Source organism: Brevibacillus sp. HB1.1, assembly GCF_013332445.1.
GTDB lineage: Bacteria > Bacillota > Bacilli > Brevibacillales > Brevibacillaceae > Brevibacillus > Brevibacillus porteri.
Genome location: NZ_JABMIV010000004.1, coordinates 173,014 through 230,684 on the forward strand (window position 1 = coordinate 173,014; position 57,671 = coordinate 230,684).

General features: G+C 48.0%; 53 protein-coding genes (2 of these 53 only partly in view). 3 read left to right on the forward strand and 50 right to left on the reverse strand.

The genetic code is table 11. The features are described 5' to 3' along the window. The 9 genes from HPY27_RS13365 to HPY27_RS13405 all read right to left on the reverse strand — a co-directional run. Positions 1-1,225, reverse strand: the 5' portion of a protein-coding gene (locus HPY27_RS13365) for a phosphodiester glycosidase family protein (RefSeq protein ID WP_174225217.1). It extends 1,940 nt beyond the left edge of the window; the window shows 1,225 of its 3,165 coding nt (coding positions 1-1,225); its start codon is at positions 1,223-1,225; its stop codon lies off the left edge, out of view. A gap of 225 nt (positions 1,226-1,450) precedes the next feature. Beyond that, positions 1,451-2,599, reverse strand: coding sequence for a non-hydrolyzing UDP-N-acetylglucosamine 2-epimerase (wecB, locus tag HPY27_RS13370; RefSeq protein ID WP_173623329.1), 1,149 nt, complete (start codon positions 2,597-2,599; stop codon positions 1,451-1,453). An 18-nt stretch (positions 2,600-2,617) separates the two neighbouring features. Continuing rightward, positions 2,618-3,247 carry a uracil phosphoribosyltransferase gene (gene upp, locus HPY27_RS13375; RefSeq protein ID WP_007725492.1) on the reverse strand — a complete coding sequence of 210 codons (630 nt, stop codon included), beginning with the start codon at positions 3,245-3,247 and terminating at the stop codon, positions 2,618-2,620. 181 nt (positions 3,248-3,428) lie between these two features. Next, positions 3,429-4,679, reverse strand: a complete 1,251-nt coding sequence (locus HPY27_RS13380) for a serine hydroxymethyltransferase (RefSeq protein WP_007725498.1) — start codon at positions 4,677-4,679, stop codon at positions 3,429-3,431. 58 nt (positions 4,680-4,737) lie between these two features. After that, complete coding sequence (locus tag HPY27_RS13385) at positions 4,738-5,307, reverse strand: TIGR01440 family protein (RefSeq protein WP_173623328.1); 570 nt, start codon at positions 5,305-5,307, stop codon at positions 4,738-4,740. Then, a complete protein-coding gene (rpiB, locus tag HPY27_RS13390; RefSeq protein WP_007725502.1) occupies positions 5,308-5,763 on the reverse strand; it encodes a ribose 5-phosphate isomerase B in 456 nt (151 codons plus the stop codon). Positions 5,764-5,902: 139 nt separating this feature from the next. Then, entirely contained in the window at positions 5,903-6,373 is a 471-nt protein-coding gene (locus HPY27_RS13395; protein ID WP_174225218.1) for a low molecular weight protein arginine phosphatase, read from the reverse strand. A 33-nt stretch (positions 6,374-6,406) separates the two neighbouring features. Beyond that, positions 6,407-6,967 carry a manganese efflux pump MntP gene (locus HPY27_RS13400; protein WP_017252372.1) on the reverse strand — a complete coding sequence of 187 codons (561 nt, stop codon included), beginning with the start codon at positions 6,965-6,967 and terminating at the stop codon, positions 6,407-6,409. 56 nt (positions 6,968-7,023) lie between these two features. Beyond that, complete coding sequence (locus HPY27_RS13405; protein WP_174225219.1) at positions 7,024-8,103, reverse strand: L-threonylcarbamoyladenylate synthase; 1,080 nt, start codon at positions 8,101-8,103, stop codon at positions 7,024-7,026. 230 nt (positions 8,104-8,333) lie between these two features. Between HPY27_RS13405 and HPY27_RS13410 the strand changes: the two genes are divergently transcribed. After that, entirely contained in the window at positions 8,334-9,131 is a 798-nt protein-coding gene (locus HPY27_RS13410) for a DUF3298 and DUF4163 domain-containing protein (protein WP_174225220.1), read from the forward strand. Positions 9,132-9,188: 57 nt separating this feature from the next. On the opposite strand, the gene spoIIR is transcribed toward HPY27_RS13410, so the two are convergent. From spoIIR to HPY27_RS13485, 15 genes are all read right to left on the reverse strand, one after another. Then, on the reverse strand, positions 9,189-9,971 hold the full coding sequence (gene spoIIR, locus HPY27_RS13415; RefSeq protein WP_174225221.1) for a stage II sporulation protein R: 783 nt from the start codon (positions 9,969-9,971) through the stop codon (positions 9,189-9,191). A gap of 111 nt (positions 9,972-10,082) precedes the next feature. After that, a complete protein-coding gene (prmC, locus tag HPY27_RS13420; RefSeq protein WP_174225222.1) occupies positions 10,083-10,973 on the reverse strand; it encodes a peptide chain release factor N(5)-glutamine methyltransferase in 891 nt (296 codons plus the stop codon). Further along, on the reverse strand, positions 10,957-12,033 hold the full coding sequence (gene prfA / locus HPY27_RS13425; protein ID WP_017252377.1) for a peptide chain release factor 1: 1,077 nt from the start codon (positions 12,031-12,033) through the stop codon (positions 10,957-10,959). Before prfA ends, prmC begins: the two co-directional genes overlap by 17 nt. A 235-nt stretch (positions 12,034-12,268) precedes the next feature. After that, positions 12,269-12,766 carry a Sporulation lipoprotein YhcN/YlaJ (Spore-YhcN-YlaJ) gene (locus tag HPY27_RS13430; protein WP_017252378.1) on the reverse strand — a complete coding sequence of 166 codons (498 nt, stop codon included), beginning with the start codon at positions 12,764-12,766 and terminating at the stop codon, positions 12,269-12,271. 86 nt (positions 12,767-12,852) lie between these two features. Beyond that, a complete protein-coding gene (locus HPY27_RS13435) occupies positions 12,853-13,428 on the reverse strand; it encodes a thymidine kinase (RefSeq protein ID WP_017252379.1) in 576 nt (191 codons plus the stop codon). 28 nt (positions 13,429-13,456) lie between these two features. Beyond that, on the reverse strand, positions 13,457-14,911 hold the full coding sequence (locus HPY27_RS13440) for a cryptochrome/photolyase family protein (RefSeq protein ID WP_017252380.1): 1,455 nt from the start codon (positions 14,909-14,911) through the stop codon (positions 13,457-13,459). Positions 14,912-14,997: 86 nt separating this feature from the next. Continuing rightward, a complete protein-coding gene (rpmE, locus tag HPY27_RS13445) occupies positions 14,998-15,195 on the reverse strand; it encodes a 50S ribosomal protein L31 (RefSeq protein WP_017252381.1) in 198 nt (65 codons plus the stop codon). A gap of 106 nt (positions 15,196-15,301) precedes the next feature. After that, positions 15,302-16,567: a radical SAM family protein gene (locus HPY27_RS13450; protein ID WP_026043394.1), complete on the reverse strand. Its 1,266-nt coding sequence runs from the start codon at positions 16,565-16,567 to the stop codon at positions 15,302-15,304. 70 nt (positions 16,568-16,637) lie between these two features. Continuing rightward, the gene (locus tag HPY27_RS13455) at positions 16,638-17,540 is read right to left on the reverse strand and encodes a M23 family metallopeptidase (RefSeq protein WP_069851039.1); all 903 of its coding nucleotides are present in this window, start codon (positions 17,538-17,540) and stop codon (positions 16,638-16,640) included. 75 nt (positions 17,541-17,615) lie between these two features. Continuing rightward, the gene (gene rho / locus HPY27_RS13460) at positions 17,616-18,896 is read right to left on the reverse strand and encodes a transcription termination factor Rho (RefSeq protein ID WP_017252384.1); all 1,281 of its coding nucleotides are present in this window, start codon (positions 18,894-18,896) and stop codon (positions 17,616-17,618) included. A gap of 66 nt (positions 18,897-18,962) precedes the next feature. Further along, positions 18,963-19,925: a class II fructose-bisphosphatase gene (glpX, locus tag HPY27_RS13465; RefSeq protein ID WP_069851041.1), complete on the reverse strand. Its 963-nt coding sequence runs from the start codon at positions 19,923-19,925 to the stop codon at positions 18,963-18,965. A gap of 28 nt (positions 19,926-19,953) precedes the next feature. Continuing rightward, positions 19,954-21,237 carry a UDP-N-acetylglucosamine 1-carboxyvinyltransferase gene (locus HPY27_RS13470; RefSeq protein WP_174225223.1) on the reverse strand — a complete coding sequence of 428 codons (1,284 nt, stop codon included), beginning with the start codon at positions 21,235-21,237 and terminating at the stop codon, positions 19,954-19,956. Positions 21,238-21,316: 79 nt separating this feature from the next. Further along, positions 21,317-21,961 (reverse strand): fructose-6-phosphate aldolase, encoded by a 645-nt coding sequence (gene fsa, locus HPY27_RS13475; RefSeq protein WP_017252387.1) that lies wholly within the window; start codon positions 21,959-21,961, stop codon positions 21,317-21,319. A gap of 14 nt (positions 21,962-21,975) precedes the next feature. Beyond that, positions 21,976-22,830, reverse strand: coding sequence for a class II fructose-1,6-bisphosphate aldolase (fba, locus tag HPY27_RS13480; RefSeq protein WP_048035114.1), 855 nt, complete (start codon positions 22,828-22,830; stop codon positions 21,976-21,978). Between the two features lie 103 nt (positions 22,831-22,933). Continuing rightward, the gene (locus HPY27_RS13485) at positions 22,934-23,308 is read right to left on the reverse strand and encodes a response regulator (protein ID WP_007725537.1); all 375 of its coding nucleotides are present in this window, start codon (positions 23,306-23,308) and stop codon (positions 22,934-22,936) included. 171 nt (positions 23,309-23,479) lie between these two features. Between HPY27_RS13485 and HPY27_RS13490 the strand changes: the two genes are divergently transcribed. Further along, the gene (locus HPY27_RS13490) at positions 23,480-24,274 is read left to right on the forward strand and encodes a lipid II flippase Amj family protein (protein WP_017252389.1); all 795 of its coding nucleotides are present in this window, start codon (positions 23,480-23,482) and stop codon (positions 24,272-24,274) included. A 71-nt stretch (positions 24,275-24,345) separates the two neighbouring features. On the opposite strand, the gene HPY27_RS13495 is transcribed toward HPY27_RS13490, so the two are convergent. The 22 genes from HPY27_RS13495 to speE form a co-directional block, all read right to left on the reverse strand. After that, positions 24,346-25,941: a CTP synthase gene (locus tag HPY27_RS13495; RefSeq protein WP_017252390.1), complete on the reverse strand. Its 1,596-nt coding sequence runs from the start codon at positions 25,939-25,941 to the stop codon at positions 24,346-24,348. 206 nt (positions 25,942-26,147) lie between these two features. Continuing rightward, the gene (gene rpoE / locus HPY27_RS13500; RefSeq protein WP_017252391.1) at positions 26,148-26,708 is read right to left on the reverse strand and encodes a DNA-directed RNA polymerase subunit delta; all 561 of its coding nucleotides are present in this window, start codon (positions 26,706-26,708) and stop codon (positions 26,148-26,150) included. Between the two features lie 468 nt (positions 26,709-27,176). Further along, positions 27,177-27,800, reverse strand: a complete 624-nt coding sequence (locus tag HPY27_RS13505) for a thioredoxin domain-containing protein (protein WP_174225224.1) — start codon at positions 27,798-27,800, stop codon at positions 27,177-27,179. Between the two features lie 34 nt (positions 27,801-27,834). Then, a complete protein-coding gene (locus HPY27_RS13510) occupies positions 27,835-28,407 on the reverse strand; it encodes a MauE/DoxX family redox-associated membrane protein (protein WP_174225225.1) in 573 nt (190 codons plus the stop codon). A gap of 4 nt (positions 28,408-28,411) precedes the next feature. Continuing rightward, on the reverse strand, positions 28,412-30,214 hold the full coding sequence (locus HPY27_RS13515) for an ABC transporter ATP-binding protein (RefSeq protein ID WP_217437971.1): 1,803 nt from the start codon (positions 30,212-30,214) through the stop codon (positions 28,412-28,414). A gap of 20 nt (positions 30,215-30,234) precedes the next feature. Then, the gene (locus tag HPY27_RS13520; protein WP_173623321.1) at positions 30,235-30,762 is read right to left on the reverse strand and encodes a TlpA family protein disulfide reductase; all 528 of its coding nucleotides are present in this window, start codon (positions 30,760-30,762) and stop codon (positions 30,235-30,237) included. Between the two features lie 604 nt (positions 30,763-31,366). Next, entirely contained in the window at positions 31,367-34,618 is a 3,252-nt protein-coding gene (gene icmF, locus HPY27_RS13525; RefSeq protein ID WP_174225227.1) for a fused isobutyryl-CoA mutase/GTPase IcmF, read from the reverse strand. Between the two features lie 120 nt (positions 34,619-34,738). Then, complete coding sequence (locus tag HPY27_RS13530; protein WP_017252398.1) at positions 34,739-35,371, reverse strand: TetR/AcrR family transcriptional regulator; 633 nt, start codon at positions 35,369-35,371, stop codon at positions 34,739-34,741. 171 nt (positions 35,372-35,542) lie between these two features. Further along, complete coding sequence (locus HPY27_RS13535) at positions 35,543-36,685, reverse strand: acyl-CoA dehydrogenase (protein ID WP_017252399.1); 1,143 nt, start codon at positions 36,683-36,685, stop codon at positions 35,543-35,545. Positions 36,686-36,721: 36 nt separating this feature from the next. Then, positions 36,722-37,864 (reverse strand): acyl-CoA dehydrogenase, encoded by a 1,143-nt coding sequence (locus tag HPY27_RS13540; RefSeq protein WP_174225228.1) that lies wholly within the window; start codon positions 37,862-37,864, stop codon positions 36,722-36,724. 212 nt (positions 37,865-38,076) lie between these two features. Then, positions 38,077-38,928, reverse strand: a complete 852-nt coding sequence (locus HPY27_RS13545; RefSeq protein WP_017252401.1) for a 3-hydroxybutyryl-CoA dehydrogenase — start codon at positions 38,926-38,928, stop codon at positions 38,077-38,079. Positions 38,929-38,943: 15 nt separating this feature from the next. Continuing rightward, positions 38,944-40,122, reverse strand: a complete 1,179-nt coding sequence (locus HPY27_RS13550) for an acetyl-CoA C-acetyltransferase (RefSeq protein ID WP_174225229.1) — start codon at positions 40,120-40,122, stop codon at positions 38,944-38,946. A gap of 160 nt (positions 40,123-40,282) precedes the next feature. Beyond that, positions 40,283-41,398, reverse strand: a complete 1,116-nt coding sequence (locus HPY27_RS13555) for a hypothetical protein (protein WP_174225230.1) — start codon at positions 41,396-41,398, stop codon at positions 40,283-40,285. Then, positions 41,395-41,934, reverse strand: coding sequence for a sigma-70 family RNA polymerase sigma factor (locus HPY27_RS13560; protein ID WP_173623315.1), 540 nt, complete (start codon positions 41,932-41,934; stop codon positions 41,395-41,397). Before HPY27_RS13560 ends, HPY27_RS13555 begins: the two co-directional genes overlap by 4 nt. Positions 41,935-42,047: 113 nt before the next feature. Further along, a complete protein-coding gene (locus tag HPY27_RS13565) occupies positions 42,048-44,123 on the reverse strand; it encodes a heterodisulfide reductase-related iron-sulfur binding cluster (protein ID WP_017252405.1) in 2,076 nt (691 codons plus the stop codon). 268 nt (positions 44,124-44,391) lie between these two features. Further along, positions 44,392-45,756, reverse strand: a complete 1,365-nt coding sequence (kamA, locus tag HPY27_RS13570) for a lysine 2,3-aminomutase (protein WP_173623313.1) — start codon at positions 45,754-45,756, stop codon at positions 44,392-44,394. A 164-nt stretch (positions 45,757-45,920) separates the two neighbouring features. Next, a complete protein-coding gene (locus HPY27_RS13575; protein WP_174225231.1) occupies positions 45,921-47,339 on the reverse strand; it encodes a sigma-54 interaction domain-containing protein in 1,419 nt (472 codons plus the stop codon). 77 nt (positions 47,340-47,416) lie between these two features. Beyond that, positions 47,417-47,809 (reverse strand): hypothetical protein, encoded by a 393-nt coding sequence (locus HPY27_RS13580; protein WP_173623311.1) that lies wholly within the window; start codon positions 47,807-47,809, stop codon positions 47,417-47,419. A gap of 74 nt (positions 47,810-47,883) precedes the next feature. After that, entirely contained in the window at positions 47,884-48,297 is a 414-nt protein-coding gene (locus HPY27_RS13585) for a YwiB family protein (protein ID WP_106654809.1), read from the reverse strand. A gap of 55 nt (positions 48,298-48,352) precedes the next feature. Continuing rightward, positions 48,353-49,597 (reverse strand): MFS transporter, encoded by a 1,245-nt coding sequence (locus HPY27_RS13590; RefSeq protein ID WP_173623310.1) that lies wholly within the window; start codon positions 49,595-49,597, stop codon positions 48,353-48,355. 181 nt (positions 49,598-49,778) lie between these two features. Next, a complete protein-coding gene (speB, locus tag HPY27_RS13595; protein ID WP_017252411.1) occupies positions 49,779-50,648 on the reverse strand; it encodes an agmatinase in 870 nt (289 codons plus the stop codon). A gap of 19 nt (positions 50,649-50,667) precedes the next feature. After that, the gene (gene speE / locus HPY27_RS13600; RefSeq protein ID WP_026043396.1) at positions 50,668-51,501 is read right to left on the reverse strand and encodes a polyamine aminopropyltransferase; all 834 of its coding nucleotides are present in this window, start codon (positions 51,499-51,501) and stop codon (positions 50,668-50,670) included. A 195-nt stretch (positions 51,502-51,696) separates the two neighbouring features. Between speE and HPY27_RS13605 the strand changes: the two genes are divergently transcribed. Then, positions 51,697-53,748: a transglycosylase domain-containing protein gene (locus tag HPY27_RS13605; RefSeq protein WP_174225232.1), complete on the forward strand. Its 2,052-nt coding sequence runs from the start codon at positions 51,697-51,699 to the stop codon at positions 53,746-53,748. A gap of 50 nt (positions 53,749-53,798) precedes the next feature. Here HPY27_RS13605 and HPY27_RS13610 read toward each other — a convergent pair whose 3' ends face one another. From HPY27_RS13610 to HPY27_RS13625, 4 genes are all read right to left on the reverse strand, one after another. Further along, positions 53,799-54,056 (reverse strand): hypothetical protein, encoded by a 258-nt coding sequence (locus HPY27_RS13610; protein WP_017252414.1) that lies wholly within the window; start codon positions 54,054-54,056, stop codon positions 53,799-53,801. A 239-nt stretch (positions 54,057-54,295) separates the two neighbouring features. Next, entirely contained in the window at positions 54,296-54,793 is a 498-nt protein-coding gene (locus HPY27_RS13615) for a YwhD family protein (protein WP_017252415.1), read from the reverse strand. A gap of 83 nt (positions 54,794-54,876) precedes the next feature. Next, positions 54,877-55,209, reverse strand: a complete 333-nt coding sequence (locus HPY27_RS13620; protein ID WP_174225233.1) for a hypothetical protein — start codon at positions 55,207-55,209, stop codon at positions 54,877-54,879. 30 nt (positions 55,210-55,239) lie between these two features. After that, on the reverse strand, positions 55,240-57,671 hold the 3' portion of the coding sequence (locus HPY27_RS13625; RefSeq protein WP_174225234.1) for a lipase/acyltransferase domain-containing protein. 331 nt of this gene lie beyond the right edge of the window; 2,432 of the gene's 2,763 nt are visible here — the last part of the coding sequence; its start codon lies beyond the right edge, outside the window; it ends in the stop codon at positions 55,240-55,242.

Sequence of the window (57,671 nt, forward strand, 5' to 3'; positions counted from 1 at the left end):
CATCGATTTGGAAGCCTCTCAATTCTCCAGCAGGTGCCGTGTTGTATACGGCCAGTCCAGTAGGCACACGACGCTCAGCACCGCCGCTCGGCTTATTCGACAGATTCGCGTGTGTCTCACCCAGCATGCGAGCTGCCATGGTCGTAGAGCCACCACCGTCAAAGTTTACAGCCCGAAAAGAACCGAGCTCCGCCATGATTTTTGCCAGTTCATCCAAATAAACGCCTTGGCTCGCATCGATCGTGACCATGTACAAGGTCTTCCCGTCCTGGGAAACACCGACCGCTGTACGCGCCGTTTTGTTTGTGATGGACTTGTCCGCTGGAAAGGACGAAAGTGCTTTCCCTTGATCAACCAAAAGAACATTGCCACCCACCGCATGGTTCAAGTCGAGTGTCTGTGGTGTCGTTTGATACTCAACTGTTGCAGTAGCGCCTACTGGGAAGTTTTGTTTGAGAAACGCTCCTGCTGCTCCATGTCCCCAAAGGACATAGCCGTTGTAAGGTATGTATACGCCAGGTTGATTCACACGAACTTCTTTGGCTACGTTGTCTACAAACAGAATCTCGACGACATCTTTGTAGCCCGATATCGTCCCCAAGCTGGTTTTGCCAAAGGAAGGGGTATAAACGTTCAGTTGGTTCTGGTGACTTTTTCGTCCGTCACTCGGGTTGTACTCTTCCTTGTTGACACCCTGAATCGAATAGGTAGCGCCATTAGGAGCAGTAACCTTGCCGCCAAAACCAAACTTATCGACAATGGCCATCTTGTCTCCGGTCAAGCCTAGAGCGTACCAGTAGGAGACCAAGCCCATGGAAGAAATGAGTTCATCGTCTTTCATGACAATACCAAACGGCGCTCCCCGCTTCGACATGTTAAAAAAGTCGGCATTGATCGCTGCTACAGCTCCGGTTTCACGCGCCATTTGTGTAACCGTCTGCCTGTCTGTCAGCTTGCCTTTCGTCCCGTATACCGGTTTGACCTCAACGTAAGGATTATTCATGTCAACCTTGGTCACCATGATCGTGACGACTTGGTTGGCAAATGATTTCGTATATTTCTGCAAAGTGGTCCCCTCACCAATTGGGGTTTGCCACATCATATTCAATGCACTGGTCTCCGCTCTGGCGTGTGCGACATTGGTCGCAAACGGCACAAACGGAACAAAAGCTCCCCAGGCCATGGTCGTGGCCGTGAGCAGCGTCACTATCCTTTGCGCTCTCATGTTGGTAACTCCTCTCCGTATTCCAAACTCTATCTTTTTTCCATCTAAGCCAAGCAACTAAATATTAGACGCAAAAAATCATGGATAGTTTCGCCAATTCTCTCGATTCTCCATTAGAAAAACATACCAAATCGTCAGTCTTCGAAACCAAAAAAATTCCCGTTACCAACAAGAAACCCGCCCGGTTTTGACGAACGGTACCTGGCGGGTTTTCCTAGCTGTATGTTACTGACCTGGTTTGAAAGGCTCTGGCTGTTCAGCTCGCAAACCAAAATGATAGAGGATTGCTTCTACGATTCGACGGGAAGCCTCGCCATCCCCGTACGGGTTGACAGCGTGCGCCATTGCATCGTAAGCCGCTTGGTTGGTCAGCAATTCTTTTGCCATTGCATAAACTTGCTCTTCGTCAGTTCCCACGAGCTTCAACGTGCCTGCTTCAATCCCCTCAGGACGTTCTGTCGTATCGCGCAGAACCAGGACTGGTACGCCAAGAGACGGCGCTTCCTCCTGCACCCCGCCAGAATCGGTCAGGATGAGATGGGCACGACGAGCGAAGTTGTGGAAATCAAGGGCATCCAATGGTTCGATCAACGAAATGCGATCGTGGTTTCCGAGAATCTCCTGCGCTACTTCTTGTACAGCAGGATTCAAGTGAACCGGATACACAACAGCAATCTCAGGATGCTCGTCCACTAGTCTTCGAACTGCACGGAAAATACGGCGCATCGGCTCGCCCAAATTTTCGCGGCGGTGTGCCGTCATCAGCACCAGCTTCTGACCAGCTACGCGATCAAGTACCGGATGCGTGTAATCCTCGCGAACCGTTGTTTTCAGCGCGTCAATTGCTGTGTTTCCTGTCACGTAGATGCTCTCTTCCGGCTTTGCTTCGCGACGAAGATTGTCAGCCGATCCATCGGTCGGAGAGAAGTGCAGGTCAGCCATTACACCTGTCAACTGACGGTTCATCTCTTCCGGGAACGGCGAGTACTTGTCCCATGTGCGCAAGCCCGCTTCCACGTGTCCGATCGCGACTTGATTATAAAAAGCAGCCAGACTCGCCACAAAAGTGGTTGTCGTATCCCCGTGTACGAGGACAATGTCCGGTTTTACTTCCTTCATCGTTTCATCCAGGCTCTCCAATGCGCGAGTGGTCACACCCACTAACGTTTGGCGATCCTTCATGATGTTCAAATCAATGTCTGGTTGAATATCAAAAATGTCCAAAACCTGATCGAGCATTTGACGATGTTGGGCCGTCACGCAAACGACCGATTCGATCTGTTCACTGTGCTTGTTCAATTCATGGACAAGCGGCGCCATTTTGATCGCTTCTGGACGTGTTCCGAATACCGTCATTACTTTTACAGTTTTCATACGTTTTTCCCTCTCCGACTACTTCGTGCCGTACAAGCGGTCACCCGCATCGCCCAATCCTGGCACGATGTATCCATGGTCGTTTAAATATTCATCAACAGCTGCTACGTAAATATCTACATCAGGATGCTCGTCCTGAACCAGCTTGATGCCTTCTGGAGCAGCGATGAGGCACATCAGCTTCAAGTTTTTCGCTCCACGTTTTTTCAAAGCAGTAAGAGCAGCAACAGCAGAGCCTCCAGTCGCCAGCATTGGGTCAGTTACGATCAACTCACGCTCAGCAACATCGGATGGCAGCTTCACATAATACTCAACAGGCTGTAGGGTTTCCGGATCACGGTAAAGACCCACGTGTCCTACTTTGGCAGCAGGGATCAGCCTCATCAGGCCATCCACCATACCAAGACCAGCGCGCAGAATCGGTACCAGCCCTACTTTTTTACCAGCAATTACGTTCGACTGACAGGTAGCCACTGGCGTTTCGATGGTGGTTTGCTCCAACGGCATATCACGAGTAATTTCATAGCCCATCAGAGTCGTCACTTCATCTACCAGTTCGCGAAATTCCTTGGTCCCTGTATTCTTGTCACGAATATACGTAACTTTATGCTGAATCAGCGGATGGTCAAACACATATACACGGCTCATGTCATTTCCTCCGTTTCCCTATCAATGCATCCTTTCTATAATAGCGGGTGAGAGTGGCGCCGTCAATTTGCCTAATCTTCGTACTTTTTCGCATCCTCGATCCCTAGCTACAGCCGGGAAGTGAAAAAAAAGCAGACCCGTATGGGAAAATTTCCACTGGGTCTGCTTCTCGTTGGCTTGCTTAGATATTCAATCCTTCGTACATCGGGAAACGTTGGCACAAAGCTGCCACACGTTGGCGTGCTTCTTCGTGCTTCGCAGCATCCTCTGGGTTTTTCAATGTCAGAGCGATAATTGCTGCAACTTCTTTCATCGCTTCCTCATCAAAACCGCGGCTCGTTACTGCTGGCGTACCCATGCGCACACCGCTTGTAACAAACGGGCTTTGTGTATCGTAAGGAATGGTATTTTTGTTTGTGGTAATGCTTACTTCGTCCAACAAATGCTCAGCTACTTTACCTGTCAGGCCGATTTTGCTTACATCAACCAATACGAGGTGGTTATCCGTTCCACCGGAAACGAGCGTCAGACCTTCAGCAGTCAAGCTTTCCGCAAATGCACGTGCATTCTTGATGATGCGAGCTGCGTAATCCTTGAACTCTGGTTGCAGGTTTTCGCCGAAGGCAACCGCTTTTGCTGCGATGACGTGCATCAACGGACCACCTTGAACGCCTGGGAATACGGATTTGTCGATGCCTTTCGCGAATTCTTCCTTGCACAAAATCAAACCGCCACGTGGTCCACGCAGAGTCTTGTGCGTCGTAGAAGTAACGAAATGAGCGTGCGGTACTGGGTTTGGATGCAGACCTGCCGCAACCAGACCAGCGATATGCGCCATATCCACCATGAAGTACGCGCCCACTTCATCCGCGATCTCACGGAACTTGGCAAAATCAATCGTACGCGGATAGGCACTCGCACCGCAAACGATCAGTTTTGGCTTGTGCTCCAACGCTTTTGCACGAACAACTTCATAGTTGATCAGGTGCGTATCTTCGTCTACACCGTAATCAACGAAATTGTACAGAGTACCGGAGAAGTTTACTGCACTACCATGCGTCAAGTGACCACCGTGGGACAGGTTCATTCCCAACACAGTATCGCCTGGCTGAAGAATGGTGAAGTATACAGCCATGTTCGCCTGAGCACCGGAGTGTGGTTGTACGTTTGCATGCTCAGCGCCAAAAATTTCTTTTACGCGGTCGCGCGCGATGTTTTCCACGATATCCACATACTCGCAACCACCGTAATAGCGGCGACCTGGATATCCTTCTGCGTATTTATTCGTCAAAACGGTTCCCATTGCTTCCATAACTGCGCGGCTTACGAAGTTCTCAGAAGCAATCAGCTCAATCTTGTCGCGTTGTCTTCCGAGCTCCAGTTGAACGGCTTCCATGACTTGCGGGTCTTGATTACGCAAAAAATCTAGCATAATAGTTTCTCCTCCTTAAAAGTTCGTGATCATAAAGTGGGCTTGTCCCACATTCTTTTTACGTGCAGCTTTCATTCGATGGTGTCTTCTCATACACGGCACGCGGTCCGCCAATCAGCTTAGGACGCGTACGCGCTGCCGTAACATGAGCTTGTCCAACGAGACGCTGTGTTGGACGCACCGGTACTGCCACATGCTTCAGATGCATGCCGATCAGCGTATGGCCGATATCAATGCCTGCGTGCGCGCGAATGTGCTCCACAACGGCTGCATCCGTGAACTGTGTAAACGCATGCGCAGCCATAGAGCCTCCAGCAGTCGGAACGGGAACAACCGAGACCTCTTCCAGTCCGTATCGCAATGCAACATCACGCTCGACGACCAGAGCCCTGTTCAAATGTTCACAACATTGGAAGGCAACAGCAAAGCCGCGCTTTTCTACAACAGATTGAATCCCACGATACAGAGCCTTCGCTACATCTTGGCTACCAGCTTTACCGATATGCTCCCCGAGCACCTCGCTGGTACTGCACCCAATCACCATGAGTTGCCCGGCTTTCAGCTCTGCCATATCAGCTACTTCTTCGACAATGTCACTGATTTGTTTTTCGATAGCGGATAAATCCACTTACTTCACTCCCGCATGCTTCGCTTCAATTTGGGAAATCTTTTCCACACGACGCTCGTGGCGACCACCTTGAAACTCTGTTTCCAACCAAATTTTCACGATATCAAGCGCAAGACCCGGTCCAATGACACGCTCACCCATCGCCAACACATTGGTGTTGTTATGCTCACGGGTAGCGCGTGCAGAAAACGTATCATGCACAAGTGCACAACGGATGCCTGGAACCTTGTTGGCTGCGATCGACATGCCGATACCTGTTCCGCAAACGAGAATGCCTCGATCAAACTCCCCCGCTGCCACCTTTTCCGCTACTGGCAAAGCATAATCGGGATAATCAACCGATTCCTCGCAGGTGCAGCCGAAGTCTTCCGTCTGGATGTTCATGGAGGCCAGCAGAGTCTTGATCTCCTCTTTTAGCTTGTATCCACCGTGATCAGCAGCAAGTGCTACTTTCATCTGTCATCCCTCGCTTGTCTCATAATCTTCGTCTAGTATACATCAAAATACAATAAGTAAAAAGTGAACATTTTTATCAAATGACTAAAAATCGTTCGTACTCTCGCAAAAAACAAGGCCCTGGCTATATACCAGCACCCTATTCATCCACTGATTTACGAAGACCTGGGTCCTTGAGTATCAATGAGAGCCTTTCCAGTGACTCTTCGATTTCTTCGGCACACCTGCGATAATCCATCAGTGATCCCCCATACGGATCAGCAATATCACTAAAGCCTTCTATCCCAACGAACTCCTGCAGGGTATGCACCTTTTCAGCCGCTGAGGGGAAATACGTCAGGATCGCTCGCTTGTGACCGTGCGTCATCGTCAAAATGACATCAGACCATTCAATCAACCCTTCGTCTACCTTGCTGGCCTTATGATCGTGGGCAACTCCTCGTTCTTCTAATACTTGTTTGGCGTGCAAGGAGGCATCCTGACCGGCAAATGCCGCCACTCCTGCTGAGCGTATCTCAAGCCCCTGTCCATCTGTCTTCGAACGGAACAACGCTTCTGCCATTGGGCTTCGGCACGTATTTCCCGTACAGACGAAAAGTATCCGTTTCACGTATCGTTCCTCCTCTCCTATTAATTAGTCCGGTTATATCATAAATTTTAACCCAAAACCAAACAAAATAAGTCCACCTACTAATTCGCTATAATCCCCAAGCCACCCTCCCACACTCCTGCCTAACAATAAACCGAAGTAGGACATGGTGGCACCCATTATTCCAAAAAGGGAGATGGCCAAAATTCTATTGACCTCGATCAAGCCGAACGAGAAACCGACGGTGAAAGCATCCAGGCTGACACTTAATGCGAAGAGCATAAGTCCGAACCCTTTTGTCTTCAATACACTTTTTTGATCCCCTTGGACGAAACCATTCCATAGCATATGCAAGCCGATGATCATCAGGACACCGCCGCCAATAAACACGGCTATATCTCCAACCAAATCGGACAAGTATGCTCCAACAACAATCCCGATGATCGGCATCATAATGTGAAACAGTCCGATGGTGATACTCACTTTGATAATCTCTCGTAACCGAATCCCGACCATCCCTACGCCAATTCCCAACGAAAAGGCATCCATACTTAAGGCGAAAGCAATAATGAGCAACGTCAAAAATTGCCCCCATTGAAATAACACCTGATCCAAGCAGCTCCCCTCCCGTCTCTTCACCTTATGCGGACAAGGGGGAGTTTAGGACAGGTTTACACGGACAAGACTCGGCCTCCAGCAGCCTTTTCCAAGCGATTCATTACGGCCATACCCAACCCGTTTCGCGGGAAAGTCTCACCGACTATATACTGCACCTCTTGATCGTCGAATTCTCGCAGCACAGCATAAAGCTGTTGGGCAACCATTTCCAGATCCGCTTGTGATCCGACCACAAGAACGACATCTGCCGCCGCGTGACTTTGCCAAAAAGGAGCTGTTTCTTCCGTTGCCAGCACACCCGTTTTTTGACCGTGCTGCTTCGCCTGTTGCAGCATGTCTTCCATTTTCGCCCGAACTTTTTCACTCTCTCCTGACACGAGCCACATTTCGCCTTCAGGAGCGTAATGCGTATATTTCATCCCTGGAGAGCGCGGTGCCTCGGCTGCTCCCACTTGAAAAGAAGGGTCGAGCTCCACGTAGCCAATCACTGGTTCCATTTGCTCCCGTGTGATGCCGCCTGGGCGCAGAATCATGGGCGGGTCCTGCGTAACATCAATAACCGTAGATTCTACCCCAACACCTGTTGCCCCACCATCGACTACACCTGCTACGCGTCCATCCAAGTCAGCCAATACATGCGCCGCTGTCGTTGGACTCGGACGTCCAGAGCGATTGGCACTTGGAGCTGCAATCGGTACCCCCGCTTCCTTGATCAAAGCCAAGGCAATCGGATGATCAGGCATGCGAACCCCGACTGATTCCAGACCTGCCGTTACCAGCGAAGCTACTTGATCCGTTTTTGGCAAAATCACCGTCAACGGTCCAGGCCAAAATGCCTCCATCAGCTTTTTCCCTTTCTCCGGAACCTCACTTGCTACTGTGGACAACTGGTCCCACGCCCCAATATGTACAATCAGCGGATTATCGCTGGGTCTGCCTTTTGCTGTAAATATTTTTTCCACTGCTTCATTTGATAATGCATTCGCTCCCAAGCCGTAAACCGTCTCCGTGGGAAACGCGACAACTGCCCCTTCTCGAAGAAAACGGGCTGCATCCACAATCTGTGCACAACTATACTGATTTTCCACATCGTTATCCACAGACCAGGCTTTTGTCACAAAATTCATTTCCATCGTTAAAAAATCCTTTCTCTAGCTCGTTTCTTGGTAAGGAGTGCCTTAAGTATAGATGTGCACCAAAAAGTTTTCAACAGGCTGTGGGTAACTTGTGAATAACTTTTCTGAACAGCGTGGAAAAGAGAACATTGTTACCTTTTTTTAACTTCATCCGTCTCAACCGTGTAGTAGAATGAACACGAAAACAAAACAATAACTTTCCCTTTATCGAAAGGACCGTGAATGATATGTCATCTTTTAAATCCTTAGCTTCCAGCCTGCTTGGAACAGCTGTATTGTTAACAGCTGTCGCTGCTCCAGTATTTGCAGCACCAGCTTCACCTGCAACCTCCACAAAGCCTGCTGTACAAGCGCCAAAGCCAAAAGCTAACGGTGTCGTGTTCACACCAAAAACCATTACGGTCGATACGAAAGAATTTCAAGGTAAAGTATCCATCCCAGTGATTAGCGGGATGAAGGATAAAGCTTTTGAAGCAAAACTGAACGCTACTCTGCTAAAAGAAGCACAAACAGGCTTGGCGGAAGGACAAAAAGCCGGCAAAGAAGATGCGGCAGAAGCGAAAAAAAACGGATGGGAGCCACGTCCTCATGCACTCGACATCTCCTATGAGGTATACCATGCTGGTAATCTCGTTTCTTTCTCCGTACAGACGTACATTTATACAGGCGGAGCACATGGCATGACGGATGTTTCGTATTACAACATCGATAATCAACCCAAATCAAAACAATTGAAGCTGGCTGACCTGTTCCAGTCTGGCCATGACTACCGTACCATTTTCAATCAAATCATTTTGCAACAAATAAAAGAAGAAACCGAGGAGGATGGCTTTAATCCTTACGATGGATTCGAAAGCATCAGAGAGGATCAAGGCTTCTTCTTTAAAGATGGCAACCTGATGATCCATTTTGGTCAATACGAAATTGCCGCCTATGCAGCGGGAATGCCAGAGTTCGCGATCCCTGCTCAGCGTTACCAAGATTTGTTGAAGTCTGAGATTCGTGAGGCTCTGTTCAAAAAGTAATAGAGCCATTCAAAACGACACCTGCACATGCGGCGGGTGTCGTTTTTTATGTCCAGCTTAGGAGAGCCAGCTCTCGATTTTTTCCCATAAGTAAAATCTCACTTCTACTTTAGGAGCAGAGGCAGTTGCTTCTTCTACTTTTTCTATCTCTTCGGACTTTTCTAGCTCTACTTTTGTTTGTTCAGCGTCCACTTTATTTGATTCGGAATGTTGCCCTACTTCGTTCTCTTCTAGGGGTGCAACCGCTACTTGCTTTCTATCAAGTCGATCGTAGTTTTCATCTTCTTCGGATACAGCTGCTGTCGGTTGCTCTGATTCTTCAGGCTCTGGAGTTGGCTCTGCTTGTACAGCGTCGCCATTGGACATGTCAATAAAGCAGAGCGGTGGGAACAGGACACACCACCAGTTTTGGCCTTTTGCCTCTCCAAGTTGTACACGGACTGCTCGGTAGTTACCCGCAGGATACACATAAGAGCCGTACAGCTTCGTCGGAAAAGGGACTTCGCCGAAATCGACTACAGCTTTATACGAAAAACCGCGTTCCTTGATCGTCTTGTCTACGACTTGTTGCAGGACAGGCAATTGTGATTGAATCACTTGCTCTGCTTCCTCCAAAGTCTCGATATCGTCCGCCCATGTATTCATTTGAGCGATAATGGCATCTCTGACTTCGCGCTTCAACCATTGGTCTTGGACAGAATCGCTGTTCGCAATAATACGCAAGCGAACGGATTCCTGAGGGATCGGCCCATTATCCAACACATTGGCCGAAGTAAGCTGCCCCTCCCAGCTCATCATAAGTACAAACAGGCTAAATGCCATCAATAACATCCGTTTCATCGTTATCCGTCTCCCTCTATACTGATCTTCTCTCTTTAGCAATCAGTATGGACGGATTCACACGATTTCAAACATTCATTCCATATGTAAAAAAGGCGAGACGAGCAAGTGCTATCGTCTTACTCCGATAACGACCCGCTCGATCCCCGCCAAATCCGGAACAATCCCTACCTCATCCATGACACCGGATGCCCTCATCAATGCCGCTACATCCCCAGCCTGATAAATGCCTACCTCAAACGCTGCGACCGCTCTTTCTTTCAATAGATTCGGCAGCGCCTCACACAGTCGACGGTAGCAATCCAGACCATCTTCACCGCCATCCAAAGCCAAGCGAGGTTCATGTACGCGTACTTCATCGTCCAGCTCCTCGACATCGCGACTCGGGATATAAGGTGGATTGGACACGAGGATGTCTACCTTTTCGCCTGCTTCCAAAAGCGGTTGCACCAAATCCCCTTGTAGAAAGCGGACATCTGCACCAAGACGACTTGCATTTTCCCGTGCGATTGCCGTTGCCTCAGGAGACAGGTCCACCGTAGTCACGCGCCATTGCGGTTTTTCTAACGCGAGCGTAATGCAGATGGCTCCGCTCCCTGTGCCGATATCCACCACCGCTAGCTCTTCCCGCTCAGGCCAGAGCTTTGCTGCAGCAGCCATCACTTGCTCCACCAGGATTTCCGTTTCCGGTCTTGGGATCAGCACACCTGGTCGTACCGTAAAAGGACGACCGTAAAACTCCTGTTCGCCAAACATGTATTGCAGTGGCTCGTTATTCGCCCGGCGCACGCATAGTCCGTCCAGCTTCACCAATGTTTCTGCATCGATTGAATCCGTCATCCCCATTAAAAAGCGCGTCCGATCCCAGTCGAGACAATGACGAATCATTAGCTCCGCTTCGAACAAAGGATCCTTTGTCCCTTTTTCCCGCAAAAAGGAAGAAGCCCGTAATAGGGCTTCTCGAATCGTCGTGACATCAGACCAATCAAGCTGAGTGTGCATGGCTTTTCAAAAGCTCCGTTTGTTCATGCAGGATCAGGTTGTCGATCACTTCATCCAATTCGCCTTCCAATACCGATTCCAGTCGGTGCAGGGTCAGACCGATGCGGTGGTCGGTCACGCGGCTTTGTGGATAGTTGTAAGTGCGGATGCGCTCGCTTCGGTCACCAGTACCCACCAAGCTTTTGCGCGTAGCATCTGCTTCCGCATTTTGTTGTTGCATGTAGAAATCATACAGACGTGCGCGCAATACACGCAGCGCCTTGTCTTTGTTGGAATGCTGGGATTTCTCGTCCTGACAAGAAACCATGATCCCTGTAGGAATATGTGTTACGCGAACCGCAGACTTGGTCGTGTTAACGCTCTGACCGCCCGCACCACTGGAGCAGAACGTATCGATGCGGATATCTTTTTCGTGTACTTCCACTTCCACGTCTTCTGCTTCTGGCAGAACCAGTACAGTCGCAGTAGAAGTATGGATGCGTCCACCGGACTCAGTAGCCGGGATGCGTTGCACACGATGCGCGCCGCTTTCGAATTTCATTTTGCTGTAAGCACCGCGACCAGACAGCGAGAAGACAATTTCTTTGTATCCACCGATATCGGTTGGGCTTGCCTCCAGCACTTCAATTTTAAAAGCGTTGCGCTCCGCAAAACGAGTGTACATACGGAAAAGCACCGCTGCAAACAGTGCAGCTTCATCGCCGCCCGCAGCACCGCGGATTTCCACAATGACGTTTTTCTCATCGTTCGGGTCTTTTGGAAGCAACAGGATCTTCAAACGATCTTCCAGTTGTTCCTTGCGTGATGACAATTCATTGAGCTCGAGCTTGACCATTTCACGCATCTCGTCATCCAGTTTTTCTTCGAGCATCGCTTTGGCGTCATCGATTTGACTCACCACTGATTTATATTCACGGTATGTCGTTACCGTCTCTTCCAACGAAGATTGTTCCTTAGACAGTTCACGCAAGCGTTTTGTATCACTAATGACGTCGGGGTCACATAGGAGATTCGTTACTTCTTCAAAACGCTCTTCGACTGCAGATAAGCGTGTAAACATTTTTATTTCACCCCATCGCAAAGAATAATAGCCTTTTGGCGCAGGCGAAGCCTTGGTAGCATGTATGTTAGATATGAATTGCGATAAAATGCTATCTACCATAAAAACGGTTATAACAGATAAATTATAGGAGGAATGTCGCAAGAAGTCAAAGCGCATTATTACTGGAAATGTTTTACCGATGCCAAACAGGCCCGGCTATGCCGAGCCTTGCTACATACGTCCTGCTCACCTGTCAGCGATGGTAACCGTCATGCGAGGTTAAGTGAAAATCGTAGTTTGGAATTCTTTCTCGTAGAAGTGAAATCACCTGCTGCTCGATGGTACGCGCTTGATTCGCAGTGATGTTATGCACAAGGTCAAGAGTAACATATGCATTGGCATCGCTGAGTGTGATGCGTGCATTTTCCACACCTTTCACCGACATAGCGGTCCTCTCCATATTCGTCACTTCGACTGGCGTATTGCGCACATTCGTTTTACCAGTAACCATGTTCGGGTTTTGATTGCGCCCCATTAGCGAGTCGCGATCAGCAGCAACAGGGGTACGGCCTTGCAGCGTATTTCCGCTTTGATCCCCTCTGACCTTCATATTGTGCTGCGTATTCCTCATATCCGTACGATAGCCCTGTTGCTTAGCCGTATTTCCACCGCAACCGACGGTGAGAGCAGAAGTCAGTGTCACCACGCCCAGTATGACCAACGCGCTTCGCCAAAAAGGCTGTGTCCGCATGAAAAAGCCACCTCCTGTTTTGCTTAGTCTGCGCATCGCCTCTTGGGCTCATGCACGGGACAAACAGGGGGTGGCTTCTGCTTTCTTTATTCGACAACTGGAGGCGTATAGTAATGCTTGCGACAGACGCTGCTGTACGTATCATTTCCAGCAATTTCAATCGTCTCGCCAGCGTAGACGGGTTGTCCATTTTTGAACTTGAGAATATGCGTCGCCTTTTTATTGCAGTAAACACAGACGGTTTTAATCTCTTCTACTTTGTCAGCCTCGCACAACAGGGCGGCGCTGCCAGGGAAGAGCTCATTCTTGAAGTTTTTCAATAAGCCATAAACGATTACAGGGATGCCCAGCTTGTCTACAATCCTGACGAGCTGATCCACATGGTGGCGGCTGATGAACTGAGCCTCGTCAACCAACACGCAATGCGGCTTGACTGACTCTGCCTCTACGATTTGATACAGATCGGTCTCTTCGTTAATCGGAATCGCTTCTCGGCTAATCCCAACACGCGAAGCAACTTTTCCCACGCCATAGCGATCATCCACTGCTGGAGTAAACACTACTACTTTTTTCCCCGATTGCTCGTAGTTGTGGGCAACGGTCAATAATTGAATGGATTTGGAAGCATTCATCGCTCCATACCGAAAATATAGTTGTGCCACGTCTCTATCTCCCTTTGCCTAAAAGTCATTACTCAGTCTTTTGATGGCGGTCTTTTGCCTCTTGAAACAAGGCCATGGCCAGCTTTCTTCTTTGTGCATGGTCCACACACGGAATCGGATAGTCGAAGCCAATCTTACAGCCTGCTTGCTCTTGGATATGCTCCGGCATGTCCCACGGTTTATGAATATATTGTAGAGGTACTTCACGCAATACGGGAAGATATTTTTTGACGAAAATGCCGTCTGGATCAAACTTTTCCCCTTGTGTGACAGGATGAAAGATCCGAAAATACGGTTGCGCATCGGTACCAGTCGAAGCACTCCACTGCCAGCCCCCGATGTTTGCCGCTTCATCGAAATCGATCAACTGCTGTGCAAAATAGGCCATTCCCCAACGCCAATCCACGAGCAAATCCTTTGTCAAAAAAGAAGCGGTAATCATCCGCAGCCGATTGTGCATCCAACCCGTCTCATTCAACTGCTTCATGGCAGCGTCGACAATCGGGTAGCCCGTCTCCCCATGACACCAACGGGTAAATAGATCCTTCCTATTTTCCCAAGCGACCGTTTCAAATTGTGGCAGGTAGGCATGGTCAGTCGTGTGCGGATGGAAATAGAGCACCTGCTGATAAAATTCTCTCCAAATGAGTTCCGTAAGAAAAGCTTCGATCGAGGTAACCTGCTCACCCCGCGCGGAAGCAAGCACTTCCTGTACGCTATGATACACCGTTCTTATAGACAGCGTACCTGCGTTTAGGGCAAAAGACAGCCGGGAGGTCGCATTTACCCCTGGCATGTCGCGTCGTTCTTTATACGTATAAATGTCTCCATCTAAAAATTGCTGCAATCGTTTACGTGCCGCTAGCTCCCCGAACTGCTCCATTTCCCACTCGGGGCCGATCGGTCGTTGCCGTCCAAACGCTTCCATAGTAGGAACTGGTTCACTCGCCAACTCCTTCAACCGCTCAAATAGATTCCATCTTGTCGGCTGAGAAAACGGTCTATCTTTGGTCAGCGTCTGCCAAACGCGGCGATAAGGTGTAAATACGGCATACGGTGTCCGCTGCTTCGTCATAATTTCCCCGGGCTCATGCAAAACCAGATCCTTGCATGTATGTACAAACACGCCTAGACGGCTCAACACTTCTGACACGAGCTCGTCTCGCTTGCGAGCCTCTGGCGTATAATCCCGATTGAAAAACAACTTATCTGCACCCGTCTCTTGCGCTAATTGACAGAGCACTTGCTGTGGGTTGCCGTGGCGAATCAAGAGGCGTCCTCCCAGTTGAGCCAAAGTATCGCCGAGTGCAGCTATCGCGGCAAAATTCGCATGCAGTCGCTTATCTCCTACAACCGCAGAACGACAAAGCGAATCCTCCACTATATAAACAGGAATAATCGGATCGCCTGTGAGCATAGCTGCGTGCAGAGCAGCATGGTCATGCAAGCGCAGATCCCGACGGAACCAGACGATAGCAGTCATCGTTTGTCCTCCCGAAAAAATTAGTGCCAGAAAAAGACAAAACCAGGCAGATTGCTCTACCTGGTTGTTCCCATACATTCTGATACTTACAGATTGTATTTGCGTTTGAAACGGTCTACACGGCCGCCTGCATCAACGAATTTTTGTTTTCCTGTGAAGAAAGGATGGCAGTTGGAGCAGATCTCCACTTTCAACGCTTGTTTCACGGAACCGGATTCAAATTCGTTACCGCATGCGCAGCTAACTGTAACTACGTTGTACTTAGGATGAATGTTTTGTTTCATCTCTTCTACACCTCTTTCCGCCCTGAATCGTTTGCCGAAACAGAGTTATATAAACACATATCAGATAGTAGCATGAAACACTGCCGAAATGCAACTGGTTGGCCGATTACGCCATGTTTTTCCTGCGCTGGAGTTGATCTGGAGGAATATGTGTAAACGAACCGATTACAACATCGGGCAGTTCCTGCTGATAAATTTCGATGGCTTGCTTCATGCCGAATACTTCGCCTTGCGCTTTTGGAATCATCGCCAGATAACTCTCTGGATCGATATTCAGATTCCGCAGCTGAATCAGCTTAATGCCTGTTCTGCGGATGAACTCGATCATCGCTTCCATTTCCTCTTCGCGGTCAAATACACCAGGGAAGCACAAGTAGTTAATGGACGTATACACACCCTTGGATGCAGCGTACTCAGCAGAACGCGCTACATTTTCCAACGTGTAGTTGCGCGGGCGATAGTAAGCATTATAGTGTTCGTCAATCGCGCTGATAATACTCACGCGCATCAGATCAAGACCAGCATCGACAATGCCTTTGATGTGATCCGTCAAGCCCGCATTCGTATTGATGTTGATAAAGCCCATATCTGTCGTTTCCCGTACCCGACGCATAGCAGGAACAATGATGGAAGCCATCGTAGAAGGCTCACCCTCACAACCCTGTCCAAAGCTGATGATGCTCTCCGGTGTCTTCAGATGGTGCAGCATGACTTCCACCAGCTCGTCCTCTGTCGGCTTGAAATTCATCCGCGTCTGTGGAGAAGGGAATCCACTGTCATCTGGTTGCTCGGAAATACAGCCGTAGCACCCTGCATTACAGGTATAGGAAACAGGCAAGCTGCCTTCCCAGCGGTTGAAAAAGTTATTGGAGGCCGTTAAGCATTCGTATTCCAACGCACAGTGGGACAAGTGGTTCAAAATGCGGTTTTGCGGAAACGTCTCCAACGTCTTTGCCACTCGCTGGCGCAGTTCATCCATCGGGAAGTTCAACGGGTCCCATTTGTAAATATCGTCACTCGCCCGACCCGTTACCCAGAAACGGTTATCCTTCCAGACAACTGCGGAGTAGCCGAACAATGGCAGCTTGCTTTCCTTGTTCGTTTTCACGTAACCTGGCAGCAAGAGTCTTGTAATTCCTTGTGGCACGAGTGCGCCTACTGCTGTACAGCCATCCAACTTGACCATTTCCCCTGTGTCAGGGTCCATTCCGATCGGCTCGGTGTCCGGCAAACTAACCAACGTCGATCCTTCTGGGAGTGGGATCAGTTCTTCTTCCAGAATTTCTGTCAATATATCTCCGTTACGAGCCACTGCAAAAAGACCTGGGTGGTCGTATACATTGCCTTTTTCATCTGCGTAAACTAAATACATGGGAAAATCGCCTCGCTTCTTTGCTTTGCCCATTGTATCGCATTGAAAAAGCAATGTAAATTGTATAGGGTTACCTGCCAAGATAGGGAAGTGGATTGATCGGCACATCATCCTGCCGCACTTCAAAGTGCAAATGGTACCCCGTAGAATTACCCGTTTGCCCCATGTATCCCAATATCTCACCCGCTTCTACGTTTTGACCAGGTGACACCAGCAACAGACGCATATGGGCATAAAAGGTTTGCAAGCCATCGCCGTGATCAATCACGACCATCCGCCCGTACCCTGACCGGTTGGCGCCTGCCTCCACAACAACTCCTGCCCTCGCTGCCAAGATCGGGGTCTTTGATTCCTGTTCATTCCACAAATCCACACCCTTGTGTGTTTTTCCCCAACGCGCTCCAAATCCGCTTGTAATCGTAGCTTCTCTGACAGGCCAACTTAGACCGGCGCGAATCCTCGTGATGACTTGCCGACTTGCCGCTTGAACGGCACTTCGCTTCTGCTGAGGATCGTTGCCCAACATCGGATTGCCTTTAGCGATGGGGACATACACGACCTGCCCTACATACAGGTTGTCCGACAGCCATTTTAGCAGCGGATTTCGTTCGATTAACGATTCCCGACTCACACCGTACCGCCTTGCTATGTAATCCAGTGTTTCTCCGCGTTTCACCATATGTCCGACTTCATCACGCTTGATGATTAGCTTCATGCCCACGCTTAAAAGATGGGGGTTCGTAATGCTATTAGCCTCTACCAGATTTTTTAAAGAAAGACCGTAACGCTGGGCAATACCGGATAGCGTATCTCCTTGCCGAACAGCGTACATCACTGAATTTCCTTTTGTCGCTGGTGCAGGTGAAGCCAGACTGGCATAGGGATTAAACGCTTGAAATAACGCCTGCTCCACGACAGCTTTTTTTGCTTCCATCTGTGACTCCACCGGAGCGCTAACTTGCACGTACTCCACAAAGCATCTCCTCCTTCTTTTCCAGCTCCCTTCCTAACGGTATGCTAACGCCACAAAAAAAATGACGGTGAGTCATCATGAACTCACCGTCGTGCTAGCTGCTTTCCCTCTGCCCTGTTGCTTAGACTCAAGGGTTTGCAAAAATTCTTCGTTTGTTTTTGTATCTGCCAACTTTTTAATAAAGGAGTCGACAAACTCATTTGTTTCATTCATGTTCTTCCGGATCATCCACAGCTTATCCAGCTCTTCTTTGGTGAGCAAAAGCTCTTCGCGACGCGTACCCGAACGACGGATATCGATCGCCGGGAAAATTCTGCGCTCCGCCAGCTTGCGATCCAAATGAAGCTCCATGTTTCCGGTTCCTTTGAACTCCTCATAGATCACATCGTCCATACGTGAGCCGGTCTCAACCAAAGCAGTCGCCAAAATGGTCAAGCTGCCGCCTTCTTCAATGTTCCGCGCAGAACCAAAAAAGCGCTTCGGACGATGGAAGGCTGCCGGATCAATACCACCGGACAATGTTCGACCACTTGGAGGAATAACCAAGTTGTAAGCACGAGCGAGACGTGTAATGGAATCCAGCAGGATCACCACGTCTTTTTTGTGCTCAACCAATCGCTTTGCACGCTCCAAGACAAGCTCAGCAACTTTGATGTGATTCTCAGGCAACTCGTCAAAAGTCGAGGCAACCACCTCTCCTTTGACAGATCGCTGCATATCCGTCACCTCTTCCGGACGCTCATCAATGAGCAAGACAAACAAGTGGATATCCGGGCGGCTTTCGGTAATGCTGTTGGCAATCTCTTTGATCAGCATGGTTTTCCCCGCTTTTGGCGGAGCCACAATCAATCCACGCTGACCCAGTCCAACAGGAGAGAGAAGATCCATCAGGCGAGTGGAAACACGTGCAGGAGCTGTCTCCAGTACAAGCTTGGTTTGAGGATACAACGGTGTCAATGCGGGGAAATGAAGACGCTCTGCGGCTGTCTCAGGGTCTTCTCCGTTCACTGCCTCTACTTGAAGGAGTCCAAAGTAACGTTCATTCTCCTTCGGTGGTCTTGCTTTTCCTGATACCACATCCCCCATCCGCAGATCAAAACGGCGAATCTGCGATTGGGAGATGTAGATATCTTCCGAGCTAGGGAGATAGTTAATGGGGCGGAGGAAGCCGTATCCCTCCGGCAATATTTCGAGAACCCCCTCCATAAACATGAGACCATCCCGCTCCGCCCGTGCTCGAAGAATCGCGAAAATCAATTCCTTCTTCTTCAGCTGGGAGTAGTACGGAATATGGTATTCCTTGGCCAGCTTATAGAGATCGGTCAGCTTCTTTTCTTCTAGTTCAGAAAGTAACATACATCCACCACTCTTTATTTACTCTTAAAAAACCTAGCTCAACATATAAATGCGAAAATTGTTTTCTTACAAACCGTTACTCGGATTGCGTTCTAAGCGGTGGTTCCCTTCAATGAAACGTACCGTTCCGGTTTTCGCACGCATAACAACGGAATTAGTCGTCGCACGAGTTCCTTGGAAGCGAACCCCTTTGAGCAACTCGCCATCCGTCACACCTGTCGCTGCAAAAATGGCGTCATCACCTTTCACCAAGTCGTCCATGAATAGGACTTGATGAGGGTTAGTCAATCCCATTTTAACACAGCGTTTAATCTCTTCTTCATTTTGCGGCAAGAGCTTACCCTGGATTTCTCCCCCGAGGCATTTCAGGGCAACTGCTGCCAGAACACCTTCCGGAGCTCCTCCAGAACCGAACAAAATGTCTACACCTGTATCAGGGAATGCAGTGTTGATCGCAGCGGCTACGTCTCCGTCTGAGATGAGTCGAATACGCGCGCCTGCCTCACGAATTTCGTGGATCACCTTAGAGTGACGATCACGGTCAAGCACAATAGCGACCAAATCGCTGATATCTTTCCCCTGTGCCTGCGCTACCGCTTTCAGGTTATCACGAACCGGTGCGTTGATATCGACTTTGCCGACTGCTTTAGGCCCTACTGCCATTTTCTCCATATACATGTCAGGAGCATGCAACAAATTTCCTCGGTCTGCAATGGCAATGACCGAAATCGCTCCCCATGTACCTTTTGCGAGGATATTTGTTCCCTCCAAAGGGTCAACAGCCACATCGACTGCCGGAGCCACTCCCTGGCCCAGACGCTCACCGATGTACAGCATTGGCGCTTCGTCCATTTCGCCCTCGCCAATTACTACGACGCCATCCATCGGCACTTTCATAAATTCATTGCGCATTGCGGTCGTTGCCGCATCATCAGCCTCATCTTTTTTTCCGAGACCCATCCAACTGGCAGAAGCCAAAGCAGCGGCTTCAGTCACACGTACCAGTTCAAGTGTTAAACTCCGTTCCATTCTGGAAGACTCCTCTCCTGGTGATTGGTTAACGCTGGTGGTTTTCCATGCTCTGCAGACCTACCCGAGTAATATCGGCTCCCAAGGCTTGCAGCTTGCCCACCAAGTTTTCGTAGCCACGATCTATATGTTCGAGTCCTTCTAATTCTGTCGTGCCGTTCGTTGCCAAGCCGGCAATGAACAGAGCTGCTCCCGCACGCAAATCCGAAGCTACCACTTTGGCACCATTCAGTTTGCTTCCGCCTTCGATGACAGCGGATCTTCCTTCAATCTTCAAGGAAGCTCCCATACGGCGCAGTTCATCTACATGACGAAAACGCGAGCTGTAAATATTGTCCGTCACGATGCTTGAGCCTTTAGCAAGAGTCAGCAAGGTCGTGATCGGCTGCTGGAGATCCGTTGGAAAACCCGGATACGGACTCGTTTTCACGTCGATTGATCGATAAGAATCATGTCCGATGACTTGGATGCTGTCATCCTCTTCTACCACTTGCACACCGATTTCGCGCAGCTTGGCCGTTACAGACTCCAAATGCTTTGGAATGACATTCTCCACCATCACATTGCCGTTGGTAGCTGCTGCCGCAATCATGTACGTCCCCGCTTCGATCCGATCGGGGATAATCGTATGACGGCATCCGCGCAAGCGTTCTACGCCTTGAATGCGGATCATGTCCGTTCCGGCGCCTTTGATGTTTGCTCCCATATTGTTGAGCAAGGTTGCTACATCGACGATCTCAGGCTCACGGGCAGCGTTTTCAATAATGGTCACACCATCTGCTTTGGCAGCAGCCAGCATGATGTTAATGGTGGCACCAACACTGACCAGATCGAGATAGATTCGCGCACCCTGCAAGCGTCCATTTTGGGCACGGATAGTCATGACGCCGTTTTTGTTCTCCACCTCGGCGCCCATCGCTTCAAAGCCTTTGATATGCAAATCTACTGGACGCGGGCCCAAATCACAGCCACCCGGCAAGCCAACCTGGGCTTCACCGAACTTGGCGAGCAAGGCTCCCCACAAATAGTACGAGGCACGGAGCTTTTTGATGCGACCATTTGGCATGAGCATCAGCCTCATACTACGTCCGTCGATTTCCATCCAATCTTCTTCGAACAGCACGTCAGCTCCCATTTCCCGCAAGAGCTCGTGATAGATACCTACATCCTGAATACGGGGGAGATTCTCAATAACAACGGGTCCATCTGCCAGCAACGCTGCTGGGATGAGTGCGACTGCGCTGTTTTTTGCTCCGCTGATGGTCACCGTCCCCGCGAGCGGTTTTCCACCGTTGATGATCAGCTTATCCATGCTTTGCTCTCCTCAGGCGTAATCGGGAAAGAAGCACCTTCCCCGATGGAAAAGGTGCTTGGACTTTCAACACGTGTCCTTATTTTTGCATACTTGCCCAGTCAGCGAGGAATTTCTCCAAGCCACTATCTGTCAGTGGATGGGCAATGAGTTGTTTAAATACTTTCGCTGGAATGGTAGCGAAGTGTGAACCACGGCGTGCTGCCTCCGTTACGTGAACGGGGTGGCGCACAGATGCCGCAATGATCTCGGTGTCGATACCGTGAACAGAAAAGATTTCAGCAATATCTTCGATCAATTGCATGCCATCTTGACCAATATCATCCAAGCGTCCCAAGAACGGAGACACGAAGCTCGCACCTGCGCGCGCAGCCAAAAGTGCCTGATTCGCGGAGAACACCAGTGTTACGTTTGTTCTGATTTTGCGTTTAGCGAAATACTTGGTTGCCTTCAAACCTTCTGCGGTCATTGGCAGCTTGATGACGATGTTTTTCGAAAGAGCAGCGAGCTTATCTCCCTCTTCGATCATGCCTTTTGCATCTGTACTGATGACTTCGGCACTAATCGGACCGTCAACAATATCGAGAATTTCTTTCAGGGTTTCTACAAAATCGCGTCCTTCTTTGGCAACCAGAGACGGATTTGTCGTTACGCCCGCCAGAACTCCCCATTCGTGAATCTCGCGGATTTCTTCAACGTTTGCTGTATCAATCAAAAAACGCATGATTATCCTCCCAGTTACGCGCGGTTGCTACTTCCGAACAAGCGCATTTTTCCTTTTACTACTTCCTTGATCGCATCGCGAGCAGGGCTCAGGTATTTGCGTGGATCGATCTCATTCGGCTTGGCAGCTAGCACTTTGCGAACTGTTTCCGTGCATGCGACTTGGCTTTCTGTATTTACATTGATTTTTCCTACGCCCAAACGGATGGATTCGATAATCGCTTCGTCTGGTACGCCGGAACCACCATGAAGAACGATCGGCGCTCCAATGTTACTCGCTACTTTTTCGATAATGTCGTAGCGAATTTTTGGAACTCCTTTGTACATACCGTGTGCTGTACCTACAGCAATCGCTACGTAGTCTACTTTTGTTTCTTCCCAGAAGCGGATTGCTTCCTCAGGATTTGCCAAGGTAGCATCTTCCTCGTCAACAGACAGGTCGTCTTCTACCCCACCGATGGTACCGAGTTCACCTTCTACCGATACGCCAACAGCGTGAGCAGCCTCTACAACCTGTTTGGTCAGGCGAAGGTTATCTTCAAACGAATGATGGGAACCATCGAACATAACAGAAGAGAACCCAGCGCGAATGCACTTCATTACCATGTCGAAATTGCTACCATGGTCAAGATGCAATGCTACAGGGACTCCTGCGCGTTCAGCAGCCACTTTTGCAATCGCTACTGTATAATCGATCCCCATGTATTTCAGTGCACCCTCAGAAACACCAAAGATCACAGGCGATTTTTCTTCCATCGCAGCTTCAGTAATCGCTTGAGTAAACTCCAGATTGTTCAGGTTAAATTGTCCGACGGCGTATTTATGCTTTTTGACGTCTTCGGTAAAAGCGGTCATAGGTACCAGTGGCATTTTGTAAATCCTCCTCTAGCAGACTTCAGTCATGTGGCTTATTATACCACAGACAAGCATTTGTTAACAGGGACGCTTGTACCCTGACCTAAGCAGTCAGTTCTTAACAAGCTAATTGCTGATGCACTGCCATTCGTAGTTCATCGATATCAAACGGCTTTGTAAAATGAGTCAATGCTCCCAGTTGTGTTGCTTCTTTGATCATGTCCAGCTCTCCGTAAGCTGTCATCATGATGACTTTGATTTCCTGATTGATTTTCTTGATGTGTTTCAAGATCTCAATACCATCCATCCCAGGGATCTTCATGTCGAGGATAACCAAATCTGGCGATTCTTTTTCCACGATTTCCAATGCCATTTTCCCGTTTGCTGCCTGAAAGGTCTTGTACCCTTCTTTTCCCAGCACCTCATACAGTAAAATGCGAATCCCATACTGGTCATCCACAACCAGTACCTTTTTATCTTGCTTGTCGAACATTCTGATTCCCCCCTGACGAATGCGTTTTCTTAATTATTATGGGTTCGCCTAAAATCAGGAAACTCCTTCACCTTTTTTGCTGAACGCCTGCTTAAAATTTCCCATAGGCCTCATTTCGAGTATAATAGGAAAAACCAATTTCCCCTACACACAAGGAGCCAGATACTTACTATGGATGCTCTGTGGCTGATTTGCTTGTTAACATTTATTATCCATACGACAGAGACACTTACCTACGGAATCCGTTTTGCAGGGGTACAAACGGGCAGGATTGCTGTAGCGATGTCTCTGGTCGGGATCGTATTGCTCCTCTCCCGTACTTCCAACCTGATTCAAGGACCATTCACTGGGGGATTGATGGATCAAGCTGCGATCGAGCACGTTGATCCTAGCACACAGTTGCACGTGATTATTGCAGCGTCCTCGCTCGGAACCTTGGCGGCTATCGTACTGTTTCCCACTTTCGTCCAAATATCGAAACGAATGATCTCGCACTTGGAGTTAGCGGGCTCGATTCCGCAAATGATTCGCACGGCTGTTACTGTTGAAACCATCCGACGTGTTCACCATCATGTCCGGATTCCTAGCTGGCAAGCCATCTCTCGTTTTCGAATCAAAGGCATTCCCAAACGATTACTGTTATTAAATGCATTTGGGACAGCTATCTACACAAGCAGCGTACTGTCCGTGTTATACGCGACATTACTAGCCCCGGATTACAAAGCAACCGTTTTGATGTCTTCTGGATTAATCAACGGTTTTGCCACGATTTTCATGACGATTCTAGTAGACCCGCAAATTGCCCTTCTGACAGAAAAAGCAATGCAAGGGAAAACCACGCAGCAATCGATTCGCGACATGTACCTGTGGCTGATGTTCTCACGTTTTATCGGAACGATTTTGGCTCAATTCCTGCTCATTCCGGCCGCCTACTGGGTAGCCTGGCTATCGCCCTTGTTCCATTGATCTGCTTTTGAAAGCACAAAACGCACCTGCGACTTTACATCGCGGGTGCGTCTTTTATTTATGGAACTATGTTATTTGTTCAGGGAAGCCTTCACGAAGTCACGGAACAATGGCTGTGGACGGTTCGGACGGGATGTGAACTCTGGGTGGAACTGTGTCGCTACATACCATGGATGTTCTGGAACTTCCACGATTTCAACCAGTCGACCATCTGGAGTTGTACCCGCAAAACGCAAGCCCATTTGCGCCAATTGATCACGATATTCGTTGTTCACTTCATAGCGATGACGATGACGTTCATAAACCAGGGTACTTCCGTATGCAGCCTCAGTCAGCGTGCCTTCTTCCACTTTGGTTGGACCGAGACCCAGACGCATTGTACCGCCCTTGTCCTCGATATCTTTTTGCTCTGGCAAGAGGTCAATAACCGGATATGCTGTATTCGGGTTGATCTCGGAGCTGTTTGCGCCGTCCATACCCGCTACGTGGCGAGCGAACTCGATCACAGCGATTTGCATACCCAAACAAATTCCGAGGAATGGCACTTTATTTTCACGAGCATAGCGTGTAGCGATGATTTTACCTTCGATACCACGATCGCCAAAGCCGCCTGGTACGAGGATACCATTTACATCACCGAGCAGTTCGCCAACATTTTCTGGCGTAACTTCTTCCGCGTGTACCCATTTGATTTCTACTTTGGAATCGTTCGCATAGCCACCATGGTACAGCGCTTCTGCTACGGACAAGTACGCATCATGCAATTCTACATATTTACCAACGATTGCAATGGTAGTCGTTTTGGACAGGTTTTTGATTTTCGATACGAGCGATTTCCACTCTGTCATATCCGCTTCTTGGCAAGTCAGACCCAAGTGACGGCATACGTAATCGTCCAACCCTTGTGCTTGCAATTGCAGTGGTACATCGTAAAGGCTGTCCGCGTCTATACATTCCACTACCGCGTTTTTATCGATATCACAGAACAGAGCCAACTTGTCTTTCATTTCTTGCGTCATCGGTTGCTCGGTACGTGTCACGATCACATTTGGTTGAATACCCAAGCTGCGCAGTTCTTTCACGCTGTGTTGCGTAGGCTTGGTTTTCATTTCACCTGCTGCCTTGATATATGGTACCAGGGTTACGTGAATGTACATGACGTTTTCACGACCGATGTCACTTTTGATCTGGCGAATGGATTCAAGGAATGGCAAGCTCTCGATATCCCCAACAGTTCCACCGATCTCGGTAATCACTACATCTGCCCCGGTTTCGCGACCTGCACGGAAAATGCGATCTTTGATTTCGTTCGTGATGTGAGGAATAACTTGAACGGTTCCTCCCAAATAGTCGCCACGGCGTTCTTTGGCAATGACAGTCGAGTAAATTCTACCAGTTGTCATATTGGAGTTAGCGCTCAGGTTGATATCGATAAAGCGCTCATAGTGGCCCAAGTCCAGGTCTGTTTCCGCACCATCGTCCGTTACGAAAACTTCCCCGTGTTGATACGGACTCATCGTTCCCGGGTCAACGTTGATGTATGGGTCACACTTCTGGATGGTTACCTTCAGACCCCTATTTTTCAAGAGTCGGCCCAGAGAAGCCGCTGTAATTCCTTTTCCCAACGAGGATACAACCCCGCCTGTCACAAAAATATACTTCGTCATCGTTAACGTCCCCTCTTTCCCTCACCCTTAAGTTGTTATAAAAATCGAATGAAGACGGCTCCAAAAAAAAAGAAAAACAAAAGCGAGTCCTATCCCGTAAAGCAATGGGGTAGGGGCACTTTTGTTTTATAGTTTCCCATATTTGATCCTTCTTCATGTGAAGCCCAAGGAGTATTTTATCTGTCCCTTAAGCGGAAGTCAAGGACCTATTTATCGTCTTCCTCGTCGAGCTCTTCGTCAGATTCCTCTTCCGCAAGCTCTTCGTCTTCTTCGAACATCTCATCATCTTCGTCTTCGAGTTCTTCCTCGTCGATTTCTCCATCGATTTCTTCTTCTTCGATTTCAGAATCTTCGTCGACGAATTCCTCTTCGTCCTCAAAGATGACAACATCGTCTTCCTCGTATTCCTCGACACCTTCGTCTTCGGAATCGTAATCGTCGAAGTCGTCTTCCGTGACGATTTTCTTCTTCTTCGTTCCGCCACCCTCTTGGGTTTCTTCCACGGTGTCGGTTGGGTACCAGCGTTTCAATCCCCATACATTGTCACCGAGGCACACGAAGCGGCCATCAATGTTAATTTCTGTGTATACTTGCGCGATGATTGCCATGAGTTGTTCATCAGTCAGCTTGCGCACTGCAACCAGTTCATTCATCAGCTCGCGGAAGTTGTAAGTGCGGTTAGTTTCACGCAAAATTTCATACGCAATGTCAACTAACGCCATCTCACTCAGTTTCTCGGAATCAATATGAGCAAACAATTGACTCACTCAGGGCACGTCCTTTCCATATGAAAACGATTGATTTGAATACTGACCCGGTGCCCTGTTCGGGGGACGCAGGTTTGTATAAGTCATTCATAAATGATGTCAAAATCCCTAATTACACAACGCACAACATACGAAGGCTAACATACAGTATTCCTTATTTTAGCCGAAAATGCAAGGCTTTCAAACAAGCGAGACTCTTTTTATTAGGTAATGGTCGTAAATTTCCTTAATAATGAACTCACCCCTATACCAACCACTGATTAAACTGTTGGGGGCTAAGATAAGTGCTAACAAACGACCATTTGGAATGGACATACAAATTTTTATTACATAACATTTTGGAAAAGTAACGTACGATAGATAATATAATGAAGAGTAGAAGTTTAACTTCTACTCTTCATAATTACACACGACACCGCGTTGATTTACTGTAATATTCTTAAAATATGAATGGTAGGTTCTCTACAGTCATGAATATGGTTGAGGGGCAATTTTATTTGCTTTATTTTCTCCTAGATTTGTTGAGAGCGACGCAGGAATGAACTCCGAGGTGTCCGCTTCGATATGCACATGTTTTTCAAGCAATGCCAGTAGATAATGAAAGGTAGGAATCGATTCTTTGGCAAGGATAATTCCTTTTTTGTCGATCAGGACAGCAGATGGGATGGCATCGATTTGGTACATTGAAAACGAAATGGAAGAGTTGATATACTGAATATCGTCCTGGTTTTGAGTGTCGTGAATGAGCTTTCCTGAATAAACAACTAGTAATTTAAGCTGAGGAAATCGTAGTTTTACCTTCTCTAAATGTGGAATAATTTGCTGGCATATGGGACAACCTTCTGCCGTGAAAAGTGCAAGTGTAGAGTGGCTTTTCATCTCTGTAAAATCAATGCTTGTTCCAGACGGACTGTTATCGATCAGAACCGGGGCTCTGGAGCCTATCCAGTTGTCTACACTCGGTTCTTTTTCTTTTGCTTGTAATTTATTGATAAAATCTGCTACTAGTTTTGTTAGCAGGTAAATAACGACGAATTGCACAATGACAAATACCCATAACGCAATCACAGACCATTGTATAAACGTTTCCACAGAGGATCTCTCCTTTTTCGTGAGGGAATGATATTTACTTTTGTGCGACTAGCTCGTGTACTTTCTTCCGAATGCTCCCTAGATGTTGACCAATCAGAATCACAAGTGTGGACAACAATACGATGATCATTAACGTCCAGTACTCTTCTCCATATACGGTCCTGAAATTCCCTGTTTCTAATGCCCATGAGAGATTCCCATAGGTGGTCGGTATTTGATAGACCCAGAGACACATCGCAATGAGCAAAACGTTTCGGCTGACCAGTACCCATGATAGATTGTGATTGCCGATGATGCCACCGCAACCACATGATATTTCTCGTCTTCCGCGCAATAAATTGACCACAATAGCCACGCTATACAGGAGTAGTAAACCACTACCAGCCAGAGCTGCCCAAGAATAGTACAGCCCGAAAATGAGTAGCAATCCAATCAGCAATTCAGAATAAGTGTCGAGGACGGCAAAAAATCTAATAGATCGTTCAGGCAGTATTTTGTAGTCTTTTACAATTGAAGCATGAGTCGTGCTGTTTTTGATTTTTGATACAGACGAGCTTATAAACAACAGTGCTAGAATCATGCGAAAGATAAAGGATGCGATTTCCAATTTTTCACCTGCTTTCCACTGGTGTTGCATACCATTGTGCTTGAGCATGATACATCTGTGCATATTCTTTATTACGTGAAATCAGTTCATCATGCGTTCCAGACTCGACTAACTGACCATCCTTCATCACGATAATCCGATCTGCCATTTTAGCGGCAGCCATACGGTGTGAGACAAATAGGGTTGTTTTATTTTCGGTCAGATTTCGTACGAGTTGGTATACAGAAAGCTCAGTCATGGGATCAAGAGCTGCTGTTGGCTCATCTAAAATCACAATATCACTATTTCGAAATAGAGCACGAGCCAAGGCAATTTTTTGCCATTGTCCTCCAGAAAGATCGGTTCCCTCTTGCAAATAGCGACTTAAATAGGTTTGGTAGCCATCTGGAAGTTTGGAAACGATTTGATCCACGCCAGCTGTAGCGGCAACTTCTTGCATCCATTTTAGATCGTTTATTCGTTCGGTATCACCAAAACCAATATTATCTTGTAACGTATAGGCATATTTGATGAAGTCCTGGAAGATCACGGTCATATTTTTGCGTAAATCATCAGGTTTGATCTGGCTAATACTGAGGCCATCGAAGGAAATGTCACCCTGTGATATGGGATACAACCCCATCACACATTTGACCAAGGTTGATTTACCCGAGCCATTTTCACCGACGATTGCGATTTTTTCACCAGGCCGTATGTGCAAGTGAATATCCCTTAGAACAGGATTTGTCGTATTCACGTAGGTAAATGACAATCCTTTTATAAAAATGCCCTGTTGTAGCGGTGCAGGAAAGAGAGCCGAGCCTTCGTCCCTTGCATCCTTTTCAGGGTGTTCATATTCGATGAAATCAAAAAAATCGTTTATATAGAGAATCTCTCCAAATATTTTGGCAAACTGGTTAGATAGCTGATTGGTCAATCCTTGTGTTCCCTGCACAGCTTGTCCGATTGCTACAAACTCACCGATTTGCATAGAGGTGGTACGGATTAACCAGATGATAATTCCAGCTGTCCCAAAGTACAAAAGTGCGGTAAACCCATCTAGGCCGACCTCCGTTGCTTGTTGCTTTCGCAGCACCTTTAATGTTTCAGTGAACTGGTGGGTAATGGAGGTTGACCATCTTTTTAGTAGCATTTGACCTAAGCCAAATAGTCGAATTTCCTTGGCTGACTGCCGATCTTTCAATAAAAAACTGGTATATTGTATGTCACGAATTAAGGGGGTTAAGCCGTATCTGAGCCAATAATTGATACTGCCAAACCGAATTTGAACAAAGAAGACGGGAATTGCCGCGATCAGACTTAAAATGACGAGGCTCCAGTGAACGGTAAACAAAAAGAGCAAGAAACTGAAAATAGTAATGCTGGCTCTAACGATCTCTAGTAGGATCGTGAGTGGTGATAAAAAGCGTGTGCCCACATTCAAGTGAACTCTCTCTAAATGATTGTAAAAATCGGGAATATCAAAATAGAAAAGCGGTACCGCTTCTACCTTTTGAAGTACAAGTGATTGCGCCGCGAGTTCCAAAACATTTTCAAGCTTTCCATTCAGGTATTGTTGGATATTGAGAAGCACAGATGTAGCCATCGCTATTAAAAATTGAAGTGAGAGTAAGAAAAAAGCATAACGATAATCACCCACTTGGAGTTGAATGATTTTCGCGACCTCATTGATCATTTCTTTAGATAGCCAAAGGGTGGCTACTGGTAGTAAACCAATCATGATTGTTAAGCAAACTAAAAGCGCGAGAAGTAGCCGGGCATGTGCCCATAAGAAAGTGAACAGCTTGATAAATGATTGAACAATCATGAGGAACACCTTTTCTAGTTTTATTGGATGTTGTGGAGCTCTTGCTTCTCCTTGTGCTTCAAGATGTCTACTAGCTCACCAACTGAGCGTCCTACATATCGAATGATCCCCTGTGAGTCAACAATAAACAGGCTTGGGAAGTTGATGATTTGTAATTCGCTCATGGTTTTTTTGTCGACGGGAACCATCGTAATTTTTCCGCTAAATGTGTCGATAAAGTGCTGATAGTCAGAATCATCCTGCTTAACCGCACATAAGAAAGGAAGGTTGGTTGTTTTTTTCTTGATATGGGTTAAGTATCTTTCTACTTCATGATGGCATGTATCACATGAGGGGGCAGCGAACATGACAATGGTTGGTGTTTGTGAAAAATGCGTGGGGAATATAAGTGACTCTTTGAGATTTACACCGATAAAATACTGGTTTAGAAGTGAAAAAAAAGAATCTTCTACAGAAAAGAGAGTAACGATATTCCTGAACTTTCGGTATGAATAGAGTTGCATGCCGAATAAAGCAACTGCTACCGTTAGTGGAATGAGAACGTACACAGAAACCTCCCTCAAACTCCATTTTGGTAAATATTTGTAAATAATATATCATTTGACAGTTTTTGTTGCAATTCTTATAATTGAATCGAAAGTAAAAAATGTAAAAATATGGAGGTTATGACTATGTTAGATCAATTTTCAAAGTTAATTGGTGTCAAGAATGATTCTAAAAACGGTTTCATTGATCCTCCCTGCACCATTAATGTGTTTTGTATTCTAGAAAAGGGGACAGCAAAACATAACTTGCAGAACCCTCTTAAATTTACTTGCTGCTAGGAAAAAGAATCATTTAGGGGATGAGGGTACCAGCAATACACGAAAAATTTGCTAGGATGCTAAATCATCCTCTCCAAACAAACCTTCAAAACCACTAGAAATGTGGAGCTGGAGGTTTGTTTTGCATTCACAAATTTTCTTCCTAATGAAAGAAACCCCGAAAATAGCGGGGTTTCTCTACAGTCTTAAGAGTAGAAGTTAAACTTCTACTCTTGTTTTACATTTTAGAATAAGACAAGGACCACCTCGTAACAAAGAAGTGGTCCTTGTGTCATTTTCGAATCTTTCCACGTACCCTAGGATTTCTTTTAAGCCAATTACTCTGTTGCTACATATTTCTGCGGTATTGGCCGCCCACTTCATACAAGGCACCACTGATTTGTCCAAGCGATGCTACTTTGACCGTCTCCATCAGCTCGGCAAAGATGTTCTCTCCCGCCATAGCCACTTCTTGCAGACGCCGCAGCGCAGCCGCAGACACATCCTTGTGGCGCTCCTGGAATGCCCGGAGATTAATGATTTGCTGTTCTTTTTCCTCTTCGGTCGCCCGAGCCAATTCAATCTCGTAATCGTCCTCAGATGCATTCGGATTAATGAACGTGTTTACCCCAATAATCGGAAGCTCGCCCGTATGCTTTTTCATTTCGTAATACATGGACTCGTCTTGAATTTTGCCGCGCTGATATTGAGTCTCCATCGCCCCCAGCACGCCTCCGCGAGAACTGATCCGCTCGAACTCTTGCATAACTGACTCTTCTACCAGATCAGTCAACTCATCGATGATGAATGCCCCTTGCAGTGGGTTCTCATTTTTCGCGAGTCCCATTTCCTTGTTGATGATCATCTGAATCGCCATTGCCCGTCGCACAGAGTTCTCTGTCGGGGTCGTAATCGCTTCGTCGTAGGCATTCGTATGGAGAGAATTACAGTTGTCGTAAATGGCAATCAAGGCCTGCAAGGTCGTTCTGATATCGTTGAAATCCATCTCCTGCGCGTGCAAGGAACGGCCGGACGTCTGGATGTGGTACTTCAGCTTTTGGCTGCGGTCATTTGCACCATAACGATTTTTCATCACGGTTGCCCAAATCCGGCGAGCCACACGTCCAATCACGGTGTATTCCGGATCGAGACCATTAGAGAAGAAGAAGGACAGGTTTGGCGCAAAGTCATCGATGTTCATGCCGCGGCTTAAATAGTACTCGACATAGGTAAATCCGTTAGATAGCGTAAACGCAAGCTGCGTAATCGGATTCGCCCCTGCCTCCGCAATGTGATAGCCGGAAATGGACACAGAGTAGTAGTTCCGTACTTTCTGGTCGATAAAATACTGCTGGATATCCCCCATCATCCGCAAGGCAAATTCTGTCGAGAAGATACACGTGTTTTGCCCCTGATCCTCTTTCAAAATATCTGCCTGAACAGTTCCGCGAACAGTCGACAGCGTGTACGCTCTGATTTGTTTTGCTTCGTCCTCGGTAGGCTGACGCCCTTCTTTTTGAACAAAAGCATTCAGTTGCTGCTCGATCGCCGTATTCATGAACATGGCCAAAATCATAGGTGCAGGACCGTTGATCGTCATGGACACAGAAGTGCTAGGTGCACAAAGGTCAAAGCCGGCGTACAGCTTTTTCATGTCATCCAGGGTGCAAATACTGACCCCACTCGTACCGATTTTTCCGTAAATGTCCGGGCGGTAGTCAGGGTCCTCACCATACAGCGTAACCGAGTCAAAAGCCGTACTGAGTCGCTTCGCTTCATCATTTTGAGACAGGAAGTGGAAGCGTCTGTTCGTCCGCTCTGGAGTACCTTCGCCTGCAAATTGTCGCTTGGGATCTTCGCCCTCGCGTTTAAACGGAAATACTCCTGCAGTATACGGGAATTCACCTGGAACATTTTCTTTTAATGACCACTTTAAAATTTCGCCCCAATCCTCGTAATCAGGGACGGCTACTTTTGAAATGCGTGTACCCGACAACGATTCGCTGAACAGCTTGGTAACCAGTTCCTTGTCGCGAATTTTCGTGACGAATTGATCCTTCCGATACGCTTCCTTGAGCTTGGGCCAATTTTCTAGGATACGTCGGCACTCCGAATGCAGCTTTTCTTCAAAGAGAACGATTTGTTTATCAAGCACCGCCACCAGCTCGGCAGCTGCCGAATCTCCCGAGGCCAGCACCGTCTCCTTTGCACCTTGCAACTGGAACAGCTTGCGTGCAATCAACGACTGCTCTTCGGCATAGGCACGGTATTGGCGGACGGTGTTGGCAATGTCTTGCAAATAATTGATTCTCTCTGTCGGAATCAACGAAGTTTTATGAATCTTTACAGGAGTCGTATCCAAATTCTCTACAGACCAGTCAACGCTAGTCTTTTCTACAATTCGATGCATCAAGGCAGCAAACAACACATTCGTTCCCGGATCGTTAAACTGACTCGCAATCGTACCATACACAGGAACCTTCTCATCCGGCAGCTCAAAAAGCTGATGATTGCGTCGATATTGCTTGCGGACCTCACGAAGAGCGTCCTCTGAGCCTTTACGCTCAAATTTGTTGATCGCGATCACATCAGCAAAGTCGAGCATATCAATCTTTTCCAACTGAGATGGTGCCCCGAATTCACTCGTCATGACGTACATGGAGACGTCGCACACTTCTGTAACCTGCGCATCCCCCTGACCAATCCCGCTCGTTTCCACAATAATCAGATCAAAATGGGCAGAACGCGTTACTTGAATCGCGTCTTTTAAGGCAGCAGACAGCTCCATGCCCGATTTGCGGGTGGCAAGACTGCGCATATACACGCGCGGTGTCGAATTGGCATTCATGCGGATGCGGTCACCAAGTAACGCTCCGCCTGATTTTTGCTTGGATGGATCGACAGACAAGATCGCGACCGTCTTCTCGGGATAAGTGCGAATAAATCGACGAACAAGCTCATCAGTTAATGAGCTTTTTCCTGCTCCACCCGTACCTGTAATCCCTAATACCGGAATGGCTGAATCGGCTTCCACTAAACTTTCTCGGAGAGGTTCTGTCCATTCACGCTGGTCCACTGCGTACTCTGCAACGGAAATAAGCCGGGCAATCGCCTGATGGTTTTGCTCACGCAAGCCTGCTACTTCTCCCTCCAGCTGCTTAACGGTTGGGAAATCGCTACGTCTAATCATGTCGTTGATCATGCCCTGCAAGCCCAATCGTCTGCCGTCATCTGGCGAATAAATTTTACAGACTCCGTACTCTTCCAATTCCCGAATCTCGCGTGGAACGATAACGCCGCCACCGCCGCCAAAAACACGGATATGCTCTGCTCCCCGCTCGCGTAATAGATCAATTACGTATTTGAAATACTCCACATGGCCGCCTTGGTAGGAGCTGATGGCAATCCCTTGCACATCCTCCTGAACAGCGGCTGTTACAATATCATCAACAGAGCGGTTGTGTCCGAGATGGATGACCTCTACTCCCGACGATTGTAAAATACGACGCATGATATTAATCGAGGCGTCGTGACCGTCATACAGACTGGCTGCGGTCACAAAGCGAACCTTGTTTTGCGGACGATACACTTCTGTTTCCATCGTTCCACTCTCCTTTTAATTACGTTTAAAAAGGAGGAAAAACAGGGCCAAGCAGATCAAGGCGGTAGACGCGAGGTATGCTTGGCACTCTATGTTTCCCTGACTTTTTAAACTCTCCTCTTAATCGGAGACACTGATATCGCGAAGCAGAAGCGCGATCTGCTTCTCTGTGTACTCCTCAATGGTATAGTGCTTTTTCAATGCCCAGCGGCGGAATACCCACATTTCGCCCAGTACCATGATATTGTCCGCCATCAGCTTGACGTTCTTTTCGTCAATGTGCAGCGAACCATCGGCAATCCCTTTTTCCAGGATTTCGACGAAAATATGCGAAATGGCTTCTTCACGCCCCAACACGTAGCGGAGTGTTTCTTTTGGCAATGATTTGGCTTCCTGATAAATAAGCAAAACGCGGTCGCTCATCTGATCCATCACGCGGATCAGGCTCTTTAGTGCTATCTTTAATGTTTTCAAACCAGTTCCGTTGAAGTTGATCGCTTCACGCAAGCGCGTCTCCATCTCCGCATGAATGGCATCACAAACAAGATAGAGCACGTCTTCTTTTGACTCAATATACTCGTACAACGTACCAATACTAAATCCAGACGCTCGGGCAATCTCCCTTGTCGTCGTTTTATGAAAACCTTTATTAATGAAGAGATGAACGGCAGCCTCAATAATCTGCTCTCTTCTTCTCTCGATCAGTTTTGGGTCCTTTACTAGGGACGGTATCGCTTTTCTCTTGTCAGACACTCCAAAATCCACCTTTCCAACCGACTGAGCGTTTGGTCAGACGCCTCATAGAAAAGAAGGCGCAAACACTCTACTTTTGTATCATTCGCAGATCATTATACGCGAGTAAGAGCACAAAGCCAAACTTTTCTTTTCTATGTGTGTCATCGTGTTGGAAGACTGGACAGTTTCCTACTCTTTTAGCAGGAAATTACTGATCACGACACGTTGGATTTCATTGGTTCCTTCATAGATTTGTGTAATTTTGGCATCGCGCATGAAACGCTCCACAGGATACTCCCGCGTGTAGCCGTAACCCCCGAAAACTTGAACAGCCTCGATTGTTACTTCCATTGCTGTATCTCCTGCAAAAACTTTGGACATCGCAGATGCTTTGCCATATGGAAGACCTTGATCCTCCAACCACGCTGCTTGGTAAGTGAGCAAACGGGATGCCTCGATCTTGGTAGCCATGTCTGCCAGCTTGAACTGGATTGCCTGCAAGGAAGCGATTGGTTTGCCGAACTGATTGCGTTCTTTAGCATAGTTCCGCGCATGCTCGTAGGCACCTTGTGCAATGCCCAATGCTTGAGCGGCGATACCATTTCTTCCACCGTCCAACGTCATCATCGCGATTTTGAAGCCTTGGCCTTCTTCGCCCAGCCTATTTTCTACTGGCACGCGCACATCTTCAAAATTGACTGCAAGTGTTGGCGAGGAACGGATACCCAGCTTCTTCTCCTTTTTCCCCATTGTGAAGCCGTCCATGCCTTTTTCTACGATGAAAGCCGTGATGCCTTTATGGTTCAACTCTGGTTGGGTGACCGCGAATACGATGTAGATTTCTGCTTCGCCCGCATTGGTAATGAAAATTTTGGTGCCATTTAAAATGTAATGATCACCATCGCGTACGGCTGTCGTGCGCATTCCCGCAGAGTCAGAGCCAGATCCCGCCTCGGTCAAACAGTACGCGCCCATCTTTTTGCCTTCTGCTAATGGACGCAAAAACTTTTGTTTTTGCTCCTCTGTCCCGAATTTGTAAATCGGCCAGCTCGCCAAGGAAACATGTGCGGACAGTGTCACACCGATGGAGGCATCCACACGGGAGAGTTCTTCCACTGCAATGACGTAGCTCAGGTAATCTGCACCTGCTCCGCCGTATTGTTCCGACCAAGGAATGCCTGTCAGTCCAAGCTCAGCCATTTGCTCAAATATGGAACGATCAAAACACTCTTCTTCGTCGCGCTCGGCTGCTGTCGGAGCTACTTGATTCTCCGCAAAGTCGCGAATCATTTTGCGCATCATTTCATGTTCTTCCGTCAGTTGGAAATTCATATGGATCACTCCCCCATGTCTTTTTCATCTGTCTATTTAATCAGCAAGCAAATGCTTGGCGATAACGATTCGTTGAATTTCGTTGGTGCCCTCATAGATTTGCGTTACTTTCGCATCCCGGAATAGACGTTCAACCGGATATTCTCGAGTGTAGCCATATCCGCCAAAGATTTGTACGGCTTCTGTGGCGAGCTCCATCGCGGAGTCTGTGGCAAAACGCTTTGCCATCGAGGCTTCCATCCCACAAGAAATACCTTGGCTGCGCAGCCACGCCGCTCGGTATACCAGCAACCGGGCAACTTCTGCTTTCGTCGCCATGTCAGCCAGCTTGAAGGCAATGGCTTGCTGCTTGGCAATCGGTTGTCCGAACTGCTTACGTTCCCGCGCGTACTCTGTCGCATACTCTACTGCCGCCTCGGCAATCCCTAGTGCCTGTGCCGCAATTCCGATTCGACCGGAATCCAGATTCGCCATCGCGATACAGAAGCCTTCCCCTTCCTGCCCCAGCAGGTTGGCAGCCGGTACACGCGCATTATCGAATACGAGCTCTGTCGTATAGGAACCGTGCAGTCCCATCTTCTTTTCTTTTTTCCCAACCGTGAAGCCTGGTGTATCCTTGTCTACAATGAAGGCCGATATTCCCTTGGTTCCTTTTGTAGAGTCGGTTACGGCAAATGCGATATACGTATCTGCCTCCCCACCGTTTGTGATAAACACCTTGTTTCCGTTCAAGATGTACTCTTCGCCTTTTTTCACAGCTGTGGTTCGAATACTGCTCGCATCAGAACCTGCATGCGGCTCGGTCAAGGCAAAAGCCCCGAGGTATTCCCCACTCGCAAGCTTGGTCACGTATTTGCGTTTTTGCTCCTCGGTACCGAAGTAGAGAATCGGGTTCGTCCCGACGGAGGTATGCACGGACAAAATGACGCCTACTGTCGCACTCACTTTGGAAATCTCGTGAATGGCCAAAATGTAGGAAATAAAATCCGCCCCTGCTCCTCCCCACTCTTCGGCGATCGGAATGCCCATGAGCCCCATCTCGCCCATCTTTTTCAGGATCTGACGCGGGAACTGGTCCGTCTCTTCCATCACAGGGATGAAAGGTGCGATCTCTTTCTGGGCAAAGTCTCGCACCATGCGGCGCATCATCTCTTGCTCTTCATTCAATCGAAAATCCATGTCCGTCCTACCTTTCTGCAAAGTTCCTCTCTAGCAAAAGTTCAAAAAGTCGTCATTTCAGCACCGAGAAAGTGGCGAGAACCTGAAGAAGGAGGAGCGGAATGTAGAGAACTACATGAGCACCGGACTTCAAAGGTGAACGCCACTTTCGACGTCGCATACGCTTTCAGTACTACTTCGTGATCAAAAGACGAATTTTTGAACTACCTTGCCTAGTTGTACACGTAGAAACCACGACCGGATTTTTTGCCTAGCCATCCTGCTTTTACGTACTTGCGCAGCAACGGGCATGGGCGGTATTTCGAATCACCGAACCCTTCGTGCAGTACCTCCATAATGTAGAGGCAAGTGTCCAGCCCGATGAAATCAGCCAACTGAAGCGGCCCCATCGGATGGTTCATACCCAGCTTCATGACTTCATCGATCGCTTCCGGTGTTGCAACTCCCTCGTACACACAATAAATCGCTTCATTCAGCATTGGCATCAGTACCCGATTGGACACAAACCCAGGGAAATCGTTTACGCTCACGGGCACCTTGCTCATTTGTTTGGACAAATCTTCTGTCAGCTGATAAACCTCATCGGATGTTTGCAGGCCGCGGATGATCTCAACCAGCTTCATCACGGGAACAGGGTTCATGAAGTGCATGCCGATTACTTTTTCCGGGCGCTTCGTCACTGCCGCGATCTCGGTAATCGGCAACGAGGATGTATTGCTCGCAAGCACCGTATGCGGCGGACATACCTCGTCCAGCTTGGAAAAAATTTGCGTTTTGACCGACATATTTTCCGTCACTGCTTCTACTACAAAATCTGCATCAGATGCATCAGCCAGATCGGTAGACAGTGTCAATCGTCCGAGAATGGCTTCCTTTTCCGCTTCGCTGAGCTTGCCTTTTTCCACGTTGCGCGACAAGTTTTTCGTAATCGTAGCAAGACCGCGTTCCACAAACGCCTGCTGAACGTCGTTCAAATAAACACGAAAGCCAGCCTGCGCTGCTACCTGGGCAATCCCACTGCCCATCTGTCCTGCCCCGATGACCATAATCGTTTGTACGTTCATGCAAAAAGGCCTCCCTTACTCTACTTTAATCAAGATGGCGTCACCCTGTGCGGCACCACTGCAAATTGCCGCGATCCCTAAGCCGCCGCCTCGTCTTTTTAATTCATAGGCGAGGTGCATAATAATCCGAGCACCACTCGCGCCAATCGGGTGTCCAAACGCGATCGCTCCGCCGTTCACATTCACTTTCTCCGCGTCCCAGCCGACGATTTTACCACTGGTCAAAATCACCGCAGCAAACGCTTCGTTCACCTCGAACAAATCGATGTCAGAAAGAGCTACTCCTGTCTTCTCCAGGAGCTTGTTAATGGCAAGCCCCGGAGTTGTCGCGATATAAGGTGCATCTGCGCCGACCTCGGCGTGACCAAGAATCGTCGCAAGCGGTTTGATACCCAGTTGCTGCGCTTTTGCATCCGACATCAACACCATCGCTGCTGCTCCGTCGTTGATTCCTGGAGCATTGCCTGCCGTGATCGTCCCGTCCTTTTTGTACACAGGAGGCAGCTTCGCCAATCCTTCCTCAGTGGTATCTGGACGCGGTCCTTCATCCACGATTACTTGCAGCGGCTCCCCTTTTCTTTGCGGAATGGAAACCGATACTAGCTCTTCGGCAAAAAGTCCTTTTTCCATCGCTTGAGCAGCTCTCTGCTGACTGCGCAGTGCCCACGCATCCTGCTCTTCTCGCGTAATCCCGTTCTCTTCCGCCACATTGCTACCGTGGACAGCCATCGCCACTTGATGAAACGGGCAAGTGAGGCCGTCATACATCATGAGGTCGCGAACCCTCGCATCTCCCATCCTCATCCCGTTGCGTGCATCCGGCAGTGCGTACGGTGCGTTGCTCATGCTCTCCATGCCGCCAGCGACTATGATTTCTCCGTCTCCTGCGCGAATGATCTGGTCCCCCAACGTCACTGCACGCATCCCTGACGCACATACCTTGTTAATCGTCTCGCTCGCTACATTCCATGGCAAACCAGCCTTACGAGCCGCCTGGCGTGAGGGCACCTGACCCGCACCTGCCTGCAAGACCATGCCCATGATCACTTCGTCCACCTGATCGCCGGAAATGCCAGCGCGCTCCACCGCTTCCTTGATTACAATGGAACCGAGCTCAACTGCCGATAACGCTTTCAAAGATCCGCCAAATTTACCAAACGGGGTACGCGCTGCCCCAACAATGACCGTTTTCATCGAATGACCTCCATTCGGATGATTTTCACATCAACAAAAACTAAATTGATCGAGCGTTCGTTCATTTTGCATACTTTTATTTTGCCGTCTTCCGTACGAATAGTCAATCAATAATGAAAAAAAGAGCAGCCTGACTTTTGGGAGAGTCAGGCTGTTCTTGCTATTGTCGTGCCATCCAGCTTAGTTTCCAGAAGCCTTGCTTGTTTTTCTGCATTTTATAGGCAATCTTATCACTATTGTCCTTGAAGGCCACCCATACAACCGCTTCCTTGTCAGACGTTTGCTCAAGCGTTATGTCACTTGCCAATTCTCGCATCTTTTTCAACTGCTTCCAGCTATTTCTTGCTGCCACCGGATCTTTCTTCATATCTTCCAAGTATTGCTCCGGTGTTGGCTTCTCTGATCCATCGTCCTCGATATGCAAAGCGTACTGCATTTCGAGCTGACCCTCTTGCTGTGCTTGCACATACAGCTTCCATACATCGATTGGAGATAACCCACGCAAAAGCTCATCTTTTTTCTCATACATGTAATTGTAATAACGATCCTGTTCCTCTGGCTTTAAATCAAATACGGACGTAGCTACTGGTGTTTGTGTGCCACCCTGGGGGACATCTACGACATCCTCATTAACGGTACCGTTGCTGTTCAGTTTGAAAAGATAGACCTCTTTGCCTTGGACATAGCTTATGGTATACCAATGAAGCTTTTTATCCTTCCATCCAACAAACATCTCCAAGCCCACGTCTCTTTTTAGCAGAGCCTCCGTCTCGATCATTGTCCAGTCTTTTCGCTGATATCCTTCTTTTGCGAGAATCGAATAGCCCCAGTACTCTTCTGTGCCATCGTCCCCGCTTCCGCCATAATTGTCTACAACTGTGTAAGGGAACGAAATCTTGGCTTTGATTTGGTCTTGTGTCATCCCAACACGCAAGACATCGATGATCTCATCTACCGTTCCCATAATCACCTGATCATCAGAAGCTGGGTGAGCCTTTGGATCGGGCTTTTGATGGGTACCTGGCTCAGCAGACGTTCCGTTCGGCGTATGTGTACTCGTGCTTTCCTTTTGCAGTAAATAAGGGGCAAACCCAATGACAAGCACAACCGCAACAAGTGCTGCGCTTACAGGGTAGATGAAACGAAACCTTTTCTTGCCTTTCTTCTCGATATTCATACGAATCCGCTCCTCCAAGCTAGTCGTATTGTCCATTCCGCGCAACAGTGTCCGGTCAGCCGTTTCCTTGAATTCCTCCAGCAATTTATCCAGGTTCATTCGATCCCCTCCTTTTCCAGGAGCGCTTTAAGTTTCTGGCGTGCACGGTGCATTTTCGTATAAATCGCTCCTGCGGACGTGTCCATAATCACCGCAATCTCCTCGACGGACAACTCTTCGTAGTAGTGAAGAACAATCAACTGACGATAGCTATGCGGCAGCTTCATGACAAGATGAGCAAAACGGGCGCGAAGGTCATTTTGCAAAACGGTCGACTCTGCTCCCTCGACTACCTCTATGTCCACTTCCGGTTTGAAAAACAGGTGACGGAACGACCACGAGCGTAGGTGTTTTTTCGCTTCGTTGACGGCGATTCGGTACACCCATGTTTGCATCGAGCTCTCTTGGCGGAATTTCCCCAAATTTTTGTAAGCTAACAGGAACACTTCCTGTGTGATATCCTCTGCAAGGCTGCGGTCCTTGACCATCAAATACACGAGTCGCAACACCTTTTTCAGATAGTGCCGGATCAATTCATCGAATAATGCCTCTTTTGTTTTGGTTAAGCCTTTCTCTGCAAGCTCCAGCTTCCTCACTCCCTTCCCACTCCATTAGATTCAGCTGGCTCCTCTATCTTACAGTTTTTTTGCAAAAAATAATGCGCAAGCCTCGTCGCTTGATCAGCACGAGACTTGCGCATGGTATGAACCTAGATGGCGTCTGCGAGAATTTCCGCGACGTCGCGTGTTTTGACGTGATCTTCCTGCTCTTTGGTCTTGATTCCATCGTTCATCATCGTCAGGCAGTATGGGCATGCACTGGCGATTTCCGTCGGCTTGACCTCCAGAGCTTGCTCCGTACGTGTAACGTTTACACGAGAGCCCTCATGTTCCTCCATCCACATCAAGCCGCCGCCCGCTCCACAGCACATACTGTCGCAGCCGCTGCGCTTCATCTCGACCACCTCTACGCCAGGAATGGCTTCGAGAATTACACGGGGCTTGTCGTAAATTTCGTTGTAGCGGCCCAAGTAGCAGGAATCGTGGTAGGTGATGCGTTCCTTGACTTCCTTGGTTGGCTTCAATTTGCCTTCCTTCACCCACTCCGCCAACAGCTCGGAGTGGTGGTACACCTCTGCATTCAATCCAAACTCCGGATATTCGTTCTTAAACGTATTGAACGCATGCGGGTCGCAGGTGACGATTTTTTTCACTTCATACGCTTCAAACAAGGCAATATTTTCTTGGGCGAGCTGCTGGAACAAGAACTCGTTACCAATGCGGCGGGCCGTATCGCCAGAGTTCTTTTCCTCGTTGCCCAAAATGGCGAACTTCACACCCGCTTCGTGCATGAGCTTCACAAATGCCTGCGAGATTTTTTGGCTACGCAAGTCAAATGATCCCATCGAGCCTACCCAGAACAAGTACTCGAATTCTTCGACCTGCTTCACAGTTGGCACCTCGTACTCACCGTTCAGACCTTCAATCCATTTCGTCCGGTCTTTGCGGTTAATTCCCCACGGGTTGCCCTGACGCTCGATATTGTTCAAGGCGCGCTGCGCTTCTGCTGGCATGCTGCCTTCTGTCATGACCAAGTAGCGGCGCATATCGATGATTTTATCTACGTGCTCGTTCATCACCGGGCATTGGTCTTCACAGTTGCGACAGGTCGTACAAGCCCACAGCTCCTGCTCGGTAATGACATCGCCGATCAAGCTTTTCTCATAGACTGCAGTTGCTCCTTCCGCTGTCGCCGCTACTTCAGATGCTTGGATTGCAATCTGGTTGGCAGTCGTCTGCGAAAAGGCGAAGTTAGGCATCCATGGTGTACGCGATGTCACCGACGCACCTTTTTCGGTTAAATGGTCGCGCATTTTCGTAATCAAATCCATTGGGGAGAGCATTTTTCCCGTTCCAGAGGCCGGGCACATATTCGTGCAGCGACCACACTCCACACAAGCGTACAGGTCGATGAGCTGCGTTTGCGTAAAATCCTCGATCTTTCCGACACCAAATTCTTCCTGCGTCTCGTCCTCGAAGTTGATGCTGGTCAGCTTACCTGGCGGGTCCAGCTTCTTGAACCACACATTGACAGGAGCAAACAGCAAATGCGCGTGCTTGGACTGCGGCACATACACCGCGAAACCGAGCAGGATGATCAGATGCAGCCACCAGAAAACGTAAAAGCCTACCACTGCACCTGTTGTCCCTACTCCAATCGCAGAGAGTACGATCGCGAAAACAGATGAGATCGGAGCGAACGCCGATGGCTCATGTCCGAGCCAAATTTGTTCAAAAGCGAGCGAAAACAGCACAGTCGCCATCAGGGAGGAAATCAGCAAGAGGACGATCCCCGATTTGAAGCCGCGCTTCAGACGCTTGAGCTTTTCGATATAGCGGCGGTAAAAAGCGTAACCGACCGCAGCCAAAATGAGAAACGTGGTGATCTCCTGCATGACAGAGAAGTATTTGTGGGCGCTACCAAAAGGAAGCTCGTAGCCTTTCAAAAGCCCTTTGATAACCAGCTCGATGGCTCCGAATTGCAGGGTGATAAAGCCGTAAAACATCACAACGTGCATCACGCCGCTCTTTTTGTCCTTCAACAGCTTCTTGTGGAAAATGACGTTGTCCAGCATCAGATTGATGCGTGCCCCAAAGTCATTTTTCACATCCGGCTTTTTCCCCAGCTTGATAAACAAGTATCTGCTGTACACGACATGCCCGGCTAAATACAGCCCGTAAGCGAGAACCAGGAAAAAGGCGATCAAATTAATGAGTGCCAGCATGTTTTCTACTCCCCTCTATTGCGAGTTTGTCTTTGGACGTGGAAATCGTTTTTTCTATCTTATCAGAATCATGGAAATAAATGAATGAGTATTCAGTCAGTCCGTTTATTTTTTTCGAAAAATGCAACGATACTGAGCGACCGCTCATAATGAGTACAACTCGATCTTATCACACAAGTTGCGAATCATCCATCCTCTTCGAAGAGTTGGAAATATTCTTACGAAAAAAAGAAACAGCTACCTTCATACGGGTAGCTGTTGATCATGTTTATTTTCCTGAGGCTTCCTTCGTCTCGGCAGTAGGTTGGTCTTTCTTGGCCTTTTGCTCTGACCGTACATCTGCGAGTGATTTGACCTTGGTTGCTTTGATGCGCTTGTTACGCGGCAGATCAGTCGGCTCCAGATTGTCTACCTCGTCTTGCATGAGTGCTGCGATACCAACCGCTTTGCCTTTTGCAGCCATGCAGTATTCGCAGTTTTCCTCGTCGTGCTCGTGGTATTGCTTCGGCTCTGGATAGGACGTGATAACGCCTTCAAAATTGCGTAGCACAACTTTATCGGATGCTTGCGAGATGATGTAGTTCGGGCTGACAGGAATTTTGCCTCCGCCGTGTGGAGCGTCTACTACAAAAGTCGGAACTGCATAGCCGGAAGTATGGCCGCGCAGGTGCTCCATGATTTCGATCCCTTTGCTGACAGGCGCGCGGAAGTGTCCGATTCCCTCTGACAGGTCGCATTGATAGATGTAATACGGGCGAACGCGGATTTTGACCAGGTCCTGCACCAGCTTTTTCATCGTATTCGCACAATCGTTGATACCAGCCAAAATAACTGCTTGGTTGCCGAGCGGAACACCAGCGTTGGCTAGCATTTCGCAAGCTAGCTTCGCTTCCGGTGTAATTTCTTTCGGATGGTTAAAGTGTGTATTGAGCCAAACTGGATGGTATTTTTTCAGGATATTGCACAGGTTTTCGGTAATGCGCTGCGGGAATACAACGGGTGCACGCGTACCGATCCGAATAATTTCAACATGCGGGATGTCGCGCAGGCTGCTGATGATGTATTCCAATACACGGTCATTGATCAACAAACCGTCTCCACCGGAGAGCAGTACATCGCGGACTTCTGGTCTTGAGCGGATGTAATCGATACAGGCATCCAGCTGTTTCTTTGGTACGCCCATGCCGATCTGACCGGAAAAGCGACGGCGCGTACAGTAACGGCAATACATGGAGCATTGGTTCGTCACCAAGAAAAGCACGCGATCTGGATAACGATGCGTCAGACCAGGCACAGGAGAATCGGTATCCTCGTGGAGTGGGTCTTCCATGTCGTATTTGGTACGAACCATCTCAGAGGACAAAGGTACAGACTGCATGCGAACCGGATCGCTTGGATCGTCTGGATCCATCAGATGAGCATAGTACGGTGTGATATTGAGTGGAATGGTTTGCGTAGAAATACGTACGCCCTCTTCCTCTTCCGGTGTCAGGTTGATTACCTGCTTCAAATCATCGACCGTCTTGATGGTGTGCGTAAGCTGCCACATCCAGTCATTCCATTGCTCGTCCGTGACATCCTTCCAAAGTTCTATCGAACGCCAATCGCGTTTTGTCGCTACTGTCATGTGCATCCCGTCTCCCCTCGTCTTATGGTGAACCTCTTCGTTTCACTCAACCAACAAGAGATGCAAGTGCCATGCCAACAAATCAAAAGATTTAGAAAATAAGGAATAGAGCGTTTCGTGAGCGCTTCTTATCCATTTGATCCTTCGCGAGTCTGCCGAATTTTCGGCAATCAACAGGGAGGGATCACCCGCTGCGAGAGCTTGTATTGCAGTGTCTGTCTGGGGATGCCCAAGAGTTTGGCAGCACGAAGTACATTGCCGTCCGTTTGCTGCATCGCATCTTTGATCACCTTTTCCTCTACCTCACGCAAAATCTCGGGCAGCGTACAGCCTTCCTTTGATAAAAGTTGTGCCGAAATAGGTGCTTCATTTTTCTCAGACGGCGAGCGTTCCAGCAAATGAGCCGGAAGATGATCCAACAAAATGATGTCCGACTCCACCATATTCATGGCTGCTTCTATGACATGTTCCAGTTCACGTACGTTTCCGGGCCAATCATACGCAGCAAACAAACTAGCCACTTCACCGCTGATTCCACGCACATTCATACCGAAGATCCGGTTGAACTTTTGCAAGAAATGATCGATCAGCATATCCACATCTTCTCTGCGCTCGCGCAATGGCGGCAGTTCAAAAGAGACGACGTTGATCCGGTAATACAGGTCGGTTCGCATGATTCCTCTCTCCACGAGTGACTGTGGTGCTTCGTTGACTGCGGCGATTACTCGCACATCCACTTTGGTCGACTGGCTTCCGCCGATCCGTCTGATCTGACCGTCCTGGAGGACTCGCAGCAGCTTTGCTTGCAAATCGAGCGGCATGCTGTTCAGTTCATCCAGAAATAGAGTACCACCGTCCGCCAGCTCGAATAACCCTGGCCGATCATCGGCTCCTGTGAAGCTTCCTTTTGTCGTGCCAAACAGCAAGCTTTCGAGCAGCGCGGCCGGCAGTGCGGCACAGTTTTGCGCGATGAATGGCTTACTGCTGCGGACAGACGCGTGGTGAATAGATTGGACAAACAGTTCTTTTCCCGTCCCGGTTTCGCCGTATATCAACACGGGAGAAGTTGTCCGCGCAGCTTTTCGAGCGCGTTCTTTGAGACGTTTCATTTTTTCACTCATCGTCAAAATGTCTTCGAAATGGAAAGTCGTTTCATCCACCGAGCGTTTTGTCCGTTTCGGCTTGCTAATCTGGGCCTGAAGATCAACCAAACGCTCCGACAGTTCTTTTAGCTTGCCGATATCCTTCGCCACCTCGACTGCCCCGACTAACCTTTTGCCTACTCTCACTGGAAGTGTCGTGTTGATTGTCTCCACGCGCATTCCCTTCCAGTTTTTATATGTCTGTGTCTGGTTGTAGATTGATTCGCCACTATCGATGACACGAAGCAGGGTACTCGACTGTCGATCAAGCGAAGGAAAAACCTCCAACAATGGCTTCCCCAACACCTCTTCTGAGGTTAGGCCATCGAGCTTGGCTGCGACGTGATTGTAGAAAATCGTAATGCCATTAGCGTCCACAACGTGAATTCCTTCATCGATAGCGCCCAAGATCGCCTGCAACATTTCTACCGTATCTGACAACGGCATCCTGGCTTTCACTCCTTCCTTCCATCCATGCTGCCAAAAAATCATCACTTCGCCGAATATTCGGCACTTTTACAAGGTTATCGATTACGCCCTACCTGAATGGCAAGCATTGCGGTATACAATAAATGTCCCAATATCCAGATGAAAAACGCTGTCAAACTCATCGCGGATTGACTCAACAGGCTAAATGGGAAAAACGCGACAGAAAAACCGAGCATCCAGTACAGCAAGTATCGTACCGATCGGGCTTTTCGTTCCCGCGGGTAAAAGTGCATGAGAAAAAAGGCGACGATCACACTAATCAGCAGATGAATCAATAGTTCTACAATAGAGGGCAGGTTTTCCATACCCGGCACATAGCTGACATCAATTAAAACGGGAAAGGTATTGGTATCAAACAAACCATCTCCGAGCGCCAAAAAAGCAGCAAGACCCAGACCGGCTATTAGTCCATTTGTGAGTACAAACATGCTGTATCCCCCTTTCACTTCAGCCGCAAGTAATCCTATTGTACGTGCAAAAAACCGCCCTTGCAAAGGGCGGCTTATTTTCCTAGCTCTATTTTCAGCTCATGCTCACCAGCATACTGCTCATTCATCCATAGCTGGTACGCAATTTCTACCTGTACAGGAACCTCTGCTTCGTAGCGGATTCGCAGTTTGTTCGTATGCGTCTCCATTGCAAACGGACCATAGGGACTTTGATAGGTAGAATGGGTGCTGGCTCCTTTTTCGAATTGCTGTCTGGTTGAAACTCCGCCCTGACGAACCAGCGTAATGGACGTATCTGTTAGCTTCAGTGTCGTGCTTACTTCGCCTACGCCTTCCATCTGCTCTTTGTAGGTCAAGTACCACGCGGTTGCTTTTTGTACGCGCTTGCCTTCATAACTGTGGGTCGTTTCTTCCCAGTTGCCTTCGACATGATGTCGTGCCGTCAATTTCACTTGTATGTCTTGCATGCTGCTTCCACACTCCACTTTCTTTCGCTTCCCATTTATCCCTACATTCTACCCTTCATCGCTCTGGTGTGGCAACCGCCGCCTCCGCTTTGGCATCAGCCAGCAGGTATTTCATGGTAGCAGCAATCCCGATCGCCGCAAGCAACAGCAGACCTGCCAACACCAAGTACCCGACTCCTGCCCCCGTGTAATCGATCATAGCCGTAAACAAACCAATAAGGACCAAACGCATCATCATTCCGATTGAGTTGAAAAAGCTCATCACCCGCCCCATCTGATGCTTCGGCACAACTGTCATATAGAGCGATTGCCGAATCAAGCGCACGGAAGCGTTACTCCACCCGTAAAACGTGTACGCCGCAATTAACGCCCAGCCATACGGCAAAGCAACCATGACAACAATGGCAATCGCGAACAACAACGTATTGACGATCATGGCTGCCAGCTGCCCCATCTTGCGAACGACGATCGCAACGAGTAAACCTGCCGCCACGGCCCCCAGTGCATACGTGACTTCACCTAGCGAATAAACCGAGACACCCTCCTGCAGCGTTTGGCTTATGTAAACAGGCTTCAATAAGTTCGTCGCCATAACAGCAATGAAGGGCATGAGTGCCGATATGCCAAACAGCAGGAATCCCTTCTTTTGCCGAATGTACCGCCAGCTTTCCATCAGCTGCCCCGTCCAAGCGACACCCTGGCTTTGCTTCGCTTCTTTTTCCAGCGTGAAGGTATACGTCATGGTAGACAGCAAGGTAAAGGCGAACAAGTAGGTAATCGCATTGAAAATAATCACCACATGCAGCCCGTAGGAGCTAAGCAAAATCCCTGCAAACGCGCCAGCAAGAACAGATGCAGTCTGTCCTTCGATCTCGAGCAGACTGTTGATGCTGTTGTAATGCTTGGGCTCAAACGTCTCCTGAACCAGTGCGGACTGCGTCGGGTAATGAATTTGGTACATAAAAGTCGTCGTCAAATAGATAACAATCAGCATCCACTCGGTGTACTCTCCGAAAAAGCCCCAGATCGCAAGCATGCCAAGCACACCAAATCCGATCAAGTTTTCTACCAGCAGCATTTTTTTGCGGGAATAACGATCGATGAGCGTCCCGATATACGGCCCGATGAAAAACATCAGTACCGCAGAAGTAAACATGGTGGAGCCCAAAAGTTGAGCAGAGCCTGTCGTTTCCACGAGGTACCAAGCAATCCCGATCATCGTCATGCCTTGCCCAAAGCCAGAGAACAGATTGGAAAAGAACAGCTTTCGAAATGGTGCGTAGGCAAATACTTCTCTCATGCAGACAACTCCTTTGTAAGAAAACCTCCGTCGACTATTAAATCATCTCACTATTATGATTGTACTGACAATTTTATACTTTGTAAACTAAAATGTTTATTAATTGAATTGAACGTCTACCACCAATAAGAAAAGCCCCTGGTTCTTTTACAAAAACCGGGGGCTTAATTACGCGGATATCTTATTTCACAAAGCTCAAGAGCAGCTCGCGAACGATTTTGGATGCCGCGATTTGCGTCATTTCACTGTGGTCATACACAGGAGCAACCTCCACCAGGTCGCAACCGATGACATTCGCACCGTTGTTTGCCATGAAGTGAATGGTATCGAGCAACTCACGAGAAGTGATGCCGCCTGCTTCTGTTGTGCCTGTTCCCGGAGCGTGCGCAGGGTCCAATACATCGATGTCAATCGACAGGTAGATTGGACGGTTGCCGATAGTAGGCAGCACTTGCTTCACTGGCTCCAGTACATCGTATTTGTACAGATGCATGTTTTCTTTTGCCCACTCGAACTCATCTTTCATACCGCTACGGATACCGAAAGAGTAAACATTTTTGCCGCCGATCAGGTTGCATACCTTTTTGATCGGGGTGGAGTGGGAGTATTCGTATCCCTCGTAGTTGTCGCGCAGGTCTGTATGCGCGTCAAAGTGGAATACGACCATATCCTTGTACTTTTCATAAACCGCTTGGAATACTGGCCAGGAAACCAAGTGTTCTCCGCCCAGACCCAATGGGAACTTGCCATCTGCCAATACTTTTGCCACGAATGTACGGATCGCATCCAGGCTACCTTCCACGTTTCCGAAAGGAAGGGGAATATCGCCAGCATCAAAGTATTTGATGTCTTCCAACAGCCTGTCCAAGTACGGGCTGTACTCTTCCAGACCGATAGAAACCTCACGAATACGGGCAGGACCAAAACGAGAGCCTGGACGGAAGCTCACTGTCCAGTCCATCGGCATACCGTAAATAACGGCTTGGCTTTCCTCGTAATTCCCGTGACTACGGATAAAAACATTTCCAGAGTATGCTTCGTCAAAACGCATAGGTGTTGTTCTCCCCCGATTAGTCGCGGGTCAGCTCAGCCACAAAGTTAGGCAGTTTGAAAGCAGCGTGGTGAACTTCCGCATTGTAGTATTTGGTGCCCAAATCTTTGATTTTCGCTGGATCTACTTCCAACGGATCGTGTTGCTTGGATGCGATGGTGAAGCTCCACAGTCCGGATGGATAAGTAGGGATGCTGCAAGTGTAGAGACGAGTAACCGGGAAGATCGATTTCAGGTCTTTGAACACGCGCTTGATCAGTTCACGGTTGAACCAAGGAGATTCCGTTTGAGCAACCATGATGCCGTCTGGTTTCAAAGCATCGTGAATGCCTTGGTAGAAACCTTTTTCGAACAGACCTACAGCTGGACCAACTGGCTCTGTAGAGTCAACCATGATCACATCGTACTCACCTTTGTGGTCATGAATATGTTTAATACCATCGATGACTTGTACATCTACACGCGGATTGCCTGTCAATGCACTCGCAATCTCAGGGAAATATTTTTTGCAAGACTCAATGACGCCACCGTCGATTTCAGCCAGAACTGCTTTTTCTACAGACGCGTGCTTTACGATTTCACGAATAGCACCGCCATCGCCGCCGCCTACAACCAGAACCTTTTTCGGGTTTGGATGCGTATTCAACGCGATATGAGAAATCATTTCATGGTAGACAAACTCATCGACATCGGTAGTCATAACCATGCCGTCGAGCACTAACATGCGACCAAACTGCTTCGTATTAATTACGTCGATTTGTTGAAACTCGGATTTCTCACTGTATAGGGTTTCTGTAATTTTCGTTGTTATCCCGTGATTTTCCGTCTGTTTTTCGGTGTACCACAATTCCATGTTCATGGCTATGTAACCTCCTTCAATTAACCGCATGAAAATACATATAACAAGAAAATTATAGTAGCTGTCTTCCAAATTGCAAGATATTTTTCTAGCAAGGAAAGTTTAACCAGCTTGCAAGCGACACATACTACTAGTAACGTAGTATGTCCTATTTTATTGATTCAACCGCAGAAAGGAGGAGAGGCACACATGGAAGTCATTCGCGAAGCCCCATTGCTGCGCTATTTGCGTTGGGCTAAGAGATTTGTAAAATTTACCATTCTCAGCCTATTATGTTTTTCTTTTGCCATCTTGCTACTCATTTTGTACTTACGCTCTCAACCACTCCCGGAAACGTTTGTGAAGCAAACCACGACGATTTACGCTTCCAATGGAGAGGTTTTGGATACGATGCACCGTGGCGAGAACCGGATTTCTGTGCCACTTGCAGAGATTTCACCCGCATTGCTTGATGCGACTATTGCGATCGAGGACCGTTCGTTCCGCGAACATTTCGGTTTTGATTGGAAACGATTAGCCATGGCCGCTTATGTCGATGTCATTAACATGGACAAGCGCCAGGGTGCCAGCACCATCACTCAACAATTGGCAAGAAATCTGTACCTCAGCTTGGACAAGACATGGGAGCGAAAAATCAAAGAAGCTTTGCTTTCGATTCAGCTTGAGCTGAATTACAGCAAGGATGAAATATTAGAAATGTACGTGAATCAGATTTATTATGGTCACTCAGCTTATGGGGTACAAGCTGCTGCCCAAACCTATTTCGGCAAGAACGCCAAAGATTTGACAGTTGCAGAGAGCGCCATGCTGGCTGGCATCCCAAAAGGTCCTACTTATTATTCACCATTTGTCGATTTAGAACGCGCCAAAGCCAGACAAAAGCTCATTTTGAATGCCATGGAGCGTGACAATCTACTGACATCGAAGGAAGTAGAGCAAGCCTACGTGGAACCAATCAAGCTGAAACAGCGAACAAACGAAAATGTAACCGAGCCAGCTCCTTATTTCCGCGATTACATCGCCAATTTGGTAAAAAACAAATATGGCATCGACGAAGAAAAATTTATTCATGGAGGCCTAAAAATCCATACGACCCTTGATCCAGTCGTACAAAAAAAGGCCGAGGATATTGTCGGCTCCGTCTTACCGAAGAACAATCCGAATTTGCAAGTAGCCCTCGTCGCCATGGACCCAACTACCGGCTATATTAAAGCGATGGTAGGTGGACGTGACTACAAGGTGAGTCAGTTCAATCGCGTGCTTGGCAAGCGGCAGCCCGGTTCCTCCTTCAAGCCAATCATGTATTTGTCAGCCTTGCAAAATGGCTATACACCGCTCACTTTGATGAAAAGCGAACCGACCGTTTTTACCTACGATAACAATAAGCAGTACATTCCCGGCAATTTTGGTGGAAAATATGCAAACGCACTGATCAACATGCGTGATGCAATCAAAACTTCCGACAACATTTATGCCGTCAAGACCATTGATTTTCTCGGGCCACAAAAAGTGGTGGATCAGGCAATGCAATTAGGTATCACCAGCTCGATGCAAGCAGTTCCCTCTCTGGCACTGGGAACTTCACCCATATCCCCCTTGGAGTTAAACGCAGCTTATGCAGCAATTGTCAACAAGGGACAAGCAGTGAAGCCCATTGCTATCACCTCCATCGAGGACAGCGAGGGCAACATTTTGGTCGAAGAAAAACCGGAGAAAACACAGGTAGCCGACCCTGTCGCGTCTGCTCTCTTAGTGAATATGATGCAAAGTGTATTTGAACAAGGCGGTACGGGATATCGCGTAGCTGGCGAAATGAACCGACCGGTAGCAGGGAAAACAGGATCTACGGATTATGACGCATGGCTGAGTGGGTTCACTCCGCAGCTAGTCTCTACCGTATGGGTAGGTTACGACAAAAATCAAAAGGTCGATGATGTAAAGGAAGGCTATCTGTCCAAAAAAATTTGGGCCCAGTTCATGGAAAGTGCGCTTAAAGGTCAACCCCCTGCACTCTTTGACATGCCAGCTGGTGTGGTTTCTGTCTATATCGATCCCGCTTCTGGAAAACTGGCGACCGAGCATTGTCCGAATCCACAGCTTTTTTATTTTGCCAGCGGAACAGAGCCTCAAGATTACTGCACGGATCACATCCCAACAAATGAGACACCGACACCTTTAAAGCCGCCAGATTCTGCGACCTTCTGGCAGCGCATGGGCAGTTGGTGGAAACCGAATAACTAAAGAAAAAAGGACGTTTCTCTTCATCGAGTACGTCCTTTTTAATATACCTATTAACCTTGCGTGCTCTGATTGTCCCCGCCGCCCACGACTCCATCTCCATCTGCAAAAACATGGTCGTTGACGATTGTAATCAGACCGGCATTATCAAGCTGTTCCAATACTTCAAACAAGCTTTCCCTTTTTCCAGCAGGGAGCTTACTCACAAAGTTGTTTATCTCGGTCGGAGTCACGTGTGTGTGGAAATGGACGCCACCGTGCTTCACAAAATGATCATGCGATTGTTCATTACCACGGAGATCTTCTCCCAATGGGTACCGCCCCTTCCGTCAAACAGTTTGGTTCAATCCCCATTAGTGTTCCGCGATATCCCAAAAACTATGATCAATAAAAGAAATTATATACACAAACAGGGAAAGAGTGACGGCTCTCTCCCTGTTTGTTGACCTAGTGTACATGTTACACAGATATGGAAATAAGTTTACCTGACTTCAATTGTGTGAACAATTGATTTCACGATTTGTTCACAGACCGTTCACGATTTCCAACTTTAGGACAAACTTTGCTTTAATTCCTCGGTGGAGTTCTCAAACATGTCCGCGTTATTATCAATCAAAAGCTTTTTCAGAGCGGCTTTTTCCTTCTCGGATAGATCGGACAGCATAATACGTCTCTTCATGGAGTAATCCATGCGATTCACGTGATCTGCCAAAATTTTGTAGCCCCGACGCGCTTCCCTATCGATTTCCATATAGCACGCGGTTGCCCCTGCATAATAAGGACCAGCTTCATTGCGATCGACGGTTACCCAAACGAGCCAATAAGGCTTTCCATTTGGTACTTCTTCTTTATTCATCGTCCATTTGATGCCCTTTTCTACAGAACTTTTGGCATGCAAGGCACCCATGTCAATGTACGCTTCGTCCCCATCGATAATGACCGAAGACACAGCATTCAGGTCAAGTACACCTTGACCAAAACCTCCGTGTACATCGGTTTTTCCACTCATGATGGTAAAACCACCTTTTTTATTATCAAAAATATCCATTTGAACAACCTCCAGACAATCATTCTCCTTCCTTTTATTCTACTCGAAAAACGTGCGATGACGCAATTTGCCTATGTGCCCAGTTATTTATCCATGGGATTTTGGGTGTTTCGTTTTTTGTTTACGAGCTGGATGATTTTTTCGATGCCCGACATGATCAGGATCGTAACGACTGCTGTATGGACAGCCATAGCTACCTTCATGACTAACAGTTCACCTAGCATCGTGTCAGAGGGAAAAATAAACAGGTAGTACACAAAGCTGATAAAAAGAACACTTAGAAAGATCAGCCAGCCTCGAAAGCCTAACGTGAAGCGAATGAATGCGGCGATGAGCAAACCGATCAAAGGCCCCGCAAACATCAATGAGAATACGAAAGGACCGAGTACGAACCAGACAATCCAATTATCATCCATTGTCTTACTCCCCTTGCTTTAGGTGACTACTCAATCATTGAAAGCCATTGATTCTTCTACCTCTGCCAGTCCACGCTCATCGAGCACGTAATGTCTACCTGTTTCTTTGTAACGCTCCGAATCATCTGACGAGAAACGTTTGATCAGAAAGCGCGCTGGCTCCTCTCCCTCTACAGCTACAGGCGGCTGGAATTCCAGGTCTTCACCATCTCGAACATGGATGACAACGATGCGATCGTGATATTCAATAGACAGATCTTCCCGTACTTCTTTTTTATTGGCGTCGAGCGTAAAGGTCTGGCCGGATTTTTGTATCGTCACTTCAGGAAAGCTTTTGTCAGCTTGTGCAATGATGTAATACAGATAGTCAGCATTTTGATCCGGAGCATTGCGCAATCCTGGTTGTAATTCCTCATCTCCCTGTAGCAATCGCGTTACTTGGTCGATGACTTCTGGTATGGTCGGAAGCTTGGCGTGTTCGCCTTTCACGTAGTAACGTTTTTTCATATCCTTCTGGGCGTAATTGGCACTCATATACGGAACGGTACCGTCTCCAACGCCAGGATCGAGAATCGGGGACCATTCGTTATAAAAAGAATCATAAAAGTAACCGAGCAGTGTTACTTGACCTGTACCGACAATGGAATACTGTGGAACATTGATCGTTTTGTTATCCCACTTTTCATGCATCTTGCCGCCATGTCTGACAAGCGGCGCATAGTCGAGGCGAATATTTTTGTCCTTTAAAAACTCGTCGTAGGTGTAGTACTGAATGTTACTCTTTTTCAGGAAGCCAACCGTTTCAAAGTATTTTTTGGAGGGTAACAGCTCGTAAACGGCAGGCGCATAAGAGGAAATCACTTTCCCTGTCTCCTCATCCAGCCAAGGGATCGAAAAATTGTATCCGTGCTTAAGAGCCTGATATGCCCGTGGAGAGCCAAGGAAAGGTGTACCCATATACACGACACGATTCACTTTGCGCTGGTAGGACACGTTGGATAGAAGTGTTTCTTTTACCAAGAGCCCACCCATGCTATGTGCCACCAAATGCACCTGATTTGCCCCACTAGCCTTCAGTGCAGCATCGATTTCTTCTTTTAGAAGGTTGGCATTTTTGGTGCTGCTGTATCGCCAGTCGTACGGCAGTGCAAATAAGGTGCGATGCTTTTTGTATCCCGCTTTCTCCAGTTCCTTTACCATGCTGTAATACTGTTCGGTAAGTTCTTTTAAAAACGGCGCATAGGAAAGATATTCGATGGCGTAAAAATCATCTTTTTCCGGGTGGATCGTCGCATCACGGACGACTGGCTGTACATCTACACTGTTTGGCTTGATCGGCTCCAATGAAAGCAGCCTGCGGTGTTTGGGATCATTAATACCAATGAGACTATCGCCAAGTGCCAACCATATTTCCGATCTCTTTCCATTCTGCTCCACTTCGAGTCGCGATCCACCTACTCCCGGGATTAAGATAACTGGGATCGTTCTGTCTCCTATATAAAGACTGTACGAGTTAGCGGTAAATCCCGAGCGTTTGCTGGCCATGACCTTGACTTTATAAGTTCCAGGATAGGCATTGAAGATCATATGTTCATCCGAATTCTTCGCTTTCTCGGATCTAGCGACAACTTTTCCAGCCTCGTCGAGCAGAAATACGTCCATATCCATTCCAGTAGGGATATCCTTGAGGGAGACCTCTACAGTAGAGGAGAGCTTAACGGATAAGCTGTAAAAATCCACATCTGTCTGTGAATGAAGATTCCCTACGATATTTCGGTTATACGCATCCAGCTCGTAGGCCTCTTCCATTGTGTCATTCGGCTCGTACCCATCCGCCTTGCCCCCTCCTTGATCCGCGAAAAAATCAGCTCGTAAGCGGTAATAGTCATCTTTCGAAAAGGAGCCCTGCTTTCCAACGACCTTGATGTAGTACCATTTGTCTTTTTCCAGTGCCAGTTCCTTGATAAGCTCAGGCTCATTTCCATGTTGCTCTGAACGGGCAAGCTCCCGCTCCTCCTCATCATACACATACAAATCGTAGTCTTCGTTTGCCCGAATATCTGTGAGGGATATTTTCATCTGTCCATTTGTTGTTCCTCTGATTTTCCAAAAATCCACATCATTTTTGCTGCTAATCTTTCCATGGCTGTCCTTTCCATCAAAGAGCCAGTCCGATCTGCTGCCCAAGGTGTCATTCGGTTCTACCTCAAAGCGAGCTTCTCTACTGCGCAGTTCCACTTCTCCAGGCTTCTTCTCGCCTGAAAAATGCGCATAAAATTCCTCTGCCAGCCGCGAAAGCTCTTCATCGGTGGCATCCTGCTCTGGCGGAGCTTCGTTTGGGTCTTCGATCTCTAGTTCAACCAACTCTAACGGTTCTCCCTGATCGGCAGCCATTTCATTCCAAGGTGCCTTTTTGATTTTTATTTTATCTACGGTCGGCTCTATGTGTTCAGGCAACGACA

Coding starts and splice junctions, on each gene's coding strand:
- HPY27_RS13485 (WP_007725537.1), bottom strand. CDS start 23,308: ATGTTCGACAAGCAAGATAAAAAGGTACTGGTTGTGGATGACCAGTAT.
- HPY27_RS13440 (WP_017252380.1), bottom strand. CDS start 14,911: ATGACTGCTATCGTCTGGTTCCGTCGGGATCTGCGCTTGCATGACCAT.
- HPY27_RS13550 (WP_174225229.1), bottom strand. CDS start 40,122: ATGAAAACGGTCATTGTTGGGGCAGCGCGTACCCCGTTTGGTAAATTT.
- fba (WP_048035114.1), bottom strand. CDS start 22,830: ATGCCACTGGTACCTATGACCGCTTTTACCGAAGACGTCAAAAAGCAT.
- HPY27_RS13590 (WP_173623310.1), bottom strand. CDS start 49,597: ATGAGAGAAGTATTTGCCTACGCACCATTTCGAAAGCTGTTCTTTTCC.
- prmC (WP_174225222.1), bottom strand. CDS start 10,973: ATGCACACTCAGCTTGATTGGTCTGATGTCACGACGATTCGAGAAGCC.
- kamA (WP_173623313.1), bottom strand. CDS start 45,756: ATGCACATGACAGTAGCGACAAAACGCGATTGGCGTTCGATAGAACTT.
- HPY27_RS13555 (WP_174225230.1), bottom strand. CDS start 41,398: ATGAACCTGGATAAATTGCTGGAGGAATTCAAGGAAACGGCTGACCGG.
- HPY27_RS13450 (WP_026043394.1), bottom strand. CDS start 16,567: ATGTATTTAGTTTACGCAGATGAAAAAGGCAATGTATACGACCACCCA.
- HPY27_RS13470 (WP_174225223.1), bottom strand. CDS start 21,237: ATGGATAAGCTGATCATCAACGGTGGAAAACCGCTCGCGGGGACGGTG.
- fsa (WP_017252387.1), bottom strand. CDS start 21,961: ATGCGTTTTTTGATTGATACAGCAAACGTTGAAGAAATCCGCGAGATT.
- HPY27_RS13380 (WP_007725498.1), bottom strand. CDS start 4,679: ATGCTAGATTTTTTGCGTAATCAAGACCCGCAAGTCATGGAAGCCGTT.
- HPY27_RS13615 (WP_017252415.1), bottom strand. CDS start 54,793: ATGGATATTTTTGATAATAAAAAAGGTGGTTTTACCATCATGAGTGGA.
- HPY27_RS13540 (WP_174225228.1), bottom strand. CDS start 37,864: ATGGATTTTCGATTGAATGAAGAGCAAGAGATGATGCGCCGCATGGTG.
- speE (WP_026043396.1), bottom strand. CDS start 51,501: ATGGAATTGTGGTACACCGAAAAACAGACGGAAAATCACGGGATAACA.
- speB (WP_017252411.1), bottom strand. CDS start 50,648: ATGCGTTTTGACGAAGCATACTCTGGAAATGTTTTTATCCGTAGTCAC.
- spoIIR (WP_174225221.1), bottom strand. CDS start 9,971: ATGAAACGGATGTTATTGATGGCATTTAGCCTGTTTGTACTTATGATG.
- upp (WP_007725492.1), bottom strand. CDS start 3,247: ATGAGCCGTGTATATGTGTTTGACCATCCGCTGATTCAGCATAAAGTT.
- rho (WP_017252384.1), bottom strand. CDS start 18,896: ATGTTACTTTCTGAACTAGAAGAAAAGAAGCTGACCGATCTCTATAAG.
- HPY27_RS13565 (WP_017252405.1), bottom strand. CDS start 44,123: ATGCTGGCACTCATTAATTTGATCGCCTTTTTCCTGGTTCTCGCTTAC.
- HPY27_RS13580 (WP_173623311.1), bottom strand. CDS start 47,809: ATGTTTGTACTCACAAATGGACTAATAGCCGGTCTGGGTCTTGCTGCT.
- HPY27_RS13405 (WP_174225219.1), bottom strand. CDS start 8,103: ATGGAAATGAATTTTGTGACAAAAGCCTGGTCTGTGGATAACGATGTG.
- HPY27_RS13515 (WP_217437971.1), bottom strand. CDS start 30,214: ATGATTGTTCAATCATTTATCAAGCTGTTCACTTTCTTATGGGCACAT.
- HPY27_RS13535 (WP_017252399.1), bottom strand. CDS start 36,685: ATGAATTTCCAACTGACGGAAGAACATGAAATGATGCGCAAAATGATT.
- rpmE (WP_017252381.1), bottom strand. CDS start 15,195: ATGAAACAAAACATTCATCCTAAGTACAACGTAGTTACAGTTAGCTGC.
- prfA (WP_017252377.1), bottom strand. CDS start 12,033: ATGTTTACACGCTTATCTGCAGTCGAAGAGCGTTTTGAAGAAGTAACG.
- HPY27_RS13430 (WP_017252378.1), bottom strand. CDS start 12,766: ATGCGGACACAGCCTTTTTGGCGAAGCGCGTTGGTCATACTGGGCGTG.
- HPY27_RS13585 (WP_106654809.1), bottom strand. CDS start 48,297: ATGCAAGACATACAAGTGAAATTGACGGCACGACATCATGTCGAAGGC.
- HPY27_RS13605 (WP_174225232.1), top strand. CDS start 51,697: ATGGAAGTCATTCGCGAAGCCCCATTGCTGCGCTATTTGCGTTGGGCT.
- HPY27_RS13620 (WP_174225233.1), bottom strand. CDS start 55,209: ATGGATGATAATTGGATTGTCTGGTTCGTACTCGGTCCTTTCGTATTC.
- icmF (WP_174225227.1), bottom strand. CDS start 34,618: ATGGAAACAGAAGTGTATCGTCCGCAAAACAAGGTTCGCTTTGTGACC.
- HPY27_RS13490 (WP_017252389.1), top strand. CDS start 23,480: ATGGATGCTCTGTGGCTGATTTGCTTGTTAACATTTATTATCCATACG.
- wecB (WP_173623329.1), bottom strand. CDS start 2,599: ATGAAAACTGTAAAAGTAATGACGGTATTCGGAACACGTCCAGAAGCG.
- rpiB (WP_007725502.1), bottom strand. CDS start 5,763: ATGAAAGTAGCACTTGCTGCTGATCACGGTGGATACAAGCTAAAAGAG.
- glpX (WP_069851041.1), bottom strand. CDS start 19,925: ATGGAACGGAGTTTAACACTTGAACTGGTACGTGTGACTGAAGCCGCT.
- HPY27_RS13410 (WP_174225220.1), top strand. CDS start 8,334: ATGTCATCTTTTAAATCCTTAGCTTCCAGCCTGCTTGGAACAGCTGTA.
- HPY27_RS13545 (WP_017252401.1), bottom strand. CDS start 38,928: ATGAACGTACAAACGATTATGGTCATCGGGGCAGGACAGATGGGCAGT.
- HPY27_RS13575 (WP_174225231.1), bottom strand. CDS start 47,339: ATGCCGTTGTCAGATACGGTAGAAATGTTGCAGGCGATCTTGGGCGCT.
- HPY27_RS13495 (WP_017252390.1), bottom strand. CDS start 25,941: ATGACGAAGTATATTTTTGTGACAGGCGGGGTTGTATCCTCGTTGGGA.